Annotated in this window: 50 protein-coding genes and 1 pseudogene (2 of these 51 running past the window's edge); 31 read left to right on the top strand and 20 right to left on the bottom strand. The window is 70.4% G+C overall.

Features of this window, described 5'->3' with window-relative positions:
* The 7 genes from IPJ17_10580 to IPJ17_10550 form a co-directional block, all read left to right on the top strand.
* Window positions 1-52 carry the final stretch of a hypothetical protein gene (locus IPJ17_10580; GenBank protein QQR75986.1) on the top strand. The gene continues 356 nt to the left of window position 1, outside the view, so the window shows 52 of its 408 coding nt (coding positions 357-408); its start codon lies beyond the left edge, outside the window; it ends in the stop codon at window positions 50-52.
* 1 nt (window position 53) lies between these two features.
* Window positions 54-308 carry a hypothetical protein gene (locus tag IPJ17_10575; GenBank protein QQR75985.1) on the top strand — a complete coding sequence of 85 codons (255 nt, stop codon included), beginning with the start codon at window positions 54-56 and terminating at the stop codon, window positions 306-308.
* Window positions 309-453: 145 nt separating this feature from the next.
* The gene (locus tag IPJ17_10570; GenBank protein QQR75984.1) at window positions 454-825 is read left to right on the top strand and encodes a VOC family protein; all 372 of its coding nucleotides are present in this window, start codon (window positions 454-456) and stop codon (window positions 823-825) included.
* A 50-nt stretch (window positions 826-875) separates the two neighbouring features.
* Window positions 876-1,784 (top strand): NAD(P)-dependent oxidoreductase, encoded by a 909-nt coding sequence (locus tag IPJ17_10565; protein ID QQR75983.1) that lies wholly within the window; start codon window positions 876-878, stop codon window positions 1,782-1,784.
* Window positions 1,785-1,833: 49 nt separating this feature from the next.
* A complete protein-coding gene (locus IPJ17_10560; GenBank protein QQR75982.1) occupies window positions 1,834-2,268 on the top strand; it encodes a DUF1801 domain-containing protein in 435 nt (144 codons plus the stop codon).
* Between the two features lie 47 nt (window positions 2,269-2,315).
* The gene (locus IPJ17_10555) at window positions 2,316-2,594 is read left to right on the top strand and encodes a hypothetical protein (protein QQR75981.1); all 279 of its coding nucleotides are present in this window, start codon (window positions 2,316-2,318) and stop codon (window positions 2,592-2,594) included.
* Window positions 2,595-2,846: 252 nt separating this feature from the next.
* Complete coding sequence (locus IPJ17_10550; GenBank protein QQR75980.1) at window positions 2,847-3,476, top strand: hypothetical protein; 630 nt, start codon at window positions 2,847-2,849, stop codon at window positions 3,474-3,476.
* A 378-nt stretch (window positions 3,477-3,854) separates the two neighbouring features.
* Here IPJ17_10550 and IPJ17_10545 read toward each other — a convergent pair whose 3' ends face one another.
* Genes IPJ17_10545 through IPJ17_10535 form a run of 3 tightly spaced genes read right to left on the bottom strand, consistent with a single transcriptional unit; the run spans window position 3,855 to window position 6,358 of the window.
* Window positions 3,855-4,469: a TlpA family protein disulfide reductase gene (locus IPJ17_10545; protein ID QQR75979.1), complete on the bottom strand. Its 615-nt coding sequence runs from the start codon at window positions 4,467-4,469 to the stop codon at window positions 3,855-3,857.
* Window positions 4,466-5,158 carry a hypothetical protein gene (locus IPJ17_10540; GenBank protein ID QQR75978.1) on the bottom strand — a complete coding sequence of 231 codons (693 nt, stop codon included), beginning with the start codon at window positions 5,156-5,158 and terminating at the stop codon, window positions 4,466-4,468. Before IPJ17_10540 ends, IPJ17_10545 begins: the two co-directional genes overlap by 4 nt.
* Window positions 5,159-5,161: 3 nt before the next feature.
* On the bottom strand, window positions 5,162-6,358 hold the full coding sequence (locus IPJ17_10535; protein QQR75977.1) for a hypothetical protein: 1,197 nt from the start codon (window positions 6,356-6,358) through the stop codon (window positions 5,162-5,164).
* A gap of 335 nt (window positions 6,359-6,693) precedes the next feature.
* On the opposite strand from IPJ17_10535, the gene IPJ17_10530 reads away from it, so the two are divergent.
* The 3 genes from IPJ17_10530 (at window position 6,694) to IPJ17_10520 (ending at window position 9,118) form a co-directional block, all read left to right on the top strand.
* Entirely contained in the window at window positions 6,694-7,206 is a 513-nt protein-coding gene (locus IPJ17_10530; GenBank protein ID QQR75976.1) for a hypothetical protein, read from the top strand.
* A gap of 66 nt (window positions 7,207-7,272) precedes the next feature.
* Window positions 7,273-8,157: a DUF1444 family protein gene (locus tag IPJ17_10525; GenBank protein QQR75975.1), complete on the top strand. Its 885-nt coding sequence runs from the start codon at window positions 7,273-7,275 to the stop codon at window positions 8,155-8,157.
* A gap of 208 nt (window positions 8,158-8,365) precedes the next feature.
* Complete coding sequence (locus IPJ17_10520; protein QQR75974.1) at window positions 8,366-9,118, top strand: class I SAM-dependent methyltransferase; 753 nt, start codon at window positions 8,366-8,368, stop codon at window positions 9,116-9,118.
* A 33-nt stretch (window positions 9,119-9,151) separates the two neighbouring features.
* Here the strand turns inward: IPJ17_10520 and IPJ17_10515 are convergent, their stop codons facing one another.
* Window positions 9,152-10,546, bottom strand: a complete 1,395-nt coding sequence (locus IPJ17_10515; GenBank protein QQR75973.1) for a hypothetical protein — start codon at window positions 10,544-10,546, stop codon at window positions 9,152-9,154.
* 177 nt (window positions 10,547-10,723) lie between these two features.
* On the bottom strand, window positions 10,724-12,481 hold the full coding sequence (locus IPJ17_10510; protein ID QQR75972.1) for a response regulator: 1,758 nt from the start codon (window positions 12,479-12,481) through the stop codon (window positions 10,724-10,726).
* On the opposite strand from IPJ17_10510, the gene IPJ17_10505 reads away from it, so the two are divergent.
* The 3 genes from IPJ17_10505 (at window position 12,464) to IPJ17_10495 (ending at window position 14,611) form a co-directional block, all read left to right on the top strand.
* Complete coding sequence (locus IPJ17_10505; protein QQR75971.1) at window positions 12,464-13,042, top strand: hypothetical protein; 579 nt, start codon at window positions 12,464-12,466, stop codon at window positions 13,040-13,042. The genes IPJ17_10510 and IPJ17_10505 overlap by 18 nt on opposite strands.
* A gap of 88 nt (window positions 13,043-13,130) precedes the next feature.
* Window positions 13,131-13,523: a VOC family protein gene (locus tag IPJ17_10500; protein ID QQR75970.1), complete on the top strand. Its 393-nt coding sequence runs from the start codon at window positions 13,131-13,133 to the stop codon at window positions 13,521-13,523.
* 77 nt (window positions 13,524-13,600) lie between these two features.
* Complete coding sequence (locus IPJ17_10495; GenBank protein QQR75969.1) at window positions 13,601-14,611, top strand: MBL fold metallo-hydrolase; 1,011 nt, start codon at window positions 13,601-13,603, stop codon at window positions 14,609-14,611.
* 102 nt (window positions 14,612-14,713) lie between these two features.
* Here IPJ17_10495 and IPJ17_10490 read toward each other — a convergent pair whose 3' ends face one another.
* The 4 genes and pseudogenes from IPJ17_10490 to IPJ17_10475 all read right to left on the bottom strand — a co-directional run bounded on the left by IPJ17_10490 (window position 14,714) and on the right by IPJ17_10475 (window position 19,669).
* The gene (locus tag IPJ17_10490) at window positions 14,714-16,849 is read right to left on the bottom strand and encodes a hypothetical protein (GenBank protein QQR75968.1); all 2,136 of its coding nucleotides are present in this window, start codon (window positions 16,847-16,849) and stop codon (window positions 14,714-14,716) included.
* Window positions 16,850-18,222: 1,373 nt separating this feature from the next.
* Window positions 18,223-19,245 (bottom strand): annotated as a pseudogene (locus tag IPJ17_10485) (ferric reductase-like transmembrane domain-containing protein).
* Window positions 19,242-19,406 carry a hypothetical protein gene (locus tag IPJ17_10480; protein ID QQR75967.1) on the bottom strand — a complete coding sequence of 55 codons (165 nt, stop codon included), beginning with the start codon at window positions 19,404-19,406 and terminating at the stop codon, window positions 19,242-19,244. The pseudogene IPJ17_10485 and the gene IPJ17_10480 overlap by 4 nt, the downstream one beginning before the upstream one ends.
* On the bottom strand, window positions 19,403-19,669 hold the full coding sequence (locus IPJ17_10475) for a hypothetical protein (protein QQR75966.1): 267 nt from the start codon (window positions 19,667-19,669) through the stop codon (window positions 19,403-19,405). The genes IPJ17_10480 and IPJ17_10475 overlap by 4 nt, the downstream gene beginning before the upstream one ends.
* 439 nt (window positions 19,670-20,108) lie before the next feature.
* Here IPJ17_10475 and IPJ17_10470 point away from each other — a divergent pair, with 439 nt between their 5' ends.
* Complete coding sequence (locus IPJ17_10470) at window positions 20,109-22,622, top strand: hypothetical protein (protein ID QQR75965.1); 2,514 nt, start codon at window positions 20,109-20,111, stop codon at window positions 22,620-22,622.
* 121 nt (window positions 22,623-22,743) lie between these two features.
* Here the strand turns inward: IPJ17_10470 and IPJ17_10465 are convergent, their stop codons facing one another.
* The 4 genes from IPJ17_10465 to IPJ17_10450 form a co-directional block, all read right to left on the bottom strand.
* Entirely contained in the window at window positions 22,744-23,820 is a 1,077-nt protein-coding gene (locus IPJ17_10465) for a hypothetical protein (protein QQR75964.1), read from the bottom strand.
* Between the two features lie 91 nt (window positions 23,821-23,911).
* Window positions 23,912-24,970 (bottom strand): hypothetical protein, encoded by a 1,059-nt coding sequence (locus tag IPJ17_10460; GenBank protein ID QQR75963.1) that lies wholly within the window; start codon window positions 24,968-24,970, stop codon window positions 23,912-23,914.
* Between the two features lie 20 nt (window positions 24,971-24,990).
* Complete coding sequence (locus IPJ17_10455; protein ID QQR75962.1) at window positions 24,991-26,514, bottom strand: aromatic amino acid lyase; 1,524 nt, start codon at window positions 26,512-26,514, stop codon at window positions 24,991-24,993.
* A gap of 72 nt (window positions 26,515-26,586) precedes the next feature.
* Window positions 26,587-27,864 (bottom strand): right-handed parallel beta-helix repeat-containing protein, encoded by a 1,278-nt coding sequence (locus IPJ17_10450; GenBank protein QQR75961.1) that lies wholly within the window; start codon window positions 27,862-27,864, stop codon window positions 26,587-26,589.
* Between the two features lie 189 nt (window positions 27,865-28,053).
* Here IPJ17_10450 and IPJ17_10445 point away from each other — a divergent pair, with 189 nt between their 5' ends.
* On the top strand, window positions 28,054-28,938 hold the full coding sequence (locus IPJ17_10445) for a DUF4388 domain-containing protein (GenBank protein ID QQR75960.1): 885 nt from the start codon (window positions 28,054-28,056) through the stop codon (window positions 28,936-28,938).
* A 157-nt stretch (window positions 28,939-29,095) separates the two neighbouring features.
* A complete protein-coding gene (locus IPJ17_10440; protein ID QQR75959.1) occupies window positions 29,096-29,557 on the top strand; it encodes a Uma2 family endonuclease in 462 nt (153 codons plus the stop codon).
* A 9-nt stretch (window positions 29,558-29,566) separates the two neighbouring features.
* Here the strand turns inward: IPJ17_10440 and IPJ17_10435 are convergent, their stop codons facing one another.
* Complete coding sequence (locus IPJ17_10435; protein ID QQR75958.1) at window positions 29,567-31,357, bottom strand: hypothetical protein; 1,791 nt, start codon at window positions 31,355-31,357, stop codon at window positions 29,567-29,569.
* A gap of 103 nt (window positions 31,358-31,460) precedes the next feature.
* Here IPJ17_10435 and IPJ17_10430 point away from each other — a divergent pair, with 103 nt between their 5' ends.
* From IPJ17_10430 to IPJ17_10420, 3 genes are all read left to right on the top strand, one after another.
* Window positions 31,461-31,889, top strand: coding sequence for a DUF1801 domain-containing protein (locus IPJ17_10430; protein QQR75957.1), 429 nt, complete (start codon window positions 31,461-31,463; stop codon window positions 31,887-31,889).
* 64 nt (window positions 31,890-31,953) lie between these two features.
* Window positions 31,954-32,538, top strand: coding sequence for a sigma-70 family RNA polymerase sigma factor (locus IPJ17_10425; protein ID QQR75956.1), 585 nt, complete (start codon window positions 31,954-31,956; stop codon window positions 32,536-32,538).
* Window positions 32,535-35,327: a protein kinase gene (locus IPJ17_10420; GenBank protein QQR75955.1), complete on the top strand. Its 2,793-nt coding sequence runs from the start codon at window positions 32,535-32,537 to the stop codon at window positions 35,325-35,327. The genes IPJ17_10425 and IPJ17_10420 overlap by 4 nt, the downstream gene beginning before the upstream one ends.
* Window positions 35,328-35,334: 7 nt before the next feature.
* Here IPJ17_10420 and IPJ17_10415 read toward each other — a convergent pair whose 3' ends face one another.
* A complete protein-coding gene (locus IPJ17_10415; GenBank protein ID QQR75954.1) occupies window positions 35,335-35,799 on the bottom strand; it encodes a DUF3617 family protein in 465 nt (154 codons plus the stop codon).
* 383 nt (window positions 35,800-36,182) lie between these two features.
* On the opposite strand from IPJ17_10415, the gene IPJ17_10410 reads away from it, so the two are divergent.
* From IPJ17_10410 to IPJ17_10385, 6 genes are all read left to right on the top strand, one after another.
* Window positions 36,183-36,962 (top strand): hypothetical protein, encoded by a 780-nt coding sequence (locus IPJ17_10410; protein ID QQR75953.1) that lies wholly within the window; start codon window positions 36,183-36,185, stop codon window positions 36,960-36,962.
* A gap of 115 nt (window positions 36,963-37,077) precedes the next feature.
* Window positions 37,078-38,736 carry an energy-dependent translational throttle protein EttA gene (gene ettA, locus IPJ17_10405; protein QQR75952.1) on the top strand — a complete coding sequence of 553 codons (1,659 nt, stop codon included), beginning with the start codon at window positions 37,078-37,080 and terminating at the stop codon, window positions 38,734-38,736.
* A 124-nt stretch (window positions 38,737-38,860) separates the two neighbouring features.
* Window positions 38,861-39,199 carry a hypothetical protein gene (locus tag IPJ17_10400; GenBank protein ID QQR75951.1) on the top strand — a complete coding sequence of 113 codons (339 nt, stop codon included), beginning with the start codon at window positions 38,861-38,863 and terminating at the stop codon, window positions 39,197-39,199.
* The gene (locus IPJ17_10395) at window positions 39,186-39,824 is read left to right on the top strand and encodes a nucleotidyl transferase AbiEii/AbiGii toxin family protein (GenBank protein QQR75950.1); all 639 of its coding nucleotides are present in this window, start codon (window positions 39,186-39,188) and stop codon (window positions 39,822-39,824) included. The genes IPJ17_10400 and IPJ17_10395 overlap by 14 nt, the downstream gene beginning before the upstream one ends.
* A gap of 214 nt (window positions 39,825-40,038) precedes the next feature.
* Window positions 40,039-40,479, top strand: a complete 441-nt coding sequence (locus tag IPJ17_10390; protein QQR75949.1) for a hypothetical protein — start codon at window positions 40,039-40,041, stop codon at window positions 40,477-40,479.
* 2 nt (window positions 40,480-40,481) lie between these two features.
* Window positions 40,482-41,930, top strand: a complete 1,449-nt coding sequence (locus IPJ17_10385; GenBank protein ID QQR75948.1) for a peptidase — start codon at window positions 40,482-40,484, stop codon at window positions 41,928-41,930.
* A gap of 70 nt (window positions 41,931-42,000) precedes the next feature.
* On the opposite strand, the gene IPJ17_10380 is transcribed toward IPJ17_10385, so the two are convergent.
* On the bottom strand, window positions 42,001-44,484 hold the full coding sequence (locus IPJ17_10380) for an EAL domain-containing protein (GenBank protein ID QQR75947.1): 2,484 nt from the start codon (window positions 44,482-44,484) through the stop codon (window positions 42,001-42,003).
* A gap of 245 nt (window positions 44,485-44,729) precedes the next feature.
* Here IPJ17_10380 and IPJ17_10375 point away from each other — a divergent pair, with 245 nt between their 5' ends.
* Entirely contained in the window at window positions 44,730-45,029 is a 300-nt protein-coding gene (locus IPJ17_10375; GenBank protein ID QQR75946.1) for a HigA family addiction module antidote protein, read from the top strand.
* Between the two features lie 45 nt (window positions 45,030-45,074).
* Here the strand turns inward: IPJ17_10375 and IPJ17_10370 are convergent, their stop codons facing one another.
* Both IPJ17_10370 and IPJ17_10365 read right to left on the bottom strand, forming a co-directional pair.
* Window positions 45,075-45,458, bottom strand: coding sequence for a hypothetical protein (locus IPJ17_10370; protein ID QQR75945.1), 384 nt, complete (start codon window positions 45,456-45,458; stop codon window positions 45,075-45,077).
* A gap of 54 nt (window positions 45,459-45,512) precedes the next feature.
* Entirely contained in the window at window positions 45,513-46,136 is a 624-nt protein-coding gene (locus tag IPJ17_10365; protein ID QQR75944.1) for a hypothetical protein, read from the bottom strand.
* A gap of 121 nt (window positions 46,137-46,257) precedes the next feature.
* Here IPJ17_10365 and IPJ17_10360 point away from each other — a divergent pair, with 121 nt between their 5' ends.
* On the top strand, window positions 46,258-47,880 hold the full coding sequence (locus IPJ17_10360) for a hypothetical protein (GenBank protein ID QQR75943.1): 1,623 nt from the start codon (window positions 46,258-46,260) through the stop codon (window positions 47,878-47,880).
* Window positions 47,881-47,946: 66 nt separating this feature from the next.
* Here IPJ17_10360 and IPJ17_10355 read toward each other — a convergent pair whose 3' ends face one another.
* Window positions 47,947-51,348, bottom strand: coding sequence for a class I SAM-dependent DNA methyltransferase (locus IPJ17_10355; protein QQR75942.1), 3,402 nt, complete (start codon window positions 51,346-51,348; stop codon window positions 47,947-47,949).
* 88 nt (window positions 51,349-51,436) lie between these two features.
* Between IPJ17_10355 and IPJ17_10350 the strand changes: the two genes are divergently transcribed.
* The 3 genes from IPJ17_10350 (at window position 51,437) to IPJ17_10340 (ending at window position 53,418) form a co-directional block, all read left to right on the top strand.
* Window positions 51,437-51,679: a type II toxin-antitoxin system Phd/YefM family antitoxin gene (locus tag IPJ17_10350; GenBank protein ID QQR75941.1), complete on the top strand. Its 243-nt coding sequence runs from the start codon at window positions 51,437-51,439 to the stop codon at window positions 51,677-51,679.
* Window positions 51,676-51,945: a Txe/YoeB family addiction module toxin gene (locus tag IPJ17_10345; protein ID QQR75940.1), complete on the top strand. Its 270-nt coding sequence runs from the start codon at window positions 51,676-51,678 to the stop codon at window positions 51,943-51,945. The genes IPJ17_10350 and IPJ17_10345 overlap by 4 nt, the downstream gene beginning before the upstream one ends.
* A gap of 75 nt (window positions 51,946-52,020) precedes the next feature.
* Entirely contained in the window at window positions 52,021-53,418 is a 1,398-nt protein-coding gene (locus IPJ17_10340; GenBank protein QQR75939.1) for a hypothetical protein, read from the top strand.
* 100 nt (window positions 53,419-53,518) lie between these two features.
* Here IPJ17_10340 and IPJ17_10335 read toward each other — a convergent pair whose 3' ends face one another.
* Window positions 53,519-53,893, bottom strand: a complete 375-nt coding sequence (locus IPJ17_10335; protein QQR75938.1) for a hypothetical protein — start codon at window positions 53,891-53,893, stop codon at window positions 53,519-53,521.
* Between the two features lie 452 nt (window positions 53,894-54,345).
* On the opposite strand from IPJ17_10335, the gene IPJ17_10330 reads away from it, so the two are divergent.
* Window positions 54,346-56,548: the 5' portion of a CHASE domain-containing protein gene (locus IPJ17_10330; GenBank protein QQR75937.1), read on the top strand. The gene runs 362 nt beyond the window's last position; only the first 2,203 of its 2,565 coding nucleotides appear in the window; the start codon lies at window positions 54,346-54,348; its stop codon lies beyond the right edge, outside the window.

Below are 56,548 nucleotides of genomic sequence, written 5' to 3'. Positions count from 1 at the left end.
CGTCCTCGGCGACGACGAGCTCGTGGTGACGCCGGCCCCGCCGGCGGAGTGACATGTTCTTCACGCAGCGCACGCGCTTCGTCCTGGTCCACGGCGTCCTCAGCCTCTGCGCCATCCCGGCGGTCCGCCACCTGGCCACCCTGTGGCACCAGGTCATAGGACGGATCCACCTTCCGGTCTTCGATGTCATCTGCGAGCTCACGCTCGCCGCGTTCTTCTCCCTCGTCTCCGGCGTCTGCATCGCGCGCCTGGCGGCCTCGTGGCTCGTGCGATCGACCCCACCGGGCGACGAGGCGGACGTCAACTGACGAGGACCCGGCGAGGAGCCCCGGCGCGGCCTCGTTCCGCACCCTGCACCTCGCCACGGCGCGAGCCCACCTCCGGCCGCGAGCCGGTGCGGCGTGACGCTCGCCCCGGTTCCAGCTTAGTGTTGGCGCACCAGGAGGACAGCCCATGAAGAGCAACCCGGTCGGTTGGTTCGAGATCTACGTCCAGGAAATGCCGCGCGCCAAAGCGTTCTACCAGACGGTCTTCGAAGTCGAGCTCAAGCCGCTCGCCAGCGGCGATCTCGAGATGTGGGCCTTCCCGGCGGAGCTCGACCGCTGGGGCGCCGGCGGCGCCCTGGTCCGGATGGCGGGATGCACGTCGGGGTTCGCCGGCACGCTCGTCTACTTCAGCTGCGCCGACTGCGCGGTCGAAGAGGCGCGCGCCGCGGCGGCCGGCGGCAAGGTGCAGCGCGCCAAGATGTCGATCGGCGAGTACGGGTTCATCTCGCTCGTCGTCGACACCGAAGGCAACCTGATCGGTCTCCATTCGATGAGCTGACGCCCGGGCGAGCCGATCTCGTCCGAGCCCTTCCCGGTGAAGCGATCTCCGTGAGAGTCCTCGTCACCGGCTCCTCCGGACGGATCGGCCGCGCCATCGTCGTCCGGCTGGCAGCCGAGCACGCGGTGGTCGGCCTCGATCGCACGCCCTCGTCGACCACCGCGATCGTCGCCGCGCTCGACGACACCGCTCGACTGCGCCGCGCGCTCGACGGCGCCGACGCGGTCGTTCACGTCGCGGCGCTTCACGCTCCACACGTCGGCCTGGAGAGCGACGACGCCTTCGAGCGGGTCAACGTCCAGGGAACCGAAACGCTGGCTCGGCTCGCCGTCGAGGCCGGCGTGCGCACCTTCGTCTTCACCAGCACCACCGCGCTCTACGGCGTCGCCGGAGCGGCCGGCGCACCCGCCCGTTGGATCGACGAGACGACGACGCCGCAGCCGCGGACCGTCTACCATCGAACCAAACTCGCGGCTGAGCGCCGGCTCGCCGCCATCGCCGAGCGCGACGACCTCGCCGTGACCGTCCTTCGCATGTCACGCTGCTTCCCCGAACCGGCGCCCGCGATGGCGCTCCACCGCCTGTCTCGGGGCGTCGATGCACGCGACGTCGCCGACGCCCATGCCGCGGCCCTCGACGAGCGCCCCGCCGCCGCCCGCGAGCGCTACCGGACCTTCGTCATCTCCGGAGCGACGCCTTTCCTGCCGGAAGACGTCGCCGAGCTCGGGAGCGACGCCGCGAGGACGCTCGCGCGACGCGCCCCGGAGCTCGTCGATGCGTTCGCCCGGCGCGGCTGGACCATGCCGGCGACGATCGACCGCGTCTACTCCCCCGCCCGTGCCGCGAGCGAGCTCGGCTGGCGGAGCGTCCACGGCTTCGCCGAGGTCCTCGCCGAGCTCGACCGGCGCTCCTCGGAGGTCCTGCCGCCCGGTTTCCCCCACAGCCGGCCGTTCCCCTGATACGGTGAGACGTGCAAACTCCGCGCGAGATGACCCGACGGGACCTCCGATGACGACCAAGCCGCAGACGATCGACGAGTACCTCGCGCCGCTACCCGAGGAGAAGCGCGCCGCGCTCGAACGGCTGCGGCAGCAGATCCGCGCCGCCGCCCCGGAGGCCGAGGAGTGCATCAGCTACGGTCTCCCGGCGTTCCGTCTGCACGGACGGCTGCTGGTGGCCTTCGGCGCCGCGGTCCGCCACTGCGCTCTCTACCCCGGGGCCCATCCGATCGCCGCGCTCGCCGACGAGCTCGACGACTACGACACCAGCAAGGGCACCGTGCGCTACACCGAAGCCAACCCGCTTTCGCCGGCGCTGGTGCGCCGGCTGGTCCAAGCGAGAATTGACGAGCACGACAGCCAGCGGAGCACCGCCTCCTCCCGTCCGTCGGCCCGCAAGGCGGCGAAGCCGGCGGGCGCCGACACGCCGGAACCGCACCCCTGACCGACCGCACGCGTCCCGCCCACGTCTCCTTCGCCGGCGACGGCCGGGTGGGGGTCGACGCGCCCTCGGAATCGCTCGTCCCCCTCCTCGCCGAGCTCGGCGGCCACGCCCGCGGCGACGGCTGGACGCTCCCCGATGCGGACGAACTGCAGCTCGCCCGCCTGCTCTCGACGCTCCGCAATCTCGGCCTGCCGCTCGCCGGGGCTCCCCACGGCTGGCCACCCGCCGAGATCTTCGCCGACCTGCGCGAGCGCGGCCTCGTCGCCGGGACCTTTCTCGAGATCACCTGGACCTCCCCGGATCAGCATCAGACGGTCGAGCGCTGAGCCACGCCGCGTGCCTTCGATCTCCATTCGAGCTTCGCTGGGCAGGACACTGTTCGCGCTTGCGTCTACCCTGCGAATAGGCGGATGAAGGAGTGGCGAAGGCGGTCCCAACAACTGTCGACAAGGACTGCGACTCCTTCCATAGAGGCGAGTTCGAGACGGCACATCTCGGCCACACCCGGGAAGAGACCACGAGAGACCCGCAGTCACTCACTACCCGTTTCTACAAGAATCCCTTGCGAGGACCGAACGATGCCCATCGAGAGACCGAAGCCCGAGGACCAGCGGAAACTCCACGCCGAGGTGAACCAACTCGTCAACCAGCGTTTCCTCTTGACCACACTCAGCATCACGCTGTTCGGCGCCTTGACCGCCTGGCAGATCCCAGGTCAGACGCCGACGGCCACGGAGCCTCTCGGCGCCTTCCGCTTCGTCGTGGCTTGGCTGACCGTCGTCGTCCTCTTCCTGCTCTTCTTCCTGGCTAATCGACTCGGAGCAGCGATTCGGACGATCTCGACCTACCTGGTGGTGACGAGTGCATCCGACTGGGAGCGAGACATCGAGAGGCTCCGGCAGTCAGGTGGCCACATCGGGTACACCAAACCCCAAGCTGTGGTCTTTCTGACACTCGGAGTTCTCTCGAGCGCGTTCCCATTCGTGCTGTGGGCGGCGTTTCCCACCTACGAGCTCCAGCCGCGCGGCGGCGTCCTGATCACGGTCATACTTGGCCTCCTCTACATCATCTTCGTTTCTGGTATGGCCTACGGCGACTGGTTCAATCCAGATCGTGAAGCGAAGGCCAGATGGGAGAGCCTGCTCGGCACCCTGGAACCGAATTGCCGCAATGAGCCCGCTTCGAGGCTAGATTCCGACGGCGCATAGGCTGACAACCCACAAGAGAGTTCCCGAAGCGGAATCTCGCGCGGGAGAAGAGGAATTAGGAGCAGGGAGCCAGGAGTCCCTCGGGAGAGGTGGCGTGGACCCCCCAAGTGCGCCCAAGCTCATCGAGCCTGGGCAGCGAAGGCCCCTGAACCCCCCGTCTCGTCCTGTCAGTGTCCAGCTCCCGAAACGAGATCGTCTCCGAATGAGGCCTGGCCGAACACAGGTCCGCGCCACCGAGCGAGACTCTCAGCTTCGCCGCCATGTCACGGCTCCAGAAACCGGCATCTCAAGAGGCAATGCTGCCCACTGGCGGAGAAACAAGAGACCTCGGCGGCCAGCAACTGGCCGGAACCCACCCTCAAGCCTCGAGCAACCGCCTCAGCGCAACAGCGACGCAACGAGCGGATAGTCCCCGTCGCGCAACGAGCCGGCGCGGATGCAGCGCAGGGCACCGTCGGCGCCGACGAGCAGTTGCAGCGGGATGCCGCCCGGCGCGGGCTGGGTGTAGCGCGCGAGCCAGGGATCGAGGTCAGCCGAGCTGACCAGTCGCCCCGAAGGATCCGGGGCCGTCTCCGGATGCTCGGCGAGGAACTTCGTGAGATCTGCTTCCTTCTCGTCGACCGAGAGGAAGAGCACCTCGGCGGCGATGCCCTCCTTGCGCAGCGCGTCGCGCCAGCGCAGGACGAGCGGCATCTCGCGCAGACAGGGGACGCACCAGGTCGCCCAGACGTTGACCCAGAAGGGACGGCCGGCGGGGAGCACCGGCGCGGCGCTGCCAGGTCGCGCCGCGACGAGCTTCGGCAGGTCGAGGTGCGGACCGCCGGCAGGGAACGAGGCATCGCACCAGCGGGCGGTGTCGGTCGAGGGTGCGCTCGCCTTGACGGCGTCGAAGCGCGAGACGGTCGGCGCGGGCTCCGAGCGACCGCAGGTGACCCCCGTGAGGCCGGCCAAGAGGACGGGGGCGAGCAGCGAGGCGATGCGGCGTCGGCTCACAGCCGGCAGTCGATCCAGGCGATGAACGCCGAACGGTTGAGCTGGGCGGAGGTGCAGGTGTCACCGGGGCGCGAACGCGACCAGCGGCAGAACTCCGGATCGAGTTGGGCGAACTCCTCGCCGAGCCAGAGCAGACCGACCTCCTGGTCGAGATCCGGGTCGTTGAAGCGGCTGCGCAGGTGCTGCAGCACGCCGTCAGCGCGCTTGCGCGACAGGTCGCGGTTGTAGGCCGCGCCACCTTCCGGCGACGCGCGCGACACCACCAGGAAGTAGGAGGCTCCGCGCTGGTCGGCGAAGGTCTTGTCGAGCAACGCGAGCGCGCCGCTGTCGAGGTCGCCGCTGTCCTGGTCGAACTGCAGGATGGCGGCACGGTCGGCGAGCGGGGAGAAGAGCGCGTTGAAATCGTGCCCCGACATCGCGGCGACCGAACGCGCCTCGAGCGGCTGGCAACCGCGAGTGCCACCCCCCTTGACCAGGCCGCAGGAGGTGAGCACCCGCCGCAGGATCTGCTTGAGCGAGCCGGTGCAGTAGCCCTGATCGGATGCACTCGCCACCGCGACCCCGGCGGAAGCCGGCGTCTGCGCCTCGGCGAGGCGGGTCGAGGCGCCGTGCACCCAGAAGGCGACGAGCGCGGTGAGCGCGACGAGGCCGGCGAGCGAGAGCATCGTGGACAGGTTGCGGGACGGCATGGCTCACCTCCCCGCGCCGGCGAGCCGGCGCGAGAGCACGTACTCGAGACCGAGATCGGTGTCTTCGTCGCAGACCTTCTCGCCGTTGACGAAGAGCTGCGGCGTCAGCACCGGCAGCGAGTTGCCCACCGCCCAGCGCAGCGAGCGATTGAGCTTGGCCCGCACCTCCGGCTTGCCGAGGCAACCGGCGATCGCGGGGAACTGCGCGGCGAGCCGCGCCCCGACCTTCGCCGGGTCGGCACGCCCGAGCTCGTGCAGCTCCTCCTGGTGGGCGAAGGTCCAGGCGAGGATCTCGCGCCCCTGGGCGCCGCCGCACAGCACCGCTTCGCTCGCCGCGCAGGCCCCCGGATGGACCGACTCCTGAACCATCCAGTTGCACGACTTGTCGAGCGGGAAGAGGACGGTCTCGAGCGCCAGCCGGCGATCGAGGCCGCTCGCGGCCAGCCGCTGCCCGAGGCCACGACAGGCCGGGCAGAGCGGGTCGACGAGCTCGATCGCCGGCGCACCGCCGGTCGCCTCGCCGAGCTTCAAGCGGACGCCGTAGCGATCCTCCGGGTGGAGCAGATCGCCGCACTTGCCTGTTGCCGGATAAGCCGGCTTGAGGAAGAGGTAGAGGAGCAGCGGCACGGCCACGAAGACCACGCCCTCGGCGAAGGAGAAGGCGAAGCGACCCCAGGAAGCCGGAGCCTCCGCCGCGCCGCGCGCCGCGCCGAGATGGGCGACGAGCGCCGTGACGAAGAGGCCGAGCGAGCTCGCGTAGATGCCGACGCAGAGCTTGCAGACGGCGCCCAGCACGGCGACCGAGAGGATGAAGTAGCCGATCGAGACGGCGAGCGGCAGGAGCGAGGCGACGAGCAGGAAGCGTGTCTCCCCCGCCTCGGCCGTCTTGCCGGCGAGGATCAGCCCGACGATGCGGAAGAGCAGGAAGGCGAAGACCGACAGCGCGCCGAGTGCGATCGGCACGCCGCCCCAGGTCGCCGAGCGGAGCACCGCCGAGTACGGGCTCATCATCGTCACGTGACAGCCGGAGGTGCCGCTCGCGTCGGTCGACGCGAGACCGGGGATGTACGAGCAGGTGATCGCGTGTACCTGACGATCGAGGTGGGCGACGTAGTCGTGGGTCGACACGCCGGCGAAGATCGCGCCGGCGAGCGCACAGAGCGCCATCAGGATCCAGACGGGCTTGGCGGTGGCATTCACAGGCGGGGACCTCCCGGAACTCGTTCCTGCTGCACGGCGTGCCGATCGGGTGTCCGCTGCGAGCGGCGGATCGCCCCGGATGCTAGCACCGCTTTCTGGGCGACAAGGCCTCCCTCGAGGCCGTCGCCACCCGACTCGCCCAGCCCACGAAGCCTCCTCCCGAGAAAAGTGTCCGGTCTTTGCCTCCGGCGGCAGCGAAGAAGAGAAGAAGGGCCCGGGAGCCGGCGGAGGACCCCGGTGACTCGAGCCCGAAAGGTACGAGGTCGACCCGCCGGGGGACACCACCGGTGGCTCTCGGCGGATTCGATCGCCCCCCAGGGGAAAGGAGCCCCCCGATGAGCGAGACCACATCGGACGACGCGTTGCATGCTGCCGGGCTGGCCCTGGCCCAGGCCGTCGCCAACGCCCTCGACCTTCCGGAGGGCGAACCCCTGCAACCGCTGGCTTTCGTCGGACGAGGATCCGACCTCCGGCTGGTGCAGTTCGCGGCGCCGGCCGCCGAGCCGGCCCTGGCGAAAGGAAGGCAGGAGTCCGAGACCTGGCGCTCCGCCGGTTGGCCCTGGGCGCTGGCGTGCAACGGCCAGTTGGCGAGCGACGACCCGACGGTCGACGTGCTGATCGTCGAGCTCTGGGGCCCCGGAATGGAAGAGCCTCTCCGCATCGAGCAGGCTTACCTCCCCTCCCACGGTCCGGAGAAGCTGAGAGTGCTCGGTCCGATGCGACTCCGCCGCCACGACCAGGGAGTCCCGGCACCCGAGGTCGTCCCGCTCGTCGCCCGGATCATGCGCGGGATGGCCCAACACCCGCAGGCCCGTTCGGTCTGGAGACACTGGGCCGAGGCCAGCTGAGGGCGGCCCCCTCCGCCTCCCGCAGGTCTTCGACGGCGCGCGAGGGCGTCGGGTAAGCTCCCGGTCGTGCCCCCCAGACGCCGGATTCCCGGCTCCCTCCTGCTCGCCGCCGTGGCGGTGCTCGTCGGCTGCCGCCACGCCGACTCGACCCGGAACGCGCCGCCGAGCGACGCCGAGCTCGCGCGCTTCCGCGATCGCGTGCTTGCCGCCGCGGCACGCGAGCTGCCCGGACGCGAGCTCACGGCGACCGGCGACCCGCGAGTGCTCAAGCACGGCAACGCCGAGCTCGGCCTGCAGAACCTCTTTCTCGTCGACCGGCAGAACGGCGGCGACGACGCGGCGCTCGCCCGCCTCGTGCGCGAACAGCTCGGCGCCAGCCTCGCCGCCGCCGACGCGGCCGCTGCGGCGAGAGCCCTCGACTGGGTCGCCGCGAAGCCGCTGCTCCGGCCGCAGATCGCTCCGGCCGAATACGGAACGCGGATGCCGCTCGCCCATCGCCCGTTTGCCCACGGCGCGATCGAGGCCTATGTTCTCGACCAGGATTCGACCTATCAGTACGTGCTCGTCGACGATCTCGCACGCTGGAAGGTCACGCTCGACGAGGTTCGTGCCCGGGCCCTGGAGAACCTCGACCGGGCGAGCGCCGGCCTCTCCCCCGAGGTCGCCGACGGGGCCGAGACGGTGCTCGTCTTCTCCACCCACGACGGCTACGACGCCGCGCGGCTGCTCCTGCCGAGCGTGCGCGCCGCTGCCGCCGCAGCGCTCGGCAGCCCGTTTCACGCGGCGATCCCCACCCGCGACACGCTCGTCCTCTGGCGCGCCGACGCCTCGCCGGACGTCGCCGCGCAGACCCGGCGCACCGTCGCCGAACAGTTCTCCCACGATCCCTACGCCCTGAGCGACGCGATCCTCGAAGTTACGGCCACCTCGCTCCGCGAGCTGCCGCGGTAGACCTCACGTCCCCCCGGCAGTCGCGCTCCACCCTCGGTCGGCCCGGGTGCGTCGCGCCCAGCGGAATCGTCGCGACGTCCGCCGTGCGGGACGCACACGACGCCGAACGCGGTATGGACGTATGCCAGGAAGGCACCACCTGTCGCGGGTCCGACGATCGACGGTCGCAGTTCGACGCGAGGACCCGCGCGACTCGACGAGGCCTCCGATGCTCTGGAAGCGATTCCTGCCCTGGACCTCTCCGCCGCTCCCGCCTTCGAATCTGCTTGCCGGCGTCGGCCAGGGCGACTTCTGGAAGATCGGCCGAGCGACCGTCGACCTCATCCGCCGCACGGTCGGTCTCACCGCGTGCGAGCACGTGCTCGACGTCGGCTGCGGGCTCGGTCGCATCGCCTGGCCGCTCTCGCGACAGCTCGGGAGACGAGCCCGCTACATCGGCATGGACGCGAGCCGGCTCTACGTCGACTGGTGTCGACACCACCTGGGGCACGATCGCCGGCTGACCTTCACCCACGTCGACGTCCGCTCGCGGGTCTACAACCCGACCGGAACGATCCCCGCGTCCGAGTGCGTGTTCGAGTGGCCGGACGCGAGCTTCGACCTGGTCGTCGCGACGTCGCTCTTCACCCACCTCGAGCCGAACGCCACCGAGCGCTTTCTCGCCGAGATCGCCCGCGTGCTGAGCCCGACCGGACGACTCTTCGCCACCTTCTTCGTGCTCGATCCCCTCGGCCGAACGGCGATCGCCCGCGGCGCCACCTTCCCGACCTTCGAGCACCCGATTCCGCAGGGACGGCTGCACGATCCGGCGAGGCCGGAAGCGGCGATCGCGTTCCATCCGGAATGGCTGCACGAGGCGATCTCCCGGGCCGGGCTGCGCGCGGGATGCGAACAGTCCGGACTCTGGAAGGGCGCGCCCGGGCCCTGCTACCAGGATGTCATCGCCGCCGCACGTCGCTGACGGCGGGGACCGCGGTCGGCGCCGCGGCAGCGCTCAGCGACGGCGCAGCAGGAGCGCACCCGCGGCGGCGAGCAGCGACGCCAACAGGGCAAGCGAACGGCCGTCGAGCGTCGGCACGGCGATCACCGTCACGGCGAGAATCGTCGTCGGGTCGCTCGCTGCGTCGTTGGCGAAGTTCGAGTCGCCACCGCCCGCCACCGTCGCACCGTTGACGACCTGCGCCGGGGCGTCGGCGGCGACGCTCACCGTGACGACGAGCGGCGGGTAGCTCGCCGCCGCCGCGAGCGCGTCGCTGCGCGTGCAGGAGAGCATCGCCGGACCGGTCGCCGGGGTGGCACTGCACGACGTCCAACCGCTGCCGCCGATCGCCGTGGCCGTGAGGCCGGCGGGCAGCGCGTCGCTCACGGTCACCGCGCCCGAGCTCGGTTGGGTTCCGACGTTGCTCACCAGGAGCGTGTAGTCGTGGCCGCCGCTGCCTTGCGGGAAGGTCCCGACGTGGGATTTGGCGATCGCCAGATCTGGCCCGCCGACCCCGAGCGTCGCCGCGGCGCCCGGGGTGCTCCACCAGGCCGGCTCGCTGCCGTCGTCGTAGGTGTAGCCGAGCGGGCCGGTGAGGTTCTCCTTCGTGCCGAGCGACGTCGCCGTCACATCGACCGTGACGGTGCAGGCCGCGTCGGCCGCGAGCGCGAGCGACGAGAGCTCGATCGCGGTGCCGCCGGCCGGCGCGGTCACGTCTCCCGCCACCGACACGCCGGGCGCCAGCGGATCGAGGCAGCTTCCGCCGAGACCGTTCGGCGTGGCGACGACGAGCCCCGGCGGCAGATCGTCGACGAAGGCCAGGTTGCCGAAGGTCGGCAGGAAGCTCGGGTTGCTCTGCGAGTTGTTGGGATTCGTGAGAGTGAACGTCAGCGTCACCGTGCCCCCGACGAGCGTAGTGTTCGGGGCGAACGCCTTGGCGAAGGTTGGCCGATCGATCACCGTGAGGGTCGCCGGGCTGCAGGCGGTGCTGGTGGCGTTGTCGGCGGAGACCGTACAGTCGCTGTTGACGAGATCGCCGACGCCTCCGGCGGTGATCGTCACCAGGATCTCGCACGAGCCCCCGGCCGCGAGCGTCGCCCCGACGAGTCCGACGGTGGTCGCTCCGGGAGCGGCGGCCACCGTCCCGTCGCAGGTGGTCGATCCACCCGGGGTCGCGGCAACCGTCATGCCGGCCGGCAGGTTGTCGGTGAGCGCGACGCCGGTGGCGGTCGCCCCCGCCGAATTGACCAGGGTCAGGTCGAGGAGTGCCGTTCTCCCGGTCAGGATGCGCGCGGGGATGAACGACTTCACGGCGGACGGCGCGGCCGTCTGCCCCGCCGACGGCGCCGCGGCGACGAACGAGATCGCCACCGCCACGAACCAACCAAATTGCCGGATCCAACGCTTCATGGCGACACCCCTCGGAGCTCGTTCACCCACTTCGGCGGATCGTGTGCTCCGGCAGGATACCTGCGCTTCTCCGCCCCGCCAAGCGCCGGCACCGAGCGTCCTCGCCGGCCGCAAGCGGTGGAATGACCTCCCGAGCTCCGACACGCGCGGCGAGGCCGTTCACGGCTCGCGCGCCGGTCACTGGGCCAGAGTGCCGGACTCGCGATCCTCGAGGAACGGCAGGGCGACGCCGCAGACCGAGATCGCCTTGCCGAGTCCGTCGGCAGGGCGCTCGAGGTAGCCGGTTGCGGGGCTCCGCACGAGAGTCTCGACCATCTGCCGCAGGCTGCGCGACGAGGTCGCGTCGACGACGCGAAAGTCGAAGAACGAATCGCTCGAGTACGTCCCCTCGTGGGTCGCACCGTCCGGCATGAAGACGGCGAGGCTGGGCGGCAGCCCGCTCGCGTCCGCGCCGGTCGCGAGCTCGGAGCGCGTGGCGCAGCCGCTGACCAGCGTCTGCGCCTGGGCTTCCAATCGTGCGCGGTACGGCGACCCGTCCCCGGGCGTCAGCACCGGCGGACAGGGATCGTGTCCGAAGACCGTGCGGCTCGGCGAGCTTGCCCAGCGACCCCACCAGACGACGTTGCCGTCGCCGCCATGGGTGTGCTCGTCGTTCGGGTCCGAGAGGTCCTCGCGGACGAGGATCGGTGCCGAGATGTGGTGGGCGAGCACATGCTGACGGCTGCGGCATTTCCACGCGTCGCCCGCCGCCGCATGCTCCGCCACGCAGGAGGTGTCGAAGATCGTGTCGAGCGAGGCACCGGGCGACGGCAGGTAGCTCGTGTACTGCTCGAGGTAGGGCGAGAGCGGGGCGGTATCGTCCGGCTGTCCGTCGTAGACGCCACCTCGGGCGTCGCACCGCTCCGGATGCCGCTGTAGAAGTCGCCCGTCCGGGACGGATCGACGTCGACCTCGTTCTCCGCCGCAGGCAGGAAGTTGGCGTCGAGGACCGCGCCCACGTCGCCGGCAAACGCCGTCCAGCCGCGCGAATGATCGGCGAGACGATCGGCGTTGCGGTGAAGACCGTGGGCACCCCCGGAGTGCCCCACGAACACGACCTGCGTCGCGCGCTCGAGCGCCGGGAAGGCGATCGAGACCGGCACCACGTTGCCGCTGACGACTTCCCAGCTCGAGAAGGTGAGCCCTTCGTTGGTGATCGAGTTGCCGCGCAGCGCCTCGAGAGCGGCCTGCAGGATCAACTGTCCGTGGCAGCTCGACGATGCGCTGTCCGGTCCGCAGCCGCACCCGCAGCTCGTGAGCGTCGAACGGCTTGGTGAGGTCGTCGTCGGCACCGGCTTCCAAGCCGACGACGACCTCCTCGACCGTGCCACGGGAGGTGAGCAGGATCACGTAAGTGCAGGGTTCGTGCCCCCGGCGCCGCAGCTCGCGACAGACCTCGATGCCCTCCATTCCCGGCATCACCCAGTCGAGCACGGCGAGTAGCGGGGCGTTCTCGGCGCTGAGGACGGCGAGCGCTTCGAGACCGTCCTCGACGACGAGTGGCGTGAAGCCCAGACGCTGCAGCGTGACTTCGAGAACGCGCCGCGAAACCGCGTTGTCATCGGCCAGGAGGTCTCTCAGAGTGCACCACCCCCGGGGCTTCGAGAGCGCAGGCGGGCCGGTCGCGGCCCGAGCGCCAGCGCCTCCTGCGAACCGCGCACAGCGCTTCCTCGGGCGACGCCCACGACACGGCCGTCTCGACCGGCGGCCCGGCGACGCGGAACGGGCACCGGCGGCACCGGGGAGGTGCGGTGACCGGGCGACCCCGTCGTCGACGTCTGTCGTGCCGCGGCGTCCCCGCTTGCCGCTCGCCCTCCTCGCGGTGAGAGGATCGGGCTTCGAGCAGCGTCCGACGCCGCAGCCTTCGAGGAGCCTCCGATGGGAATTCCGCCCCACGCATTCGTCCTGACGATGAACCTGCTCCTCCTCTCGGTGGGGCCAAGCGCCGTGGAACTCGGCAAGGCGAGCGGCAGCGGCACGATCGACCGCATCCGCCCCAACCCGGCCACTCCCGACCAACCGACGACCGAGAAGGTCCCCTTCACGGCGCGAACGTCGTGGGCCTACCACGTCGCGATCGGCGGACAGACCTACACCTGGCTGGTCCTCGCCGATCAGGAGCCGCCGGCTGCCACCGATCGTGACGCCGCCAACGTCGACGAGGCGCGGCGCAACTGGTGCGCCCGCGCCAAGGCCTCCTTCGTGGCCGTCATGCTGACCCGGGAGGGTGAGGTCAACCTCACTGAGCTCTGCGCGGGAGACGGTGAGGTCAACACCGAGATGCTGAGCCGCGCCAACGGGCTCGACAGCACGGTGGTGACCCTGACCTCGCACGACCGGCGCCACCTCGCCGGCGCGTTGCGCATGGGGCGCGGATCTTGTCCGGGTCCCGGCGATCAGGCCGAGTACTGCGAGAAGACCGGCGACTTCGTCTTCGACGCGCCGTTCGTGCCCTGAGCCGCGTCGACTTGCCGCTTGCCGAACCCGGGGGGATCCCGCTAGCCTCCCGGTCCCCGTCCCAGCCCTCGGCCGCAAGGAGCCCGCGATGCACGTTCCGCCTGGATTCGGTCGCGTCACGCCCCACCTCTTCGTCGACAACGCCGAGCGCTTCCTCGACTTCCTGATGGCCGGGCTCGGCGGCCACGAGACGCTGCGGCACCTCCGTCCCGACGGGAAAGTCGCCAACGCCCAGGTCCGATTCGACGACTCGACGGTGATGGTGAGCGAAGCGACCGAGGACTATCCGGCGATGCCTAGTTCGTTCTACCTCTTCGTCGACGACGCCGATCGCGCCATGTCTCGCGCCATCGAGCACGGCGCGACGATGGTGCTGGCGGTCGCCGACATGCCCTACGGCGACCGCCAGGGCGGCGTACGCGATCCGCACGGCAATCTGTGGTGGATCTCCGAGCGCCTGAGCGCTGATCCCTACGATTGAGCCGACCGGTGCCGTCGAGGGATCGAACCTTCGACTGTCCGCCGCGTAGACGGGCGGAGACCTGTCGAGGTGACCTCATGGCACGACGCCACGCCTTCCTGCTCGCCGCCTTCGTCGTCCCTTTCGCTTTCGGCACGACCCGTGCCGTGGCAACCGCTCCGGAAGAAGCCGCAAGCCCGGCGTCCACCGCGGCACGAGAGATCGCGGCCGGCATCCATCTCGTCCCCGGGAGCTTCGTCCCCGGCCGCCAGCCCGACGGCAACAGCCTCCTGCTGGTCGGCCCTCGAGGAATCGTCGTCGTCGACAGCGGGCGACACGACGCGCACACCGAGCGGGTCCTCGCCGCCGCGCGGGCCCTCGGCGCCCCGATCGTCGCAGTGGTCAACACGCACTGGCACCTCGACCACATCAGCGGCAACGCGCACTTGCGGCAGGCCTTCCCCGACCTTCGCGTCCTTGCCAGCGGAGCGCTCGACGCGGCGAGCAAGGGCTTCCTGGCGAGCTCTCGACGGCAACTCGAGCAGATGATCGCGACCGCGCCGGATGCCGCGACCGCGGCCCCCTGGAAGGCTGAGCTGGCACGGATCGCGTCGATCCCCAAGCTGGCGCCCGACGAGATCGTCACGGCCTCCGGCGAGCGGACGCTGGCCGGGCGAACCGTGCGGCTGGTGCTCGAGACACCCGCTGTCACCGCGGGCGACCTCTGGGTCTTCGATCCCGCAACCCGCGTGCTGATCGCCGGCGATCTCGTCACCCTGCCGGTACCCTTTCTCGACACCGCCTGCCCGAAGGGCTGGCGGAGCGCGCTCGACCATCTCGCGACCATCGACTTCCAGCTCCTCGTCCCGGGGCACGGCCCGCCGATGTCGCGAGCCGCCTTCGAGACGTACCGGACGGCGTTCGGCCGGCTCCTCGACTGCGCCGCCTCGACGCAGCCGGTCGAGTCCTGTGCGACAGGCTGGCTCCACGACGCCGAGACGCTGCTCGATGGCGCCGATCCGTCCTTCACCCGCGAGCTTCTCGACTACTACCTGGGCGAGGTCCTGCGCGGCGATCGGTCCCGCCTCGAGGCCCTCTGCAAGGCCTAGCCTGGAGCCCACGAGAGCCTGGGGCTCGGGGGCTCGACCTCGCCGGCACGACGGCGGCGAATTCGTTGCGGCGCTCGTCGCGGACGAGATCGAGCCGCGGCATCAGCGCGACGACGGCGAGCTGACCCCTGGCCAGGCCTCCAGGCCGCCGGTCTCGAACCCTTCCGCGAGCAGGCTCGACGAGAGGACGAGGCAGGCGTCCGCCTCGATCAATCCGCCGCCGAGCTCCCCCTGCTCCACGCCCCCACCCTTCCACATCCTCGCGCTCCCCGCGTCATCAACGAGGAACGCGCTGGCGTGATCACGGTGTCGGCGGGCGAGCGGGGTGACCGCCATCCACTGATTGCTCGCCACGTCGTAGGCGAAGCTGTCGGCGTACGCCTCGGGCCACTGCCCGCAACCCGGCAGCACGATCTTGCCGGCGAGGCGCCAGGAAGAGCCGCTGTCGAAGCCGAACGCCTCCGTTCCGTCGCATCCGGAGGTGCCATGGCCGAGCGGCGGAATCGCGGCCCGTGGCTGCCAGCCGAGACCGATCTGCTTCGGGTCGAAGACCAGGACAGTGTCGATCGCCGTCCGCGCCGAACCACTGACCGCGTCGCCGCCGAGCGAGTACACCCGTCCGTCGACCACGGCGGAGGCCTGGCCCGCCGCGGGTGACGGCAGGTCGGGGCCCGCCGACCACCGATTGCCCGCGGTGGCTCGCGGGTCGTAGATCCAGGTCTGCGCGCTCGCCGTCGGCGAGGCCGCGCTCGGGCAGTCGCCCCCCCACACGATCGCCCGGTTGTCGACGACGGCGACCCCCCCGGGAAGGACCGTCGAACCGTCGACCGTCCCTGGCCACGGGTCGCTCGCCACGACCTCCGCCACACCGGAGTCGGGACGGAACACCTGGACCGCCGACACGCACTCGCCGTCGACATCGCGACCGCCGAAGACGAAGAGCCCCGGCCCCTCGTCGTCGGTGAGTCGCGCGATGGAGTAGTCCGACACCCAGATCGGCATCTCCGCCCCCGTGTCGCTCCACTGTCCCGTCGCCAGGTCGCGGCTCCAGACCGTGCCGTCGGTCGAGCCGTCACTCGCGCGGAAACCCGGCACGTAGAGCCGGCGCTCGAAGACCTCGGCGTCGTAGTGCGAGGCCGCCGCCGGCAGCGGAGCGCTCGGCACCCAGGGGCCGATCCGGCTGATGAAGCGGGCGCTGACGTCGCCGATCCGCGTCGCCACCAGGTTGCCGAGACGATCGATCTCGAAGACGCCCGAGCTCGACGTCGTCAGCAGGTTGCCGTTGTCGAGCGCATGGACCCCGCGCAGCCCGGAGAGCGACGCCGGCAGGTAACGGCCGACCAACTCTCCCGTCGGTGCGATCTCCAGAATGCCGCTCTGGCCACCGTTGAAGACCGCCACCAGGACGTTCCCGCTGGGGATTTGCTCGACCTGCTCGGGGAAGCTGTCCACGGCGACGAACGCGCCAGCCGACACTCCGTCTTCCTCGAAACGATGCAGCAGGTGACTGCCGGTGCCCGGGATCAGCCACTGACGAGCGACGAGCGATCCTGCCCCGACCGAGACGGCGGCGATGTCGAACGGACTGAGCAGCCCTCCGGCGCCCGGCGCGACCAGGTGCCCGGCGAAGCTCCCGTTGCCGTCGAACATCACCACGCTGTCGTGATTGGTCGAGTCGGCGGAAGTCACCAGGAGCAGGCCATCGTGCATGGCAATCCCGCGAGCGTTGTCGAGCACGTCGGGATCGGCCCCGCCGACCGGTGCGAAGTGCCGGACGAATGCGCCGCTCGACAGCTCGTACTCGAGCACGGCGTCGTTGACCTGGTCGGAGACCAGCAGCGTCCGCCCGTCGGGCCCGGCAATCGCCTCGACCGGCGTGGCGAGATGAGCCGGGTCGGAGGGGATGAAGTCGGGATCGACGAGGGCTCCATCCTCCGGAGCGAAGGCCATGATCCGCTTGTTCGTCGAATCGGGGACCAGCAGCAGTCCGGTCGTCGCGAGACGAGCGAGCGCCTCCGCCCGCGCGGAGGGATCGGGCGCCGCCAACGGCCGGTCGAGCGCCGGCTCGACGCCTGACTTCTCGAGCAGCAAGGCCACGGGCTCGGCGCCGAGCGTCACCCCAGCCGACAAGAGAATACCGAGAATGACCGCCACGATGCGGCGGTGGACGGGGCGACGCCGACCCTCGGCCGGCGAATCGACGCAAGAGACGACTCGTTGCTCGTACGACGTGGTCATCGCGATCCCCCTGGCTCGGTCGAAGCCTTTATCGCGGGATCAAGCCTGTCGTGTGCGACAGCCGGTCGAAACCGGACGGAATCCCGGATGGGCGTCGGTTCTCGTCCTACGGCCAGTGAGGGGAAGGTCCGCCACGGGCAGACCGTGTGGGCGCTGCATTCCATCCGAACCCTCCCTCCTTCCGGGCCGGGATCGGCCCAGGATTCGGGGAAGGAGGCGGCGAGACGGAGCCGGGAGCCGGAGCCGAGAGGCGTGTCGTGGACGTCGCCGTCGGCTACCGTTCGGTTCGAGCCCGACTGGTCGATCCGCTCACGCCGTTTCCCGGCGCCGAGCCGGCATCGTCCCCCGTCGGCTCCCCTTGGTTCGAGCTCTCGAGATCAGGGTACGCCTACGTTGCCTCCCACACAAGTGACGCGCGAGACGTCACGGCCACCGGATCGCCCTCCCGCCAACGCCCGGCGAGATGCCCTGGCCTCGAGCAACCGAGAAGGTGCGAGAAGGTGCCGAGAAGGTGCCACTCACTTTTCAACTGCTTGAATCAACGCGAGATGCCATGTCCCTGGCACCTGTCGAGCACCTGTCGAGGGCTGAGGGTCCCCTGCCGCGGCGAGGCGACGGAAGGCGGAAGCCTCGGCCACGAGCAGCGGCAGATCGCCGAGCCTCACCACCTCGCCGCGCACCGCCACCGGCTCGGCCACCAGATCGAGCAGCTCGGGACCGAGCGGGCGACCGGCAGGAGTAACCAGCATGAGCACGAATCGCTCCCCGCTCCGCGTGCGCGCCACGAGCGCCGCCGGGGCTCCGCCCGAGATGCAACGCACCGCGCAGTCGCGGTGAACCTTGCCCTCGCCGGGGTTCATCACGCCGAGGTAGCACTTCGAGTCGACCACCTCGCCGACGAGAGACTGCTCGCCGAGCGGCAGGCTCGCCACGGCCGGCGTCGCCGCCGCCGGCACCGCCTCGGCGCGAGCCACTTCGAAGAGCACGGCCGGACCGCGGCGGATCCAGTGCCCGGTGAGCCGCACGCTACGTCCGGCGAGCGCCATCACCGCGGGAGCCGGAGCGTGCTTGCCCTCCCCCACGAGGGGAACGACCCTCGGCACCGCGATGCCGGCGCTATCTCCCGCCGTCCAGAGCGCCGGCAGAGGCGCGGCGCGCAGGACGCCGGACACCGTCACCTCCGTCCAGGGGTCGTACACTCCAGGTCCGAGCGCCCGCTGGCTCGCCGCGAGCCCGGCTCCCACCGCGAGGAACAACAGCGCCAGCGTCGCGGCGACGCGTCGCAAGAACGGTGGGATCCCTGGCGGCGGTGGCAGGTAACCGACGAAGAAGTCGCTGCGGTCCGGGGGCGACACGATCGCCGGATCGAACCGCGCCGGCTCGACCCGCGTGCCCGCAGGCAGCGGGCGCGGATCGACGAGCACTCGCCTCCCTTCGATCCGCACGCGGAAGGTGGACACGCGCTCGGTAAACGGCGGCGGCGAGGCACCGTCTTCCGGCCGGTACTGATATCCGTGCCAGGGACAGGTCACACACCCGTCGACGATCCGGCCTTCGCCGAGCGGGCCGTTCTGGTGCTGGCAGACATTCGAGATCGCCGAGATCGTCCCGGTGTGGCGGAAGACCGCCACGCGCTCGCCGCCGAGCGAGACCACCCGTGCGCGCCCCTCGGGGATCTCGTCGAGGCGAGCCGCGGCGACGAAGCCGTCCGCCTCCGCCTCCGCGAGCGCCCGGTCGAGGCGCCGCTCGCGCGCGGCGGCAAGGAGGTGCAGCCCGACGAGCACGACCATTCCGAGCCCGACGAGCAGGGCCGGCAGCAGCGCCCGCTCGTCCTGCAGCACGCCGAGCGCGACGTGTCCGACCAGCAGCGCATAGACGGCGTACCCGCCGAAATGGATCGCCTTCCACACCGGCGCGGACAGCTGCGTCAACCAGAAGTCGTGCGAGGTCGCGGCCATCACGAAGAGGATCGCGAGCGCGATGGCGCCGAGCAGTTGAAACGGGAACCACGGGAGCGACTCGAACCGCGTGTTGCTCACCAGCAGCGATATCAGCGGAAACCGGTCGCCGAAGGCGTGGAACTGCACCAGGGCGAACCCGCCGTGCGCGAGGCCGCAGAGGAAGGTCGTGACTCCGAGATGCCGGCGGTTCCACAGCAGGGGCAGGTAGCGAGGATCTAGCCGCGTCAACGGACCGATCGCCAGCGCGACATGCAGCAGCAGGAACGCCGCGGTGCCAAAGGCGCGAAGGAGTGCCGTCTCCACGGTCATCTCCGGGCGCAGCGAGGCGGTGACGCCGAGGAAAGCGACGAGGTAGAGCGCGAGCAGGACACCGAGGACGAGGTCGTAGCGGCGCTTGGCAGGCGACCACTGCACCGCCTTGTAGCCCGCGCTCATCGCCCGCCCTCCATCTCGACGGAAGACGGCAGCTCGGCGAGCGGGCGGTCGAGCTCCGGCCTTGCCGGACGGGCGCGAAGCGCCGCCAGGAGGAGCACCGGCAACAGCAGCGCCAACAGCAGGAAGAGGCGGCGATGGCGATCGCGATGGGCGCGAATCATCGCACCGCTCCTTCGACCGCGCGGCGATGGGCCGTCCGCTCGACCGGCGGCGGCGAGTCGTGGAAGAGCCGGCGAGCCAACAGCGGCCAGAGCGCCACCAGGCCGGGCACGACGATCAGGCGAAATCCGACCGAAGCGCCGCGCGCCGCCGGATCGAGCCGCGCGAGCCCGCGACCGAGATGGGCGAGCGCCAGCACGACACCCACGCCCACGTAGACACCCGATCCTGCCACCACGACTCGCGCGACGAGCTCCGCTGCCATCGGCCCCTCCAACCTCGAATGCTGAATCTCAGCCTCTGCGATGCGAGTCCCCATTCGGAGGTTCCATGACGCCGCTGCGAGGCCAGCCCTGCCAAGTCCCCGAGGCAGACTGCTACCCAAGCCACCGTCCGACGCGCCAGTCGGGTCGGGAGGGGTGCCAGGCACTTTTCCGAGGCACTTCTCCGAAGAGGTGCCCGAAAAGGTGCCAGCCACTTCTCAAGTGCTTGACTCAAAGCGAGATGCCAAGTCCCTGGCACCTGTCGAGCACCTGATGAGCGGCGTGGTGCGAGCGCCGATGCCGGCTCGCCCCGCCCAACCCGACCGGGCGAGTCCCCGATGGTAGGCTTCGCCGGTCGTCGTTCGAGTCGCGGACTCCGCATCCGCCCGAGGACGCCACCCACTCTGCGCCGTCCCGCGCCTCCGCCTCGAGGAGCCCCCCATGCGCCGTCTTCTCTGTCGCCTTTCGCTCGCCGTGCTCACCCTCATGGTGTTCCCGGCCCTCGCCGCCGCCACCGTCGTCATCAACGAGCTCGACTCAGACCAAGCCGGCACCGACGCGGCCGAGTTCGTCGAGCTCTTCGACGGCGGCGCCGGCAACACGTCGCTGACGGGCATGGTGGTCGTCTTCTACAACGGGTCGAACGACCTTTCCTACGCCGCCTTCGACCTCGACGGCTATTCGACCGACGCCAGCGGCTACTTCGTGCTCGGCAACACGGGTGTCCCCGGCGTCGATCTCGTCTTCGCCGGCAACTTCCTGCAGAACGGTCAGGACGCAGTGGCTCTCTACAACGGCGACGCGACATCGTTTCCGAACGGCACGGCGGTGACGACGACCAATCTGGTCGATGCCCTGGTCTACGACACGTCGGACGCGGACGACCCGGGGCTGCTCGTGCTGCTCAACGCCGGACAGCCGCAGGTCGACGAGAACGCCAACGCAGCGAGCGCCACGGAGTCGATCGGTAGGTGCCCCAACGGCTCGGGTGGGGCTCGCAACACCTCGAGCTACGCGGCCGGGTCGCCGACCGCCAACGCCGCCAACAACTGTGCGGCCCCGCCGGTCCCGCACGCCATCCACGAGATCCAGGGTAGCGGCGCAAGCTCGCCGTTCGTCGCGACGGCGGTCGAGACCACCGGCATCGTCACCGGCGTCAAGACGACCGGCTTCTACCTGCAGGCACCCGACACCAGCGCCGACGCCGACCCGACCACCTCCGAGGGCGTGTTCGTCTTCACCTCGAGCGCTCCCACCGTCGCGGTCGGCGACAGCGTGACCGTCACCGGGACCGTCTCCGAGTACATCCCGACGGCCGACACCCAGCAGCCGCCACTGACCGAGATCGGCGCGCCGCAGCTGTCGGTGACACTGAACTCGAGCGGCAACCCGCTGCCTGCAGCCATCTCGCTGACGACCACACTTCCCGATCCCGCGGGTGCGCACGACCAGTTGGAGCGCTACGAGGGGATGCTCGTCACGGTACCTTCGCTCACCGTTGTCGCCCCGACCCTCGGCTCGGTCGACGAGCCGACGGCGACCGCGACCAGCACCGGCGTGCTCTACGGCGTCGTGACCGGCGTTGCTCGCCCCTTGCGCGAAGCCGGGGTGCAACTCCCCGACGCGCTGCCGGCCGGGTCACCCGCGAACGTACCGCGGTTCGACACCAACCCGGAGACGCTGCGCGTCGATAGCGACGGCGTCGGACATGCCCTGCTCGACGTCAACACCGGCACGGTGCTCACTGGCATCAACGGCCCGCTCACCTACGGTTTCCGCCACTACACGATCGAGATCGCCGCGAGCGCCACCGTCGGTGCGTCCGGAGGCGTGACGCCCGTGGCGGTCACGACGCCGACGAGCGCCGAATTCACCATCGGCAGCTACAACCTCGAGCGCTTCTTCGACATCACCGACGACCCGGCGATCAGCGAGCCGGTGCTCTCGGCCGCCGCCTTCGAGGCGCGCCTGGTGAAGGCGTCGCGGGGGATTCGCGAGATCCTGCGCACCCCCGACATCCTCGGCGTCGCGGAATGCGAGAACCTGGCGACGCTCTCGACCCTCGCCGCGCGCCTCAACGCCGACGCGGTGGCCGCCGGACAACCCGACCCGCAGTACGCCGCCTATCTCATGGAAGGCCACGATGTCGGCGGCATCGACGTCGGCTTCCTGGTGAAGACGGCACCGGTCGCCGGAAGCGTGGCGAGGGTCGAAGCGCTCTCGGTCGCCCAGGAGGGCTTCAACACGCTCTTCGTCAGCCCGGACAGCTCGACGGCCTTCCTCAACGACCGTCCGACGCTACGCCTGCAGGCCATCGTCAGCTTCGTCAACGGGAAGCGCTTCCCCGTCACCGTGATGGTCAACCACCTGCGCTCGCTCGGCAGCGTCAACAGCGAAGCGGCCGGCAGCAACGGCTGGACGACCGAGGGCCAGCGGGTGCGCGCCAAGCGGCTGCAGCAGGCAGAGGAGGTCGCCACCGTCGTGCAGGCGCGGCAGGCCGCCGACCCGAACGAGTGGATCGTCCTGGTCGGCGACTTCAACGCCTTCGACGTCAATGACGGGTTCGTCGACTCGATCGGAACGATTCTCGGCGCGCCCGCTCCGGACGACCAGTCCGTCGTCCCCGGCGACGGCATCGACCTCGTCACACCGAACCTCGTCCGGCTCGGCGCCGGAACCTACTCCTACACCTTCGACGGCGCGGCGCAATCGCTCGACCACGTTCTCGTCGACGCCGCCGCGGTCTCCGGCACGGTCGCACGCCGGCTCGAGCCAGGGCACGTCAACGCCGACTTTGCCGAGACAGTGCGCAACGACGGTTCGAGCGTGGCCCGACTCTCCGACCACGATCCCCTGCTCGCCTACTTCCAGCCGGTCGGTGTCGACGCGACCTCGCTGCTGCGCGACGGCTTCGAGAGCGGCGACCGTCGCTGGTGGACGCCGAGCGCGCCCTGACGGATCCGGCAATCGCCGCGAAACCAACGGCCCGAAAGCGGCCACCAACGAACGGGGCGCACGACCGTGCGCCCCGTCGTGATCCGGAACCGACGATCTCCCGAGGCACCCTGCGGCGTGCTCAGCTCCCGCCGCAGGAAAACGCGCTCGTGTCGGACACCAGCGGCGCAGACTGTCCCGAGGCGTTGGCGTAGTGGCGCGTCGCGCCGGTCACCCTGTCGGTAACCCTGACCTCGAACGCGACCGTCGAGCCCGAGGAGAGGAACACCCAGTAGCTGCCGTTCACCCCGCATCCGTCGAGCACCTTCACGGTCACCTCGACGTTCTCCGGCGAGAAGAACCAGAGGAGCCCGCTTGCCCCGTCGCCGTCGAGCGGACGCGCGTGTCCCGCGCCCGTGCCTCCCGAAAAGTCCGACCAGGTCGCCTCGACCTGGAACCGACCGCCACCCAGACAAAGCCTCGTCGGCGACGGCACGCATCTCGCAGCGTGGACGACCAGCTGTTCGCGCACCAGCGCCTTGTCGGGCCAATTGTCGAGGTTGCGCTCGAAGAGCCGGACCTCGTACACGCCCTCGGCCAGCGAGCCGAGATTCCAGTCGATCGGCTCGAGAGCCGGCTGGACCGGAATCGGCAGGATCGGCGGCGGCGGGTCCATCCGATAGGTAAGCTCGATGATCTTCCCAAGGACTCGCGGTTCCTCCACGGTGAAGCTGGCGGCGGTCCGTCGCACGATCGTGGTGAGCAGCACCGGCGCCGCATCGGTCGCCACGACGGGGAGCACGAAGTCGGCCGATCCGGCTTCGTAGACCGGGAGCTCGACCTGGTCGAGCACCGGCAGCGGCGGCGGAGTCGGCCCCGGCGCTTCCGGCCCCTTCCGCAGGCGGATCCGGTACGGGCTGAAGAGGGGATGGAACGGCCCGACCCGGACCGTTGCCGAGAACGAGGCGGTCGAGGCGGCGTCGCAACCCAGCAGATCGATGTCGATCACGTGCTGGTTCGACACGACCTTCTCGACCGGCTGGGCGAAGACACCGCTGCAGCCGACGCCGGTGACGCGTGCTTCGATCTGCTCGTTCCAGACTGCGACATCCGGCACCAGGGTCAGATCGACCTGCTGGCCCTCCACTCGCCCGGCGCCGAGCCACCCCGTCACGCAGACGATGGCCCAGAGAGGCGTCGAGCGGGCGACAGCTCGCATCGCGAGCCCACGCGCGAAACACCGGGACAGAACCACTGGCAATCCGGAAAGAGATGGGGCGCGAACGATCCCGATCGACTCGCTCATCGTCTCAGCTCCCGCCGCAGGCAAACGCGCTCGTGTCGGACACCAGCGGCGCGGACTGGCCCGAGGAATTCGCGTAGTGGCGCGTCGCGCCGGTCGCCGTGTCGGTGACCGTGACCTCGAACGCAACCGTCGAGCCCGAGGAGAGAAACACCCAGTAGTGCCCGTTGACTCCGCAGCCATCGAGCACTTTGGCGGTGACCTCGATGTTCTCCGGCGCGAAGAACCAGAGAAGGCCGCTCGCGCCGTCGCCGTCCAGGGGCCGCGGATGCGCTTCGCCGTGTCGCCCGGCAAAGTCGGTCCAGCTCGCCTCGACGCGGAAGCGCCCGCCGGTCAGGCAGAGCGCCGTCGGGGAGGGCACGCAACGCTCGTGGTCGAACACCACCAGACGACGGCGGGTGAACGGCGCGGCGGGATCGAATGGGGGCCCGTAGAAGAGGCGGACGTCGTACGTCCCCGGCTCGAGGGGGCCCAGCGTCCAGTGGATCGGCTCGACACCCGGCGAGTAAGGCGGGGGCACCCCCGAGACGGAGGTCCAGACGTAGACGAGCTCGATGACGTTCCCGCGAACGACTGGCGGATCGGTGGAAAGCGTCGGACCGGTCCGCTGCACCCAGGTGGTCATCGACACCGGCTCCCCGTCGGTCGCCGCCTCCGGCATTTCGAAGAAGGCGGCGTTCTCGTTCCGAACCGAAAGGTCGGCCTCGTCGAGCACGGTCGGGGCAAGCGTGGCGTTGCGTACACGAATCTTGTAAGGGATGGGGCGCGGATAGAGCGGACCCACTCGCGCTACAACGCCGAAGGGCGTCGTCGACGTCGGCGAGCAGTCGAGCAGGTCGATATCGACGACGGGCGTCACACCCACCACGCCCTCGACCGGAGGCGCGAAAGCTCCGCTGCATCCGATGCCGGTGAGGTGCACCTCGACCGGTTCGTTCCAGACCGCCACCTCCGGCACCAACGTCAGGTTGGCCTGCTGCGCCCCGGAGGGAGCGCCGGCCAGGAGCGCGGCCGCCGCGAGGAGCAGTGCCCTGCGGGCCGTTCGATTCGCGCTGGGTCGTTTCATGAAACCTCCCGCGTCTCGGCTCAGGCGAGCGGACCGATTTCGCGCTCGACTTCGTCGAGTACTGCACATGAGGATACCAGTTGTTTCATCCGAGTATGGTCCGGATAGAGCGGCCGGTCGACGTCGAGATGGTCGACGACGGTACGAACCACACGGCGCGCCGCCTGCACCCCGCGGCCCGGGGTGAACTCGCGGAAGTCGAGCGCCTGGGCCGCCGCCATGAGCTCGATGCCGAGGATGCCGTAGGCGTTGTCGAGAATCTGCCCGGTCTTGATCGCCGTGTTCATCCCCATCGAGACGAAGTCCTCCTGGTCGGCGGCGGCGGGGATCGACTGGATCGACGCCGGCATCGAGAGGATCCGCTGCTCGACGATCAGCGAGTCGGCGGTGTACTGCGAGAGCATGAGCCCCGAGAACATCCCCGCGCCCTTGGTGAGGAACGCCGGCAGGCCGACCGAGAGCGCCGGGTGGTTCAGGCGATTGAGTCGCCGCTCGGAAAGCACCGAGACCATCGTCACCGCGGCACCGACCATGTCCATCGGCAGCGAAACCGGCGTCCCCTGGAAGTTGGCGCCGGTGAGGGTCAGCCGCTCCTCGGGGAGGAAGATCGGGTTGTCGCCGACGCCGTTGAGCTCGATCTCGATCTGGGCGCGGGCGTAGGCGACCGCGTCGTGCGCCGCGCCGATCACCTGCGGCGTCGAGCGCATCGAGTAGGCGTCCTGCACCTTCGTCTTGATCTTGCCGGAGAGCAGGTCGCTCCCCTCGACGCACTTCATGATCGCCTGCGCCGAGCGCACCGCGCCGGAGAAGCCACGCAGGCGGTGCAGCCGCGTGTCGTAGGGCTTGAAGTTGGCAAACAGCGCCTCGAGCGACATGGCGCAGGCGATCTCGGCCTGCTTCAGCCAGCGGTCGATGTCATGGACGTGGATGGCGCTCATCGCGGTGAGCAGGTTCGAGCCGTTGATCGTCGCCAGACCGTCACGGGCCATCAGGCCGGGGATCGCGATGCCGGCGCGCTGCATCGCCACGTGGCCGGGGAGCCGCTCGCCCTTGTACCAGGCCTCTCCCTCGCCGAGCAGCAACAGGGCGATCTGCGACATCGGGGCGAGATCGCCGCAGGCACCGACCGACCCCTTCTGGCAGACCACCGGCGTGACCCCGCGATTGAGCATCTCGACGAGCGTCTGGGTGATCACCGGCCGGCAACCGGAGTTGCCGTGGGCGTGGACGTTGATCCGTCCGGCCATCGCACCGCGCACGTACTCCACCGGAGCCGGGTCGCCGATGCCGGCGGCGTGGTTGTAGATGAGATAACGCTGGAAGTCCTTCACCTGCTCGTCGGTCAGCACGACTTCGGAGAACTCGCCGATGCCGGTGTTGACGCCGTACATGATCTCGTGGGCGTCGATCTTCTCTTCGAGCACTGCACGACAGGCACGGATACGATCGAGCGCCGCCGGCGCCAGCTCCACCTTCTCGCCCCCGCGGGCGATGCGAACCAGATTCGGGACCGTCAGCGACGATCCGTCGAGAACGATGGTCATGCTCCCTCCCTGGAGTTGCCCGGGCCCGCGACAACGCGCCCGTCCACCGGGAATTATGCGCCCGCGCCACCCTCACGGTCGCCGGCCGCGCCACGCCCCGGTGCCGCCGGTCTCGAGGCCATCGCTGAAGAGGTCCACGTGGCCACCCGCGAGCGCAGTCGCGCAGGGGCCGTCGCCGTCGTACTCGACGGCTCCCAGGTCGGGCGAACCGTCGTCCCGCCGGTTGGCGCAGTAGTCGGCGGGCACCGCGGCGAGCGGCGTCCCCTGGTCGACGAACGCCGTGCCGTCGACCAGGGTCAGGTCGGCGGCGAGCGGGTCGACGAACCAGGCCTGGAACTGCGCGAGGGCCACCCCCGTGAGGTTGCCGCTCGAGGTGCTGGTGCCGCCGTCGCGATTGCGGATCGAACCGGAGACGAGGTTGCCGCGGATCTCGGCAGTGGAGGCGGCGAAGCGCACGTCGATGCCGGTCGTCGCGATCAGCGTGTTGTGGAAGAGCCGCGTCCCGAACGCCTCGTTGAGGTAGATGCCGACGTCCTGCGGGCAGTTGACGATCAGGTTGTTGCGCATCGTGCCGTTCTGGTGCTCGGGGCTGCAGACGCCGTCTTCGCAGATCGGGTCGGGCCCTGATCCTCCCCCGCCGAACGAGAGGCCGAGTCGCACGCCGCCGGCGTGGTCGCGCTCGCAGATCACCAGGTTGCGCTCGAAGAGCCCATCGCGCGAGTTGCCCTTGAGGAAGGCGGCGTAGCTCACCTGGTCGCCGCCGGCTTTCTGGTGGTCGTGGATGAAGTTGGCGCGGACGATCCAGCGGCGGCCGCCGACCACGTCGATCGGCGTCACCGGGTTCGCGGTCGAACGCGGCGCCGCGTTGGCGAGCTCGCAGCCTTCGATCACCACGTCGTCGGGGAAGACGGTCGGCACCCCCTCGCCGTTGCCCTTCACCTGGGCGTTGAAGTCGAGCAGACGACTGTTGCGGATGTGGGTGAAGTCGGCGGCGCCGACGAGGTGGAAGGCGTGCTCGCAATCGTCGTCGAGCGCGCAGACGCCGCGCACCACGAGATCCTCGAAGATCCAGTGAGGCGCCGAGACCTTGAAGCCCTCGACCGCGTCGAAACGGATCTCCGCGGTGCCCGGGCTGGCGGCCCGCACGACGATCGGGGCCGACGCCGTCCCCGGCGCGTCACAGAGGAGGCTCTGAGCGACCGCGTAGGTCCCGGGCGCCAGCGTGATGACGTCGCCCGCCACCGCGGCGTCGATCGCCGCGACGAGCTGTGCCGACGTGGACACCGGGACGACGCCGGCAAGCGCGGGCCGGGCGATCGGCAGCAGCAGGAGGAGGGCCGCTCGGGTCATCGGAGACTCGTCCCCGAGGTTGGAGCGGCGGCCGGAGCGACGCGATGAAGGAGGTCACACCCTGCCTGCCGCTCTCCGCTCCCCCGGGCCGTCCCCGGCTCCGCCCTCCCACCCGGGAGGCCGCCTTGTGTTAGCTTCTCCATACCGAACTTGGCGCCTACGGCCCGCGTCGCGGGCGGGACGTATGCCGTGAGCGACGTCGCGACACTCGCCGTCGTTCGACCGGAGGACAGCATGGCCGTCCAGGGAAGCCTGGAAGAACTCTCGATTCCCGACCTGATCCAGCTCGTTTCGGCTGGCGCGAAGACCGGTGTCTTCGAGTTGCGCCGCGGCCAGCAGACCGGCCAGATCTACCTCAATCGCGGCCGGATCGTCGACGCGGCCGTCGGCGAACTGCAGGGGGACGAGGCCGTCTTCGCACTGCTGCTGTGGCAGGAGGGCGAGTTCGCGTTTCTTCCCGGTGCCGAGCACCCCTCGGTGACCGTCCAGATGTCGAACAGCAACCTCCTGATGGAGGGCGCCCGGCGCATCGACGAGTGGAAGGTCCTGTCGAAGAAGATCCCGTCTCTCGACCTGATCCCTGCCTTCACCCCCACGGGCGGAGCTACCTCGGTCTCGTTCAACCCCCAGGAGTGGGCGATCGTCCGCCGGATCGACGAACATCGCTCGATCGACGAAATCGCCACCTTGGTCGGCATGCCGACCTTCGACGTCTGCAAGGTGCTCTACGGCCTCCTGAGCTCCGAGGTGCTCGAGCTGCGCGGACAGGCCGCACCACCGCCTCCTCCGCCACCCGAGCCATCCACCCCGGCCCCGGAGCCGGCGGCACCACTCGTTGCCGGCGCCACGGCGGACCGCCAAAAGCAGATCAACGACCTGCACGCATTCTTCAACCAGCACATCCGCGAGACCCTCGGCCTGCGCGGCTTCATGCTGCAGTTGCAGGCGGAGAAGGCCACCTCCCTCGGCGACTTCTTCGTCCTTCGCGACCCCTTCCTCACCGCGGTCCGCAAGGCCAAGGGCGAAGCCGTCGCCGTCGGCCTCGAGACCGCGCTCGACAAGCTGCTGCAGTAGCACCGCCCCACCCCAGCTGCCACGCGGCGCGGCGCCCCGAGACGAGGGAGCTGCCGGGCCGCCGGTCGCGTCGACCATCGCTCCCCGACCCCTTCCGGGGTCGAACGCGCCGGACCCCGTCGCCGGCACGATAGAATCACGGTTCCGCGCCCCCCGGGTGCGACCCCTCACCCCGCACACCGCGCACCAGTCCGCCGTCGGCCGGATCTTCCTCGCCCTCTCGCGCTGGGTCGACGAGACCGGCACCGGGCGAGCCTTCCTCGCGCCGTTCGACGTGGTGCTGTCGCCCACCGACGTCGTCGAGCCGGACCTGCTCTACCTCTCGAACGCGCGGCTCGACCGCCTGACCACGGCCAACGTGCAGGGCGCGCCCGACCTGGCCATCGAGGTGCTCTCCCCCGGCACCGCGGGGCGCGACCGCGCGACGAAGCGCCGGATCTACGAGCGCTTCGGGGTCAGCGAGTACTGGCTGGTCGATCCGGAAGAGCGCACGCTGCTGCAGGTCCGTTTCGGCGAGACGGCGGGCGGCGGCGAGCGGCTCTGGGGAGAGGCCGAGCGGGCGGCGAGCCCGACCCTGCCCGGGCTCTTCCTGGCGGTGGGCGACCTCTTCGCCGGCTGAGGCGCTCCCTCAGCCGCCCTGCGACGCCGACCACGCGCCGAGGCCGGTCTCGAAGCCGTCGTCGAAGAAGCTCGGGAAGGTCGCGCCAACCTCGATCGATCCGCCGTCGCAGGCGCTGTCGCCCGCCACGTAGCCGCGCTGGTCGACGTCGGCGCAGGCGGCGGCGCGGTCGCGGACCACGCTGCCGGCGCCTGGCACGTAGAACCAGGTCCGGCCGTCGGTCTGCAGCGCTCCCAGGCCGAGCGAGCCGTCGGACACGCTCAGCAGGTCGCCGGTCGCCGCGCCGAAGGGGGCGCAGGTGGCGCCCGGGCTCTCGACGTTCCAGCCGTCGGTGACGTAGACGAAGGCTCCGCCGCCGCAGGTGCCGGAGATCACGTTGCCCGAGTAGCGCAGCTGATTGCCGAAGGTCGTCGCGCCGCCGTGCAGGGCGGCGCCACCGGAGCCCGCCGTGTTGGCGCGGAAGGTCGAGGCGAAGACCTGCACCAGGGCGTCGCCGGCCCACAGCCCCCCGCCCGCCCCGGCGGCTTGGTTGGCCGAGAAGGTGCTGCGTGCCACCACGGTCCCGCCTCCGGCGAGCACCCCTCCGCCGTCGAGGGCCGCCGTGTTGCCGACGAAGCTCGAGCGGCGCACCTCGAGGCCGCCCCGCGAATAAACCCCTCCGCCCGAGCCGCTCACCGCGTCGTTGTCGACGAAGCTCGAGCGGAAGACCTGCGCCGAGGCCGGCCCGATCTCTGGCCCCACGTAGAGCCCTCCGCCGCTCGGGGCCGTGTTGCCCACCAGCTCCGCGCCGTCGATCACCGCGCGGCCGACACCGACGGCCACCGCACCCCCGGCCGACCCGGACGAGTTGCGGTCGAACGCACCCTCCTCGACTTCGAGCAGCTGTTCGGCGCCCCCATAACCCTGGCGCCAGAATGAGATCGCACCTCCCGTTCCCCATGCCGTGTTCAGCGTGAAGGTCGAGCGCACCACCCGCAGGCGGACGCCCGCCTCCGGGTCATTGGGGTATGGGGCCCCGGACCACGAGGCGACCGCGCCGCCGGCGTCGGCTGTGTTCAGCTCGAAGACGCTGTCCACGAGCTCGAGCCAGGCCGTGGCGCCGGGGTTGGTGTTCATCACCAGGATCCCGCCACCGCCCTGGGCGGAAGCAGTGTTGGCGGAGAAGGTGCTGCGCTCGACGCGGGCAGCGCCAGCGAGCATCGCGATGCCGCCGCCAGCGAAGATAGCCGCGTTGCCGGAGAAGCTGCTGTCGCGAACCGAGAGCGTCCAGCCGTTCGTCATCCACGCGACGCCACCCCCTCGATCGGCGCTGTTGTTCGCGATGGTGACCCGCTCGAGGGTGAGGTTGCGGCCTGCACGCAGTCCACCGCCCCAATCGCTCGAGGCCACTCCACCTTCCAGACCGAGGTCCCGCACGTCCAGATCGGCGGAAGCATCGAGGAGCCGATCGCCGAGCGTCACGCCGACGATCGTCGTCTGGGTCCGCCCGGCCCCCTGGATCGTCAGCGGCCCGGCGACGTCGAGGTCACCGGTGAGCCCGGCGTCCTCCCCGGCTCCGGCTCTGGTCAGCTGGAACATCCCCGCACCCAGCACCACCGTGTCGGCCCCGGCGAGGGCGTTGGCGAGGATCACCGCCTCGCGCAGCGAGCAGTCGTTCGGGAAGCAGCCGTCCGGCGCGGGATCGTCGAGCCGGGTCACGGCGAGCGTGACCGCTGCGGCCGGTGCGGCGAGGGCAAGCAGAGCCGCGCCGGCCAGGGCGGCGGCGAGGTGACGGACGGGGCGAGGCGCGTGGGTCGGCATGAGCTCCTCCTGCCCTCCTCCACGGAATCGCCGAAGGAAGCCGGACATCCTCGTCGGCGCGGTTTCGCGGTGACCTCCCGCCCGAAATCCAGGGAGAAAGCGGATGGCCGAGCTCAAGACGAAGGCGCACGACGCGAGCGTCGACGCGTTCCTCGACGGCGTCGCCGATGAGCGGCGGCGCGCCGACTGCGGCGCCGTTCTGGCGCTGATGCGGGAGGTGACCGGCGAGGAGCCGAAGATGTGGGGCCCCTCGATCGTCGGCTTCGGCCGCTACCACGACCGCTACGCGAGCGGCCACGAAGCGGAGGCGTGCCTCACCGACTTCTCGCCGCGCAAGACGGCGCTCACCCTCTACGTGATGCCCGGATTCGACCGCTTCGACGAGATCCTCGGCCGGCTCGGGAAGGTCAAGGCGGGCAAGGGGTGCCTCTACCTCAAGCGGCTCGCCGACGTGGACGAGTCGGCGCTGCGCGAGCTGATCGCCGCCTCGGTGGCGCACCTGCGCGCCGCCTGGCCGACACCCCGGAAGTAGGTCGCGGGGAAGTGGACCGGCCCTTGCCGGGCGCGCCGGGCCGCGTCAGGATGAGCGGCAGGAGATGGCCGACCAGACCCTGAGCGAGCTGTTCGCCGCCGCGGAAGGCGGGGAGACGGGCGCCTTCGAGCGCGCCTTCACCGCCATCTACGGCGAGCTCAAGCGCCTCGCCCGTCGCCAGCGCGCCCGCAGCCGTCCGGGCGACACCCTGTCGACCACCGTGCTGGTGCACGAGGTCTTTCTGAAGCTCTCCGCCGGCGGCGCCCTCACGATCCGCGACCGCGAGCACTTCTTCGCGCTGGCGGCGCGGGCCATGCGGCAGATCCTGGTCGACGCCGCGCGCACCCGCGCCGCGGCGAAGCGCGGCGGCCCGGCGGCGGTCCGCGTCGAGCTCGGCGAGGAGGACGCCGCGGTCGCGGCGGTGGCCGACGACGTGGTGGCGCTCGACCGCGCCCTCGCCCGGCTCGAGGCCGTCGACGAACGGCTGGCCCGGCTGGTCGAGGCCCGCTACTTCGCCGGCCTCACGGATGCCGAGGTCGCCGAGCTCCTCGGGCGCAACGAGCGCACCGTGCGGCGCGACTGGGAAAAGGCGCGCGCCTTCCTGCTGCGCGAGCTGCGCGGCGGCGCGCCGCCGGGCACGAGCGCGTGAGCGACGCCGGCGAGCGCGAGCGCTGGGGGCGGGCGAGCGCGCAGCTCGACGAGCTCTTCGACCTCGACGACGGGGCGGCGTGCGCGGCGCGCCTCCGCGCCCTCGCGCAGGAGGACCCGGCACTCGCCGCCGAGGTGGCCGGGCTGCTCGCCGCGAGCCGCTCCCCCGACGCCCTCCTCGACCGCGACGGCGTCGCCGCCGCCGCCGTTCTCTCCGGTACCACCCTCTCCGGCGCGCTGCCACTCGAGCCCGTCCCCGCCGACGCGATCCCCGGGCGGATCGGCCCGTGGGAGGTCGTCGGCGTGCTGGGCGAGGGGGGCATGGGGAGCGTCTTCGCCGCCGAGCGACGCGGCGAGGGGTTCGTCCAACGCGCCGCCGTGAAGGTGCTGCACGGCGGTCTCGCCGGTCTCGCCGCCTCGGCCCTCCGCCAGCGTTTCCTCGAGGAGCGCCGGATCCTCTCGGGGCTCGAGCACCCCGGCATCGCGCGCATGCTCGACGGCGGGATGACCGACGACGGCTCCCCCTACCTCGCCATGGAGCGGGTCGACGGGGCGTCGATCACCGAGGCCTGCCGCGCGAGATGCGCCACCGTCGAGGAGCGCCTCGCCCTCTTCCTCGAGGTCTGCGCCGCGGTCGAGCACGCGCACCGCCAGCGCGTCGTGCACCGCGACCTCAAGCCCTCGAACGTGATGGTGGACCGCGACGGCCGGGTGAAGCTCCTCGACTTCGGGATCGCCAAGCTCCTGGCACCCGCCGGGGCGCTCGAAGGGGCGGGGGGCGAGCGCGCCCCGACGCTGCTGCGCGCCCTCACCCCACGCTACGCCGCGCCGGAGCAGATCACCGGCGGCGCCGTCACGCCGGCCACCGACGTCCACGCCCTCGGCGTGCTCCTCTTCGAGCTGCTCGCCGGCCGGCTCCCCTGGGAGGTCGGCGACGAGAGCTCCTACGCCGTGGAGCAGGCGGTGGTGAGGGACGAGCCGGCCCGTCTCTCGCGCGCCGCCATCCCCGACGCCTCGCGCCCCGAGGGCGAGCGGCTCGCGCGGCGGCTCGCCGGCGATCTCGAACGGATCGTCGCCCGCGCCTTGACCAAGGAGCCCGAGCGGCGTTATCCCTCGGCTGCGGAGCTCGCCGACGACCTGCGCCGGCACCTCGCGGGTGAGGCCGTGGTGGCGCGCGGCGACGCGCCCGCCTACCGGCTCGGCCGGTTCGCCCGCCGCCACCGCACCGCGCTGCTCGCCGCCGCGCTGGCCCTTTCGCTCGCCGCCCTCACCGCCCTGGCGCTCCTGCAGATCGGCCACCGTGCGGGCCCCGCGGCGGGCCAGCCGGCGGAGCGGGCGCCGGTGGTGGCCGTGCTCTCCTTCGCCCCGCGCGGCGGCGCCGAGCCTTGGCTCGCCACCGCGCTGAGCGAGGGGGTCGCGGCCGAGCTGGGCCGCACTCCGGGGATCTCGGTGCTCGCCTCGGCGAGCGTCGCCGGGATGGGCGACGACGAGGCGTCGCAGGGGCGTCTCCGCGGCGCGCTCGGAGCCACGCACGCGGTCACCGGCAGTGTGGAGAGCGAAGGGGAGACCGTCCGCGTCCAGGCCGCGCTCGTCGATCTCGCCTCGCGACGCACGCTCTGGGCCGGGCATCTGGACGGCGAGGTCGGAGCGCGCCTGGCGGCCCGCGCCGAGCTCGCCCGGCGCCTCGCCTGGGAGCTCCTCGAGCGGCTCGGTGCAGCCACGGGGGAGCCGCGGCCCGCGGCGCCGCCGACCCGCGACCCGCGCGCCTGGGAGGCCTACCAGCGCGGGCTGGCAGAGCTCTCCGGCCGCGCCCCCGGGGGCGTCGGGCCCGAGGAGCGCCTTGCCGCCACCGTGCAGCTCGAGCTCGCGGTGGCGCTCGATCCGGGCTTCGCGGAGGCCTGGGCCCGCCTCGGCACGGTCTACGCGAAGCGTCTCTTCCACGACGCCCCGAGCGCCGACCTCGAGGAGCGGGCGTTCGCCGCCGTGCAGCGCGCCCTCGCCCTCGACCCGCGATTGGCCGAGGCCTACCTCGCCCGGGCCCAGCTCTCCTGGACCCTATCGCGCGGCTTCGATCACGCACGAGCCGTCGCCGACCTGCGCCGCGCCGTCGAGCTCCACCCGAGCCTCGCCGAGGCGCACCTCGAGCTCTGCAAGGTGCACTTCCACGTCGGCCTCACCGATCGCGCGCTCGCCGAGTGCGACCGCGCCCTGGCGCTCGACCCGGCGAACCGCACCGCCCTCGGGCGGAAGCTCTCGCTGCTCGCCGACGCCGGGCGGGACGCGGAGGTGGCGGCGCTCCTCGCGGCGCGCGGTGGCGAGCTCTCCCCCGGGATTCGCGCCGGACTGCTGATCGACATCGGCCGGCACGCCGAGGCGCTTCCCCTGCTGCTCGGGGACGCGGGGGCCAAGCGGGTCCGCGATCCGGAGTTCGGCTGGCCGGCCGCCTCGCGGGGTGCGCTGGAGCGGATCTGGGCCGCCGTCGCGTTGGCGCGGCTGGGGCGCCGGGAGGAGGCCGCGGCGATCCTCGCGCGCGCCGAGATCACCGCCGAAACGGTCGAGGAGCAGTCGCACCTGCACCACGCCTTCTACTTCGCCGGCGCCGCCCACGCCCTGCTCGGCAACCGGGAGGAGGCGCTGCGCTGGCTGGAGCGCGCCGCCGCCGAGGGGTATCCCTCCTACCCGCGGTTCGCCCGCGACGCGGACCTCGCGTCGCTCGCCGGCGAGCCCCGCTTCATCGCGCTGCTCTCCCGCCTCGAGCGCGACCGGCAGCGCTGGGAACGCGAGCTCTGACCGCAGCTCAGCAGTCGCCGAGCCGCCGCGCCACGAGCCGCTCGCGCACGACCGGCATCGCCATCCCGCCTTCGTTGACGATCCGCGCCTCGTAGGCGTCGGTTCCACGCACCGTCGTCACCGAGGTGGAGGTGCCCCGGGGAAGCTCGGGGCGGTCGCACTCCACCCGGTGCCGCCACTCGGACGGACCCGTGCGGCTCCGCTCGGCGGTGCAGCCCATGCGCCGGAACATCGCGATCATCTCGTTGGCCATGACCTCGGGGTCGAAACAGATCTCGCTCACCACGGGCCCGGCGGCCGGCCGCCGGTCGGCGTACTCGAAGCTGCGCTCCAGCCGCCAGCGGCCGGGGCGCAGGGAAGGGCCGGACGGCTCCGCGGCCCGCAGAGCGGACGCTGCCAGCAGGACGAGTGCCGCCGCGAGCAGCAGCGCCATCCCGGCGCACCGGCGCGAGTTACTGGTGGTTCGGCCCATCGCTCCCCCTCTGTCTGGGTACCACGTGTGATCCGGCCGGACCCGGGCGCCCAATCGACCGGCCACGACAGATTGCCGGTCCCGCGCCCCGGGCGCGCCCCGGACTCCCCGGTTCCATCCCTGCGAAGGCTGCAGGCGAGACCCCTCCTGCCCCGTCGCCAGCGAAGCCTTCCTCGACGATCGACTCGCGCCTGCGCCGGCGCTCGGGGCCGAGGGATTTCGTCCGCCGCCGGCGAGCTCGACGGAGGCCCGGCGCACTGCGACGATGGTCGCGAGCGTCGCGCCCGGTGCGCGGGTGACGCAGCGGTGCGCCTCATCCGGCCTGCCGCCGGGCCCGTAGCAGGGGCAGGGACCGACCCACGGTCCCCGGAAAGGACCCCTCCATGACCCGCCGCACCCTCTCGACCGCCCGCGCCCCGCTGGCCCTCCTGGCCGCCGGTGCCGCCCTCGTCTTCGCCCCTGTCCTCGCCGTCGCCCCGGCGCAGGCCCAGTCGACGCCCTTCCGCCTCGAGCTCGAGGGGGGCGCCGCCTGGCAGACCCGCAACGACTTCGCCGTGCCCGGCGACACCGGCACGCGCCTGTCGCTCGACGACGCGCCGGCCACGGCCTCGTTCCGGGCCGCGCTCCACTGGGACTTCGGCGCGCGCTGGTCGGCGCGCCTGGTGGCCGCGCCCCTCGCCACCGAGACCGACTTCGTGCCGGCGCAGGAGGTCCGCTTCGATGGCACCACCTTCGCCGCCGGGCGGCCGCTCACCCAGCGGTTCGAGTTCAACTCCTACCGCCTGACCCTCTACCGCCGCTTCACCCCGGCCGGCGCCTGGAGCTTCCGCGCCGGGCTCACCGCCAAGGTGCGCGACGCGCGGATCGAGCTCGCCGGCGAGCAGGGCTCGGCGCGCCGCGACGACCTCGGGGTCGTCCCGCTGCTCCACGGCGCCGCCCGCTGGGACGGCGGCGGACGCTGGGCCTTCGAGGCCGAGGCCGACGCTCTCGGCTCGCCGCAGGGGCGGGCGATCGACGTCTCGGCACGGCTCGAGCTGCGGGCGAGCGAACGGGTGCGCCCCTACTTCGCCTGGCGTCTGCTCGACGGCGGCGCCGACAACGACGAGGTCTACACCTTCGCCACCGTGCAGTACGCCCTGGCGGGGGTGAGCCTGCGGTTCTGAGCGCCGCGCCGGGAAGCGGTCGCGGGGCCGACGCGGTAGAATGTCGGCCCCGCGCCCCCGGGCGCGGCCCCGTTCTCCCGCATTCCGCGATCCCGACCGCTCGAGAGAGGCCCGCATGCCCCAGTTCATCTATGCCATGAAGAACCTGCGCAAGCTCACCCCGCAGGGCAAGGAGATCCTCAAGGGCATCTGGCTCTCCTTCTACTACGGGGCGAAGATCGGCGTCATCGGCCACAACGGCGCCGGCAAGTCGACGCTGCTGCGCATCATGGCCGGGCTCGACAAGGACTTCGATGGCGAAGCGGGGCTGCTCGAGGGCTACACCGTCGGCCTGCTGCCGCAGGAGCCGAAGCTCCCCGAGGGCAAGACCGTGCTCGAGTGCGTCGAGGAGGCGGTGGCCGGCAAGCGGGCCATCCTCAACCGCTACGAGGAGCTGGCGGCGAACTACAGCGACGAGACCGCCGACGAGTTCTCGCGCCTCCAGGACCAGATCGACGCACACAACCTCTGGGAGCTCGACCGCCAGCTCGAGATCGCGATGGACGCCCTGCGCCTGCCGCCTGCCGACCAGGAGGTGTCGATCCTCTCGGGCGGCGAGCGGCGCCGCGTCGCGCTCTGCCGGCTGCTGCTGATCGAGCCCGACCTGCTGCTGCTCGACGAGCCGACGAACCACCTCGACGCCGAATCGGTCGCCTGGCTCGAGCGGCATCTGGCCGAGTACAAGGGCACGATCGTCGCCGTCACCCACGACCGCTACTTCCTCGACAACGTCGCCGGCTGGATCCTCGAGCTCGACCGCGGCGCCGGCATTCCCTGGGAGGGGAACTATTCCTCGTGGCTCGAGCAGAAGCAGAAGCGGCTCGAGCAGGAGGAGAAGGAGGCCTCGTCGCGCCGTCGCACCCTCGAGCACGAGCTCGAGTGGGTGCGCATGTCGCCACGCGCCCGCCAAGCCAAGGGCAAGGCGCGGCTCTCGGCCTACGAGCAGCTGCTCGCCGAGGAGCAGGCGGCCGAGAAGCGCGGCCCGTCCAACGAGATCCTCATCCCGGCCGGCCAGCGTCTCGGCGACACGGTGATCGAGGCGACCGGCCTCGCCAAGTCCTACGGCGACAACCTGCTCTTCGAGAACCTCTCCTTCATCCTGCCGCGCGGCGGCATCGTCGGGGTGATCGGCCCCAACGGCGCCGGCAAGACCACCCTCTTCCGCCTGCTGGTCGGCCAGGAGCAGCCCGACGCCGGGACGCTCAAGATCGGCGAGACGGTGGTGCTCTCCTACGTCGACCAGAGCCGCGAGGCGCTCGACGGCGAGCGCACGCTCTTCCAGGAGATCTCCGACGGCGGCAAGGACATCGTCCTCGTCGGCAAGCGCGAGGTCAACTCGCGCGCCTACTGCTCCTGGTACAACTTCAAGGGCGCCGACCAGCAGAAGAAGGTCAAGGACCTCTCGGGCGGCGAGCGCAACCGCCTGCACCTCGCCAAGCTGCTCAAGGACGGCGGCAACGTCCTGCTGCTCGACGAGCCGACCAACGACCTCGACGTCGACACCCTGCGCGCCCTCGAGGACGCCCTGCTCGCCTTCCCCGGCTGCGCGGTGGTGATCTCGCACGACCGCTGGTTCCTCGACCGCATCGCGACGCACATCCTCGCCTTCGAGGGCGACAGCCAGGTCACCTGGTTCGAGGGCAACTACCAGGACTACGAGGCCGACCGGCACCGCCGCCTCGGCTCCGACGCCGACCAGCCGCACCGCATCAAGTACCGGCCGCTGGTGCGCTGAGCCGACATCGGACTCGACGAGCTCACCGGCCAATCGCTCGGCGGCGTGCCGCCCGCCCACTGGAGGTTCCGGGGGAAAGTCTCGGGTGACTGCCCCCCTTCTCCACAGCTAGACTGGATTGGTCATGAGCCCCAGCCCATTCCAGCGGGAGGCGAACCGCTCCGCTGCGCTGTCCACCGACCTGGACCGTGCCGACGCCCTCGTGTACTTCAGCTGGGACGAGCCGACGACCGTCGAGGAGCTGCACGCCCAACTGCAGCACTCGCCGCCAGAGGTTCGGGATCGCCTCCTCGCGAGGATTCTGCGCGAGGCGCGCGACACGGACGTGTGGAAGTTCACGACCCTGGCGGAGGTCGTCGCGCGCTGGGACGAGATCGCTCCTCAGCTCGGTCGGAGGAGGGATTTCTGGGAGTTTCTGCTTCGACGCTGGCGCGACTCGGAGGTCCCCGGTGAGCCTCGGTAAGCTGCAGCAGGAGGTCCTCGCGGCGTTCTTCCATCTCCAGAAGGGCTTTTTCCTCACCGGGGGCGCAGCACTCTCGGCCTTCTACCTCGATCACCGACCGACTCACGACCTCGACCTCTTCACCGAAAGCGATCTGCTCAACGACGGGGACCGCACCCTGCGCACGGTCGCCGCCGAGCTCGGCGCCACGGTGGACGAAATCCAGACGGCTCCCGACTTCCGGCGGCGACTCCTCACTCGATCGAACGAGGGTGTCCTCGTCGACTTGGTGCGCGACCGAGTGGCACAGCTCGAGGTTCGCAAGCGGGCCTTCGGTTCAGTGCTGGTCGACACACCGACCGAGATCCAAGCCAACAAGCTTTGTGCGATTCTCTCGCGCTCGGAGGTTCGGGATCTCGTCGACCTCGCAGCCCTCGAGCGGTTCGGCTTGCCCGTCGACGAACGGGCGATCGCCGCGGCATGCCGCAAGGACGCCGGCCTCACCGCCGCTCAGCTCGCATGGGTCCTCGAGCGGTTCACCATCCCCGAGACCATGCCACCGCTCGGCGGCATGACGGCTGGCGACCTGTCTCGCTATCGCGACGAGCTCGTCACCCGCCTCGTGCGGTTCGCCCGCCCCGGCTAGGTTGTCGGCGAGTCCAGAACCCGCCCCTTGCCGGAGAAGACCCCGCCGATCGCCACCGCCGCCTCGGCTCCGACGCCGACCAGCCGCACCGCATCAAGTACCGGCCGCTGGTGCGATAGACGACACGAAGGATCTCGTTCTCCAGCCGCAAAGGCTGCGCGCTCGACCGGTTCGTGCTACCTTCTTTGGGTTCCCCACCCACGGAGGTCTCTCGATGCCCATCGTCCCGCTCTCCGCCCTGGTGTTTGCCGGCGCGGCGCTGCTTGCCGGCAGCCCACCGTCCGCTTCACCGGAAACTCAGCCGACGGCCCCAGCCGTCGCCGTCGCCCCCGCCGCCGCTTCCGGCATGGTCGTCTACATCGACCCGGAAACCGGCGGCCTCACCTCGACACCGCCATCCGCCGAAGCCGCCGCCGAGCTGCTCGCTCTCGAGGCCGCGCTCAGCCGCTCCTCCGAGGGTCTCGTCGAGACCACCGCCGCCGACGGTTCGCCGATGATCAACCTGCAGGGCCGCTTTCAGAACGTGCTGATGGCCGGCGTCTCGGCGCACGGCCCGCAGGCCCTCTGCACCACGTCGAAGGTCACCGCGCACGCGGTGATCGCGCCGGCAGCCTCGCCGGCGAAGCCGGCCTTCCTCGGTCGGGAGGAGAAGTAGCCATGCGCCGCCCTCTTCTCGCTATCTCCTCCCTGCTGCTCGCTCTCCTGCTCGGCGGGTCGACGACCGCCGACGCCGCCTCGACGATTACCATCGTCGTCAACGACGGCGCCGGTGAGGGCTTCAACGACCCGACGGCGGTCGCCCCGGTCGGCGGCAACACCGGCACGACGCTCGGCCAGCAGCGGCTCATCGTCTTCCAGAAGGCCGCCGAGATCTGGGGCAACCTGATCAACTCGCCGGTCGAGATCCTCGTCCGTTCGCAGTTCGACGCCCAGACCTGCAGTGCCTCCGGCGCCGTGCTCGGCTCGGCGGGCACGCTCACGATCCATCGCGATTTCACCAACGCCCCGGTGGCCGGCACCTGGTATCACCAGGCGCTCGCCAACTCGCTCGCCGGCAGCGACCTCGACCCGGCGACCCCCGACATCAACGCCACCTTCAACAGCGCGCTCGACACCGGCTGCTTGCCCGGCACGACCGGGTGGTACTACGGCATCGAGCCCGGCGCGCCGACGACACAGATCGCCCTGCTTCCGGTCGTCCTGCACGAGCTCGCGCACGGGCTCGGCTTCGCCAACTTCGTCAACGAGGCAACGGGCGCACAGCAGAGCGGCTTCCCCGACATCTACTCGGTCTTCACCTTCGACGACACGACCGGCCTGTTCTGGACGGCGATGAACGACGCCCAGCGCGTCGCCTCGGCGATCAATACGTTCAACGTCGTGTGGACCGGACCGCGCGTCACCGTCGAGGCCGCCGACTATCTCGGCGACCGCCCCGAGCTCAGCGTCACGGCACCGCCAGCGATCGCCGGCGACAAGATCGCTCAGGCGGCGACCTTCGGAGCCCCGCTGACCAACGTCGGCCTCAGCGGGCCCGTCGCTCTCGTCAACGACGGAGTCGGCACCACCTCGGATGCCTGCGAAGCGATGACCGCCGGCAGCCTCAGCGGCAAGATCGCTCTGATCGACCGCGGCACTTGCACGTTCATCATCAAGGTGAAGAACGCCCAGGACGCCGGCGCGATCGGCGCGATCATCGCCAACAACGCGGCGAGCGGACTGCCCGGGATGGGCGGCACCGACGCGACGATCACCATTCCCTCGCTCGGCATCCAGCAGGCCGACGGCACGGCGATCAAGGGCCAGTTGCCGGCGCCGGGAGTGACCGCCACGCTGCGGACGAACGCTGCCCGACTCGCCGGTGCCGACACGGCCGGCAACGTGTTGCTCAACGCTCCGAATCCGGTCCAGCTCGGCTCGTCGATCTCGCACTTCGATCCGCTGACCACGCCGAACACCCTGATGGAGCCGGCGATCAACGTCGATCTCTTCCGCAAGGTCGACCTGACCAAGGCGCAGCTCGAGGACGTCGGCTGGAAGGTCGTCCGCTTCGCCGACGGTTTCGAGTGGGGCGACAAGACCGCCTGGTCGACGTCGACGCCCTGACGACCGGACGGACGCCGCACTTCCCCTGAACGGCCGGGCAACGCCCGGCCGTTCTCTTCCACCCGGGTGGTCAGCCGAAGACGGCGATCTGCAGGGCGCGGAGACTTTCGAGCAGGGTATCGAGCTGGCGGTGGAGATCGTCGAGCAGCACCTCGGCACCGACGAGATCGTCACCCTTGCGGCGCGCGACGATCTCGCAGCCGAGGTCGTGGGCCTGCTGATGGGCCTCCACCACGGCGGCGAGCTCGGGGCGATGGGCGTGGCGCAACCGGCCCGAGCCGGCGAGCCAGCTGCCGACCGGGCAGCTCGTCGCATCGAGTGGCGGGACGATCGCTCCCGACCCCGAGCGGACGAACGACTCGATCGCCTCGATCCAGTCTTCGTGCTGTCGGCCAGCCAGCAGCAACGGGAGGTCCGAGGCGGCGTACGCTCGCCGTTCGCGGGTGCGCCAGCGCACGTCGGGAACCCACGACGCCGCCCATCCGCGCAACTCCGCAGCGGGCATCGGGTGGGCGATGCCGTGCCCCTGGCCGACCTCGCAACCCAGGCGCAGCAGGGCAAGTCCGTGCTCGACCGTTTCGACGCCCTCGGCGACGATCGTCCTGCCGAAGGCCTCGCCGAGCGCCACCACGCCGTCGACGATCACCAGGTCGCCGGGATCGTGCAGCATGTTGCGGACGAACGACTGGTCGATCTTGAGCGCTTCGACCGGCAGCCGGCGCAGGTAGGTGAGCGAGGAGTAGCCGGTACCGAAGTCGTCGATCGCGAAGCTCACGCCGAGGCGGCGACAGCTCTCGATGACTTCGCTGGCGCGGAAGAGGTCGGTGAGGGCGAACGACTCGAGCACCTCGAACTGGAGCTTGCCGGCCGGGATCGGACCCCGCTCGGCGAGCAGCCGCTCGAGCTTGCGCACGAACCCGTCTTCGAGCAGGTGTCGCGCCACGACGTTGACCGAGACGGTGCACTCGAGCCCTTCGGCACGCCAGGCGAGGAGCTGGTCGAGCGCTGCGGCGATGACCCAATCGCCGAACGCGAGCTCGATATCGGAGCCTTCGAGGTCCGGCAGGAAGTCGCCGGGAAGCAGCAGCCCGCGCTCCGGATGGCGCCATCGCGCCAGGCCCTCGAGCGCCAGCAGCTCGCCGGTCCGCATGTTGACCTCGGGCTGATAGTGCAGCTCGAGCCATGACGATCGAGCGCCTGCCGCAACCGCTCGACCCGCTCGCCGCGCGCCCTCGCCCGCAGGTCGTGGACGGGATCGTAGAGGTGGAAGCGGTTCCGCCCTTCGCGCTTGGCCTGGTACATCGCCTGGTCGGCGTGGCGCAGCAGCTCGTCGAGATCGGCATCGCAGTCCTCGCAGGGACAGGCACCGAGGCTCGCGGTGACGGTCACCCGCTCGGCGGCGGTGATCAGGTCGACGGGTTGCGCGACCACCTCGAGGACGCGCCGCAGGGCCGCCTCGAGATCCCCGACCGTGCCGAGGTCGAGCAGCAAGAGGACGAACTCGTCGCCGCCGAGACGGGCGACGGTGTCCCCGCCGCGCAGCGACTCGGTGAGCCGTCGAGCGATCGCCACCAGCAGCTCGTCGCCGGCGGCGTGCCCGAAGCGGTCGTTGATCGGCTTGAAGGCGTCGAGGTCGAGGTAGGCGACCGCCATGAAGTTGCCGCTGCGGCGACCGTGGGCGCGCGCCTGCGCCATCCGGTCGGTCAACAGGACACGATTCGGCAGACCCGTCAGCGGATCGTGGTGCGCGAGACGCTGGAGCCTCCTGCTCCTGGCGCTTGAGCCGGCTGATGTCGGAGAAGACCGCGACGTAGCGCACGACCGCCCCGTCGGCGTCGCGGACCGCCGAGATGCTCAACCACTCCGGGTAGATCGAGCCGTCCTTGCGCCGGTTCCACACCTCGTCGCTCCAGCGACCCGAGCTCGCCAGGGCCTCCCACATCTCGCGGAAGTACTCGGGATGGTGTCTGCCGGAGTTGAGCAGGCGCGTGCTCTGGCCGAGCGCCTCGTCGCGCGTGTAGCCGGTGATCGCGGTGAAGGCCGGGTTGACGTCGAGGATCGTGCCGCGCGGGTCGGTGATGATCGCCCCTTCCCGCAGGTTCTCGAAGACGCTCGCCAGGAGACGGAGTCGATCCTCGGCGGCGATGCGCTCGGTCACGTCGAGGCTGAGGCCGATCAGCCCGGTGACCGCACCCGCCTCGTCGGTCAGGCGCAGCTTGAGAATCTCGATCTCGTGCAGCCTGCCGTCGGTGAAGCGGACGTGCTCGCGCGAAGTGTGCAGACCGGGGTGGGCCAGCGCCGCGGCGTCCGACGCCATGCAGCGCGCCGCCGTCTCCGGCTCGTAGAGCTCGGAGTAGTGGGGCGCGGCGAGGAACTGCTCCTCGCCGATCCCCACGGCGTCACAGTAGGTCTTGTTGACGAACGCCAGATGTCCGTCGGCGCGCAGCAGCCAGATGCCGATCGGCGCGTGGTCGATGATCGCCCGGAAGATGTCCCCATCCGGCGCGACGGTGCCCCCCAACGGCTGCCGACCCGGCGACCCAGGCTCGCCCATTGCCTGCGCATGGTACGACACCTGCGCCCCCCGCGCGCGACCGTCCAGATTCGCCCCGGCTTCCTCCGCGCTGGTGTGACCACGGATTGGGAAGACCCGTGCCGTGACACCGTCTCGCGGCGCCTCGCGGACGACTGGCCGTTGGCCGTAACATTGGGATCAACGACCCTTGGCGCGTCATCTTTCGCGTGACCGGCGCACGCCCTGACGAAGTCGAGATCCAGGACGACCACTGAGGTGACGCAATGAGTTTCACGACGATCCGCCGGATGCCGACGAGCCCCGGGGAGATCCTCCGCGAGGAGTACCTGGTTCCGTTGGAGATGACCCAGAAGCAGTTGGCGGACCACCTCGGCTGCGACGTGAAGGTCGTCAACCGCATCGTCAACGGCCGCAGCGCGGTCACCGCGACGGTGGCACTGAAGCTCGCCGCCACCTTCCGCACCACACCGGAGCTTTGGCTGAACGCCCAGAAGGCCGTCGACCTCTACCGCGCCGCTCGCACCCTCGGCGCGCTGCCCAAGCCGCTGCTCGAGGCCGGCTGAGCCGGGAAACTCCAGCTCGGTTCGTCGCGAGACGGCGCAGATGGCTTAGGCACCGCTCTGCTGGAAGCCGGAGTGGGTGCCGGCGGTGCTGTTGAGTGCAGAGATCGGGAGCTCGGAGAGCTCGAGCTCTTCGCGGCTCAGGGCAACCGACGAGACGGCGGCGCGCAGCATCTCCCGCCGCACAGCCTCGTAGCGCCCGAACCAGACCGGCTCGGCATCACGCCAGACCATCTCGGGTGCGTTCTTGCTCAGCGCGAAGCTCACCTGCATGCGAACGAGATCCTCGAGCTCCGCCTTCGCCTCCTCGAAGGTCTCACCGTAGCCGCGCAGATCCATCTCGAGCGCGAGCGCGACCCACTCGCCTTCCTCGCGGTAGCCGAGAATCCGCAGCGCCAAGCCGTCGGGAGATGCTCTCTGGACATCCGCCATGACGCACCTCCTGCACTTTGGCCGACACGGAGCCCGCGCCCGACCCCAACGATCCTAACGCACCACGCTCCAGCACCTCGCGGACTCGGCCCGGGTCACCACCGCGAGCCCAACCGCCACCAGACTGTCGAGCGCGGCAGCGAGCGGGACGTCCTTGGCACCTTGGAGCGCCGCCTTCGCCGCAGCGAGGTCGAGAGCACCGCGCTCGGCGAGGAGGTCGCGCACCGCGGCGATCTGCCCGGGGAGGTCCTTCGGCCAGCGACGCCGGTCGCCAGCCCCACCGGTCTCGCCGCCAGGCGACTTCGCACCCTTCTTCACCTTCACCGCGGTCCCCGGCAGCTCGTCCTGCACCGCGGTTCCACCGCCACCGGGGTTCTGAAACTCGGGCCGCAGCCAGCGCACGAGACCGCGCCTCTCTTCTTCGGCGCGCTCGTGATTGAGCGCCACCAGCCGCTCGAGGATCTCCTCGTCGGAGAGCGTCGCCGGCCACCCGTAGGCCGCGAACACCGACGCGTCGATCTCGTCGTGGATCTGCTTCAAGACCGACACCAACCCCTGCTCGTGGATCACCTTCTCCTTCGCCGTCAGCGCCTCCCCACTCCGCAGCTTCTCGAGCACGTTGTACATCCCCGTGATCGTCAACCCCGGATGCTCCGCCAGACGGGCCGTGATGTGCACTTCGAGACCATCATTTTCTCCTGTGGGTGGGACCGAGTGCCCAGGCAGAGCCGCGGTTGCCGACCATCGAGGCACTACCTCTGCGGTGCTAGCATCTGGCTCGCCAACCGAGTGCCTGAGGATGAACGACATGCGCACGACATTCGCCATACTCCCTTCGCTCGCAGTGGGAGCCGTTAGCGTTCTCGCCGCATCGGCTTCGTCCCAGCCGCTCCGTGTCTCTCCACTTCTTACGGCGAACGTCGCCAACTACGAGTACCCATGGCCGCTTCGAGTAGTGCCAACGGCCGACGACGGATTCCTCCTCTTCTGGCACGACTGGATCGAGAGCGAGAGGGTGAGCGTCGTCATGTCGAAGCGCTTCGACTCACACGGCCAGCCGGCCGGGCCGGCAACGCGCGTATCGGACCGCCCGCTCGACACGTCCGGAGCGCGCTGGGAGATGGTGAGCGTTGTCGAGGATCAACGCGGCGGATTCCAGCTCGCGTGGCAAGTGGATTCGGGAGACCTCGCCGGCGACTTCGCCGTGAGAATGCTCTCTTCTGCCGGCGTGCCAGTAGGTGCCTCTCAGCTCTGGCTTCACACCGTCGCGCCGACAGGTTCCCTGTGGCGACTCGGAACCAGCTCCCGAGCGATTCTGTGGAGTCCGTTTCACGACCCAGGCCGGAGCCTCAAGGTCTCCTGCTTCTCCGAGGACGGAGTTCCGACCGGAACGGCAGAGCTCGCCCCGCTCCGAGAAGGCGTCCTCCCCATCGCTCAGACATTCTTGCCTGACGCCGAGGGAGGCGTAGCCTTCTGGGCAGAGAGGGCAGGGGAACCCATCCAAACGGTGTTCGCCAGCCGGGTCTCGTCCGAATGCCGCGTCGAAACCGGCCCTGTTCCAGTGTCCGCGTCTAACGACGACCTCTTGATCTTCGGTCACTTGGCGGCCGCGGCAGATCGAGGCTCTCAGCAAATCCTCCTGACCGTGCCCACGGCGGAGGGCCTCAAGGCACAGGTCGTCCTTCCGAACCCACTGGCGGCGTCGCCGCTTCCGCCGCTCCTCCTCGACGACAGAAGAGGCCACCATCCCGCTGTCTCGCCGCTCGCAGACAGCGGGTTTCTTGTGTCGAAGATGCTTCAGGAGTATTCCCGAATGAACGTGTGGGTCCAGAGGGTCAGGATCGACGAATCCGGCCTCTTGGCCGAACCGCACGAATCGTTGACGGCCAATGCAGAAGAAGAGTACAACGGCATGCCGACTCTGACTGCTTTCCCTTCCGGCAAGCTCCTTCTTGCCTGGGCTCGGCACCACTCAAATGAGTACGGCCAAGTTACCGGTCAGACCTCCATCGTCGGCAACTTCCTTGCCGAGCAGTGCCAGACGGGACCCGGCATCCTGTGCATCGACTCGGTTGCCGGCGACGGCGCTTTCCGCTTGGCGATCGACTTCTCCACGACTCAGGGTGGCGGGCTATCGGGGCGAGCGAGCGCGATCCCACTCGCTCCGCTCGGAGTAACTCGTGGTGGCCTGTTTTGGTTCTTCGGCGCGGACAATCCAGAAGTGCTCGCCAAGGTGCTGGACGGCTGTGCCATCAACGGCAAGCACTGGTTCTTCTCCTCGGCCGGAACCAACGTCGGCTATCGGCTGACGCTACTCGACACGCGAACCGGCGCCTCGAAGACCTACGCGAACCGGGACCTAGTGGAGGCCGTCCCTATTCAGGATTCCTCCGCCCTCCCGTGCCCTGCGCCGCCGAACTAACCTCCGGGCCAATGGAGGAGATGTGAGGTGGGGGGACCGCTCGGCAGCGCCTGGTACCTCGGCCCCCTACCCAACGGTCAGCCAGCGCCGCGAGGGCCCATCACCGCTCGCCACCGCGAGACCGAGAGCGGCAAGGCTCTCGAGGGCAGCGACGACTGCTGCCGACTTGGCGCCACGGAAGGCGGCGCGAGCCTCGGCAAGGTCGAGACTGCGGGCGCGCACGAGGAGGTCGCGCACGACCGCAACCTGGGAGGGAATCTCCTTGGGCCATGGCGCCGGACCGGCCCGCCCCTCCTCAAGGCTGTCGGCCGCCACGCCCCGCCCCGGCTTCTTCTTCGCCCCGCTCACCCCCGGCAGCTCGTCCTGCACGGCGGTTCCACCGCCACCGGGGTTCTGAAACTCGGGCCGCAGCCAGCGCACGAGGCCGCGCTTCTCTTCTTCGGCCCGCTCGTGATTGAGCGCCACCAGCCGCTCGAGGATCTCCTCGTCGGAGAGCGTCGCCGGCCACCCGTACGCCGCGAACACTGCCGCGTCGATCTCGTCGTGGATCTGCTTCAAGACCGACACCAGCCCCTGCTCGTGGATGACCTTCTCCTTCGCCGTCAACGCCTCGCCACTGCGCAGCTTCTCGAGCACGTTGTACATCCCCGTGATCGTCAGCCCCGGATGCTCCGCCTGCCTCGCCTTTCGGTGTGCGTCCAACTGCTCCCCGAGGGAGGACAACAGCGAAGACGTCTGGGTGGCGAGGATTGGGAACGGGAACGTGCCGAAGCAGTCGCTGTGGTTGTAGTTCGGCCGGTCCTCCAGAAAGGCTCCTGTGCGAGACGCCCACAACTCGTGAAGGCGAGACGACAAGATGGCGAGTGAGACGCCGTCGGCCAGCCCGATAGCGATGATCTTGGCGTCAGGAAGGATCTGGGCATCTAGAAAGACGAAGACTCGATGACGCGCGGTTCGGCACGTGGCGATGAACCTGTCGAGACTCCGATTTGCTCGGCGCAGGCCCTCTCTCACCTTGGCGAACTGCCACCATCGCACTGCGTACTCGGCCGCGTCGCGGTTCTTCGGTCCGTTCGCCAAGCGCTCGGGGCGAACCTCGTCCGCGATCTTCTGGAACAGCGCAGGGAATCGATTCCGCGACTCACCCTCGGATAGACCGCTGAAATCGATAATGAAGCGTTCGCGCGGAGTCTGCACCAAGTCTTTGCCGATCAGATAGGGCCGCACGACTGAGGGCAGCTTCGAAGCGTTCAGGCCGAGGCCCGCCAGCTGATCGGGCTCGATTCGGAAGCCCTCCCCAAGCGGAGTCACACCCATGAAGGCGATCCCTCGATTCGCGTTGAGGGAAACTGCCGAAACGACATCCGCACCGACAGTCAAGTCCGCATGAACTCGGCCGGCCCGAACCCCCAGCCGGAGGCTGAACGCCTCGTCCGCTCCGGCAACCTCTTCTTCTACCCAGACAGCCCTTCCGTCTTTCCTCCCGCCCTCGCCAACCGTCATCGCGACGCGCACAGCGGCGCCGTCGACGGAGTCCACCCACGGATGGTCGGGAATGGCGAAGACGATCGACATCCCTCCTTCACCCAGACGTCTTTCCACCACCTTGCGATTGAACACCTGCGTGATCGAGTTCGTCGTAATCAAACCAAACCGTCTTGTCTTCCCCGCGGCAACGAGCGACGCCGCGCGGTCCCACCAGTACATGACGTAGTCGGCGGTCTCGGGGACGTCGGTGTGCGCGGCACGGAGCGCTTCGACGTAGCCGTCGCCGAGGGCGGTGCGCATGCGCTTGTTGCCGATGTACGGCGGGTTGCCGACGATGAAGTCGGCCGGGGGCCAGGCGGCGGGGCGCGGGTTCTTGTAGGTGTAGACGGGCATGCGCGCGCTGTCGTCGGGGATCGGCTCGCCGGTGACCGGGCTGGGCTTGGTCGTCACACCGTCCCAGCGCGTGATCGGCACGCCGTGCTCGTCGCGCGCCAGCTCCGGCTCGCCGTCCCAGGCGAGCACGGCGTCGCGACACTCGATGTTGTGGTAGTCGCGCAGCACCGGCTCGGGGATCGTGCTCGCCTCGCCGGTCTGCCGCACTTGCCATTGCAGGTAGCCGATCCACAGCACCAGCTCGGCGATCTCCTTGGCCCACGGCTTCACCTCGATGCCGCGGAACTGCTCCGGGGTGACGCGGAAACTCTGAAGCTCGAGACCGAGCTGCTTGTAGCCGAGGCCGGCGAGCTCGGCGAGCACCTCCGTCTCGAGCCGCTTGAAGAGATCGAGCGTCACGTAGAGGAAGTTGCCGGTGCCGCAAGCCGGATCGAGCACACGGACCTTGCAGAGCCCCTGGTGGAAGTCGCGCACCCGCCCTTGCGCCTCCTCGACCTTGCCGGTCTCGACGAGCTGGCGCACCTCGGCGCGCACCAGGTCCCAATCGCCGCGCAGCGGCTCCTCGATCGTCGGCTTGACCAGGCGCTCGACATAGGCGCGCGGCGTGTAGTGCGCGCCGAGTCGATGCCGCTCGGTCGGGTCGAGGGCGCGTTCGAGCAGCGTGCCGAAGATCGACGGATCGACCGCGGCCCAGTCGCTCGCTGCGGCCTCGGCGAGCAGATGCAACTGCTTGGCCGAGAGCGGCAGCGCCTTGCTCTCGGCGAACAGCCCGCCGTTGAAGCGCAGCAGCCGGCCGGCCACGGTGTCGCGCCCCTCGTCCATGTCGCGCCAGAGCACCGAGACGCCGCCCGGAAACGAGGCCGGATTGGGTAGCCAGTACTCGTCAAGGTACTTCGAGAAGAGCTTGCCGGGCAGCAGCCCGACGTCCTCGGCGAACATGGTGAAGAGGCAGCGCATCAGGAACTCGGCGACGACGCGCGGATCGTGCCCGGCGGTCTCGAGCTCCCGCGCCAGCCCGGCGATCTTCGCGGCCACTTCGCGGGTGACCCGTGCCTGATGGCGCGCGGGATCGAGCGACAATGGATCGAGCCAGAGCGCGCGCAGGAACGGCAGGTGCCGCGCGAGGTCGACAAAGTAGAGCCGCTTGCGGAAGCCGTCGGGAAACGGTCGATAGGCACCCGAGCCGTCGAAGGCGGCGTGTACATCGAGGCAGTGCCCGAGGTCGCAGACCAGGACGAACGGCGGCGGCTCGGGAAGGCTCCGCGCGTAGCCGAGCGCCTGGCCGCAGGCGGCGTTCATCGCCTGCTCCCACGCCGGCGAGCCGCGCTTGCTCGCTTCGATCTGCTTGGCCTCGAGCACGAAACAGCCGGCGCGGTAGAGGTCGATCTTGCCGATCGAGGTGCGGTCCTCGCGCGACCGCGCGACGCTCTTCTCGAAGACGTAGGTGTCCTGCTCGTCGTCCTTGGTCGTCGGGCGGGGCCGTTCGACCCCGAGGACGTCGCAGAGGTCCGAGAGAAAGAGGTCCTTGTTGGCCCGCTCCGCGCCACCGGCGCTGCGCCACTTCGAGAGGAGCTGGTCGATCGTCATGACAACAGAGCCTACCCGACCTCGGAGCTCCTCGCTGCTTGACCTGGCGTACGCAAACCCGTACGCTGCGTGCCGGAGGCAGAGAGCGATGCGGAGCATCAGCACGACGAAGGCACGGGAGGCGCTCTATCGGCTGGTCGACGAAGTGGCCGAATCGAGCGAGCCGGTGACGATCGTCGGCAAGCGCGGCAACGCGGTGCTGGTCGCCGAAGAGGATTGGCGGGCGATCGGCGAGACGCTCCATCTGCTCTCGATCCCCGGCCTGCGGGAGTCAATCCGCGCCGGGATGGCCGAGCCGCTGGCCGATTCGTCCGACGAGCCGGGCTGGTGAGCGCGCGCTGGCGCGTCGTCTTCACGCGGCAGGCGCAAAAGGACGCGCGACGGATCGCCGAAGCCGGCCTGCGCCCGCGGGTCGAACGTCTGCTCGCGCTGCTCGCTCGCAACCCCTTCGCCAGCCCGCCTCCGTACGAGAAGCTCCTCGGCGATCTTGCCGGTGCCTGCTCGCGACGGATCAACCTCCAGCATCGACTCGTGTACGAGGTGTTGTCGAAGGAGCGCGTCGTCCGCGTCCTGCGGATGTGGACGCACTACGAGTAGCCCCGACTCTCCTCTTGCACCCGCCGACCGATCGGCGCACCATACTCGGAAAGGGGAACAGGAGTGGAGGGTCGGATGCGTGCAGCGACTCGCTTCGCCGTTTGTCTGTTTGCCCCGGTCGCCGCACTCGCCGTGGCACCCGCCACCTTCGCCGAGGCGATGGGCGAGATTCACCCGGCCGAGACGCGCACCGGGAGCTTCGCCACCGCGACCGAGGTCGACACCTTCACGTTCAGCGGCAGCGCCGGGCAGGTCGTGCTGCTGATGATGAGCGCCGAGTCGCCGGGCACCAACGAGCCGCGCCTCGACCTGCGTTCGCCGAGCAACGTGCTCGTCGCCTCGACGCACTTCTTCAACACCACCGAGATCGGTCCGCAGGTGCTGCCGGAGAACGGGGTGTACACCGTCGAGGCCCGTCTCTGGGCAGGATCGAACGGAACCTACAGTCTCTCGTTGCTGATCTTCGGCGGCGCGACGACCTCGACGGCCGACGGCGACGGTGGCGAGATGCAATCGGCCGAGACGGTCAGCGGCACGATGGACTGGCGCGCCGACACGGACGCCTGGACCTTCGACGGCACGGCCGGAACCGGCGTGATCGTCACGATGAGCCGCGAGAGCGGCGGCACGAGCTTCGAACCGCGCATCCGCCTCTACGATCCGACGGGAGCCCTCGAGGCGAGCGCCTTCGGCTCGGCGACGGCGACCGTCGAGAGTTGGACGCTCTTGCAGAACGGCCTCTACACTCTCGTCACCACCTACCGCTCGGGCACGGCTCCCGGGCCCTACAGCCTGTCGCTTCTCCTCCTGCCCGGCCCCACCGTCTCGCCGAGCGATCCCGACGGCGGCGTCCTCGCCTCCGGCGGGGCCGCGCCAGGCACGCTCGACCGTCGCGCCGACACCGACGCCTTCGCCCTCGTGGGGCATGCCGGAGAGACCGTCACCTTGACGATGACCGGAAGCTGCGGCGCCCTGACACTCGAGCCGCTGGTGCGACTGGTCGCTCCCACCGGCGTCGTCGAGGTAAGCCAGTTCGGCTCGGGCACCGCACAGATCACCGCGCATCCTCTCGCCCTGACGGGGGCCTACACCGCGGTGGCGAGCCGCTGGTCGGGCACACCTCCGTGCACCTACACGATGAGCTTCGCCAAGAGCCCGCCCGCGACCGTTCTCTCCTGCACGGCGGCAGCGGCGGTCGTGGGCTACACCGGCGGGTGGTCCGGCTCGGTCTCCGGAGGGAGCGCTCCGTATGCCTGGTCCTGGTGGTTCGGCGATGGCGGCGGATCGACCGAGGCCGAGCCGTTTCACCTCTACCCGCCCCCCGCTCGCACCTACGCCTGGCAGTTGATCGTGCGCGACGCCAACGGCGAGGCCTGCGTGCGCCAGGGCCTGCTCCAGACGCCGAGCAACGCGGTCTTCAGTGACGCGTTCGAGTCGGGAACCCTCGCCCGCTGGCACGCCTCCTCGTCCTGACGCTCGCGGCGACCGCCGCAAACGAAACGGCCGGGCTCCCTCCCGGCCGTTTCCACGACGAGTCGACCGACGCGCCTCCGCCAGGCGCGCCGGGGGCGGATCAGAACGTGCAGCCGTACGCCTGCATCGCCGGAGCGGCTGCGGTTTCGGCAGCCTTGCAGGCGGCAGCGAGACCCGCCTTGCCGTTCGGATCGACGGCGACCGCCTTCCAGGTGGCGACCGTCTGATCGAACGCGGCCTGGTACTGCGCGCGCGCCGCCTCGGGCACCTTGGAGGCAATGCAGTCCATGTACTTGCGGATGTACTGGTCGCACTCCGCGACTCCCGTCGAGGCGACGCTCGGGCCGCCACCGGTGGGTGCGGCGGCGACGGCTCCGCCACCGACCGGCGCCGCGGCGTTGCCACCGCTCTTGCTGCAACCGACAGCGGAAATCACCAGGGCGAAGACGAACGACGACACGAGCAACTGGCGCATGAGCACTCTCCTTCGAGTCTGGGCCGCGCCTCTCGGGCAACGGCCGCGTGGCACTCCCGGAGCCCCTCGGACGCCGCCGATCGGCGCCCCGCTGCCGCGCTCTCGTGCCCCTCGGCCGCCCACCCTTCCCACCCGCACCGCGCACGCGACGATGGAATCTCCGTCGCTGAGGGATACGGGGTCGCGACGCGCCCGGGGACACCGCCGCCAACCGGGTCGCGGTTCGGCGGACGGCGATCGGGCCTCGCCGATCGCCGGTCCGGCCCGATCCAGATCCGGCGAGTCTTTACATCCCCGACACGAGCCCCTACGCTCCTCGGGGAGGCCGCGGAGTCCGCCCGCCTCGGCCGCTCACTTCCGGGGGGAAGCGAACGACACGCGGACCTCGCTGGAGCGGCCGGATCGGGAGTCGATCGGCCTGCAAGGAACCGCCGAGGGAGCGCGCGTTGCCGATGCCACCGACCCACTCGTCGTTCGTCTCGCGCATCCGCGATTCGCGCACGCTCGACCGCCTCCCCTGGCTGGTGCTGGCGACCACCTTGGGCCTGGCCCTGCTGCTCGCCCAGCGCGAACAGCGCGCGAACGAGCGCGAGGTGGAGGAAGGCCTCGAGGAGCACGTGCGGGAGGTGGCGGAGCGGATCGACGACCGCATGGCCGCCTACGAACAGGTGCTGCGCGGCACGGTCGGCCTCTTCGCCTCGTCGGACGAGGTCACGCGGCGCGAGTTCCGTGACTATGTCGGAGCGCTTCGCCTCGGAAACGACTACCGCGGCATCCAGGCCGTCGGATTCGCCAAGCGAATCGCCGCCGAGGAGAAGGACCGGCACGTGGCCGCCGTGCGCGCCGAAGGCTTCGTCGACTATTTCATCCGGCCGACCGGCGAGCGACCGGCCTACAGTCCGGTCGTCTTCATCGAGCCGTTCAGCGGGCGGAACCTGCGGGTGTTCGGATTCGACCTGCTCTCCGAGGCGAAGCGACGGGAGTGCGCCGAACAGGCACGCGATGCCGGTCGAGCCAAGCTCACCGGCAAGGTGACACTGCAACAGGAGACGCACGACGACGTCCAGGCCGGGGCGATCATGATGATGCCGGTCTATCGCGGGGCGATCGTTCCGGACACCGTCGAGGCCAGACGAGCGGCGATCGCCGGCTGGGTCTTCGGCACGTTCCGGATGGGCGACCTGATGAGCGGCATCCTCGGCGACGACGACCGGCAGATCGCCATCGAGCTGTTCGACGGACCGGCCCTGACGCCCGAGACCCGCCTCTTCCGCAGCCATCCGGGTCCGCCGGGCAGCGGCCCCGGGGCGGGGCGCCTCAAAGTCCTGCCGCTGACTGTCGGCGGGCGCACCTGGAGCCTCGCCGTCTCGTCCCAACCGGGGCTCGAGGTGAGCTACGCGTCGGGACGAGTCGCGCTCGTCGCCGCCGCGGGCGGGCTCACCAGCCTGCTGCTGACCGCGCTCACCTGGTCGCTGGTGCGCGCCCGCCGGCGGGCGATCGAGGCAGCCGACGCGATCCGAAGGAGCGAGGCGCGCTTTCGCAGCACTTTCCATCTGCCGCTCGTCGGGTTGGCCATCACCTCGCCGCAGATGGGCTGGCTCGAGGTCAACGACCAGCTCTGCGAGCTTCTCGGCTACTCCCGCGACGAGATGGCGGACCTGACCTGGGGCCTGCTCACCCATCCCGACGACCTCGCCGCCGATCTCGCGCAGCTCCGCCGGGTGCTCGCCGGCGAGATCGACTCCTACTCGCTCGAGAAGCGTTTCCTCCGCAAGGGCGGCGGCATCCTCTGGTCGCTCGTTTCGGTCGGCTGCGTGCGCAGAGCGGACGGCTCGGTCGATTTCATGGTCGGGCTGCTCAAGGACATCTCGAAGCGCAAGGCGATCGAAGCGGAGCTGCAACGCGAGCGCGACCTGTTGCGCGAGGCCGAGGCGATCGGCCAGGTCGGCTCGATCGAGTGGGACGTGGCGACCGGCCGCTGGACGGCCTCGGACGAATTCCGCAAGATCTACGGCTTCTCGCCGGGCGAGCCGATCCGCACCGGCCATCTGCTCGCGCTCGTCCACCCGGACGACAAGAGCCGGGTCGACAAGGCAATCCGCGACTACCTCGCAGGCAGCGAGCAGAACGAGGTGGAGCACCGGATCGTCCGGCGGTCGGACGGCGTCGTACGTTGCGTCCACGCACGCGGCGTGGCGATCCGCGATGCGGCCGGGCGCCCGGTCCGCGTCGTCGGCGTGTCGCAGGACATCACCGAGCGCAAGCGGGCGGAAGAGGAGGTCCGTGAGCTCAATCGCGAGCTGGAGAGCCGTGTCGCCACGCGCACGGCCGAGCTGCGCTCGGCGCTCGAGGAGATGGAGTCGTTCTCCTACAGCGTCGCCCACGACCTGCGCGCGCCGGTGCGGGCGATCGACGGCTATGCCGGCCTGCTCGAGGAGCAGGTCGCCGCCCTCGGCGACGAGGAGGCGCAGCGCCTTCTCGGCTCACTGCGTTCGAGCTCGCGTCGCATGGGCCGGCTGATCGACGACCTGCTGAACTTCTCGCGCACCGGGCGTCTCGACCTGCATCTTGGGCGCGTCGAGATGACCGAGCTGGCGCTCCGGGTGGCGGCCGAGTGCCTCCCGGCCAGCGGCGGTGAGCGGTACGAAATCCGCG

This window comes from Holophagales bacterium, from assembly GCA_016699405.1.
In the GTDB taxonomy this organism is placed as follows: domain Bacteria; phylum Acidobacteriota; class Thermoanaerobaculia; order Multivoradales; family JAGPDF01; genus JAAYLR01.
This window is presented reverse-complemented; position numbering and strand designations above follow the sequence as displayed.

Excerpts from the sequence above, each read along its gene's own strand:
- IPJ17_10575 (QQR75985.1), top strand. The coding sequence starts at position 54 with ATGTTCTTCACGCAGCGCACGCGCTTCGTCCTGGTCCACGGCGTCCTC.
- IPJ17_10570 (QQR75984.1), top strand. The coding sequence starts at position 454 with ATGAAGAGCAACCCGGTCGGTTGGTTCGAGATCTACGTCCAGGAAATG.
- IPJ17_10560 (QQR75982.1), top strand. The coding sequence starts at position 1,834 with ATGACGACCAAGCCGCAGACGATCGACGAGTACCTCGCGCCGCTACCC.
- IPJ17_10550 (QQR75980.1), top strand. The coding sequence starts at position 2,847 with ATGCCCATCGAGAGACCGAAGCCCGAGGACCAGCGGAAACTCCACGCC.
- IPJ17_10540 (QQR75978.1), bottom strand. The coding sequence starts at position 5,158 with ATGCCGTCCCGCAACCTGTCCACGATGCTCTCGCTCGCCGGCCTCGTC.
- IPJ17_10530 (QQR75976.1), top strand. The coding sequence starts at position 6,694 with ATGAGCGAGACCACATCGGACGACGCGTTGCATGCTGCCGGGCTGGCC.
- IPJ17_10520 (QQR75974.1), top strand. The coding sequence starts at position 8,366 with ATGCTCTGGAAGCGATTCCTGCCCTGGACCTCTCCGCCGCTCCCGCCT.
- IPJ17_10515 (QQR75973.1), bottom strand. The coding sequence starts at position 10,546 with ATGAAGCGTTGGATCCGGCAATTTGGTTGGTTCGTGGCGGTGGCGATC.
- IPJ17_10505 (QQR75971.1), top strand. The coding sequence starts at position 12,464 with ATGGGAATTCCGCCCCACGCATTCGTCCTGACGATGAACCTGCTCCTC.
- IPJ17_10500 (QQR75970.1), top strand. The coding sequence starts at position 13,131 with ATGCACGTTCCGCCTGGATTCGGTCGCGTCACGCCCCACCTCTTCGTC.
- IPJ17_10495 (QQR75969.1), top strand. The coding sequence starts at position 13,601 with ATGGCACGACGCCACGCCTTCCTGCTCGCCGCCTTCGTCGTCCCTTTC.
- IPJ17_10490 (QQR75968.1), bottom strand. The coding sequence starts at position 16,849 with ATGACCACGTCGTACGAGCAACGAGTCGTCTCTTGCGTCGATTCGCCG.
- IPJ17_10480 (QQR75967.1), bottom strand. The coding sequence starts at position 19,406 with ATGATTCGCGCCCATCGCGATCGCCATCGCCGCCTCTTCCTGCTGTTG.
- IPJ17_10475 (QQR75966.1), bottom strand. The coding sequence starts at position 19,669 with ATGGCAGCGGAGCTCGTCGCGCGAGTCGTGGTGGCAGGATCGGGTGTC.
- IPJ17_10470 (QQR75965.1), top strand. The coding sequence starts at position 20,109 with ATGCGCCGTCTTCTCTGTCGCCTTTCGCTCGCCGTGCTCACCCTCATG.
- IPJ17_10465 (QQR75964.1), bottom strand. The coding sequence starts at position 23,820 with ATGCGAGCTGTCGCCCGCTCGACGCCTCTCTGGGCCATCGTCTGCGTG.
- IPJ17_10460 (QQR75963.1), bottom strand. The coding sequence starts at position 24,970 with ATGAAACGACCCAGCGCGAATCGAACGGCCCGCAGGGCACTGCTCCTC.
- IPJ17_10455 (QQR75962.1), bottom strand. The coding sequence starts at position 26,514 with ATGACCATCGTTCTCGACGGATCGTCGCTGACGGTCCCGAATCTGGTT.
- IPJ17_10450 (QQR75961.1), bottom strand. The coding sequence starts at position 27,864 with ATGACCCGAGCGGCCCTCCTCCTGCTGCTGCCGATCGCCCGGCCCGCG.
- IPJ17_10435 (QQR75958.1), bottom strand. The coding sequence starts at position 31,357 with ATGCCGACCCACGCGCCTCGCCCCGTCCGTCACCTCGCCGCCGCCCTG.
- IPJ17_10430 (QQR75957.1), top strand. The coding sequence starts at position 31,461 with ATGGCCGAGCTCAAGACGAAGGCGCACGACGCGAGCGTCGACGCGTTC.
- IPJ17_10425 (QQR75956.1), top strand. The coding sequence starts at position 31,954 with ATGGCCGACCAGACCCTGAGCGAGCTGTTCGCCGCCGCGGAAGGCGGG.
- IPJ17_10415 (QQR75954.1), bottom strand. The coding sequence starts at position 35,799 with ATGGGCCGAACCACCAGTAACTCGCGCCGGTGCGCCGGGATGGCGCTG.
- IPJ17_10410 (QQR75953.1), top strand. The coding sequence starts at position 36,183 with ATGACCCGCCGCACCCTCTCGACCGCCCGCGCCCCGCTGGCCCTCCTG.
- ettA (QQR75952.1), top strand. The coding sequence starts at position 37,078 with ATGCCCCAGTTCATCTATGCCATGAAGAACCTGCGCAAGCTCACCCCG.
- IPJ17_10400 (QQR75951.1), top strand. The coding sequence starts at position 38,861 with ATGAGCCCCAGCCCATTCCAGCGGGAGGCGAACCGCTCCGCTGCGCTG.
- IPJ17_10390 (QQR75949.1), top strand. The coding sequence starts at position 40,039 with ATGCCCATCGTCCCGCTCTCCGCCCTGGTGTTTGCCGGCGCGGCGCTG.
- IPJ17_10385 (QQR75948.1), top strand. The coding sequence starts at position 40,482 with ATGCGCCGCCCTCTTCTCGCTATCTCCTCCCTGCTGCTCGCTCTCCTG.
- IPJ17_10380 (QQR75947.1), bottom strand. The coding sequence starts at position 44,484 with ATGGGCGAGCCTGGGTCGCCGGGTCGGCAGCCGTTGGGGGGCACCGTC.
- IPJ17_10375 (QQR75946.1), top strand. The coding sequence starts at position 44,730 with ATGAGTTTCACGACGATCCGCCGGATGCCGACGAGCCCCGGGGAGATC.
- IPJ17_10370 (QQR75945.1), bottom strand. The coding sequence starts at position 45,458 with ATGGCGGATGTCCAGAGAGCATCTCCCGACGGCTTGGCGCTGCGGATT.
- IPJ17_10360 (QQR75943.1), top strand. The coding sequence starts at position 46,258 with ATGAACGACATGCGCACGACATTCGCCATACTCCCTTCGCTCGCAGTG.
- IPJ17_10355 (QQR75942.1), bottom strand. The coding sequence starts at position 51,348 with ATGACGATCGACCAGCTCCTCTCGAAGTGGCGCAGCGCCGGTGGCGCG.
- IPJ17_10350 (QQR75941.1), top strand. The coding sequence starts at position 51,437 with ATGCGGAGCATCAGCACGACGAAGGCACGGGAGGCGCTCTATCGGCTG.
- IPJ17_10340 (QQR75939.1), top strand. The coding sequence starts at position 52,021 with ATGCGTGCAGCGACTCGCTTCGCCGTTTGTCTGTTTGCCCCGGTCGCC.
- IPJ17_10335 (QQR75938.1), bottom strand. The coding sequence starts at position 53,893 with ATGCGCCAGTTGCTCGTGTCGTCGTTCGTCTTCGCCCTGGTGATTTCC.